This is a genomic window from Gordonia sp. 'Campus', from assembly GCF_022206305.1.
Taxonomy (GTDB): Bacteria; Actinomycetota; Actinomycetes; order Mycobacteriales; family Mycobacteriaceae; genus Gordonia.
In genome coordinates, this window is the sequence record NZ_JAKOIW010000017.1 from 1 (window position 1) to 57,671 (window position 57,671).

A 57,671-nucleotide genomic window follows, 5' to 3' on the forward strand; every position below is an offset into this window, starting at 1 on the left:
TGTCTGATGTTTCACCCTCGAACACACACACGCCGCAGAACAGACGCCCACGAAACATGTGTCGTTGTGTGCTCCTTAGAAAGGAGGTGATCCAGCCGCACCTTCCGGTACGGCTACCTTGTTACGACTTCGTCCCAATCGCCGATCCCACCTTCGACAGCTCCCTCCCACAAGGGGTTAGGCCACCGGCTTCGGGTGTTACCGACTTTCATGACGTGACGGGCGGTGTGTACAAGGCCCGGGAACGTATTCACCGCAGCGTTGCTGATCTGCGATTACTAGCGACTCCGACTTCATGGGGTCGAGTTGCAGACCCCAATCCGAACTGAGACTGGCTTTAAGGGATTCGCTCCACCTCACGGTATCGCAGCCCTCTGTACCAGCCATTGTAGCATGTGTGAAGCCCTGGACATAAGGGGCATGATGACTTGACGTCATCCCCACCTTCCTCCGAGTTGACCCCGGCAGTCTCCTGCAAGTCCCCGGCATAACCCGCTGGCAATACAGGACAAGGGTTGCGCTCGTTGCGGGACTTAACCCAACATCTCACGACACGAGCTGACGACAGCCATGCACCACCTGTACACCAACCACAAGGGAACGACTATCTCTAGCCGCGTCTGGTGTATGTCAAACCCAGGTAAGGTTCTTCGCGTTGCATCGAATTAATCCACATGCTCCGCCGCTTGTGCGGGCCCCCGTCAATTCCTTTGAGTTTTAGCCTTGCGGCCGTACTCCCCAGGCGGGGTACTTAATGCGTTAGCTACGGCACGGATCCCGTGAAAAGGAACCCACACCTAGTACCCACCGTTTACGGCGTGGACTACCAGGGTATCTAATCCTGTTCGCTACCCACGCTTTCGCTCCTCAGCGTCAGTTACTACCCAGAGACCCGCCTTCGCCACCGGTGTTCCTCCTGATATCTGCGCATTTCACCGCTACACCAGGAATTCCAGTCTCCCCTGTAGTACTCAAGTCTGCCCGTATCGCCTGCACGCCTACAATTGAGTTGCAGAATTTCACAGACGACGCGACAAACCGCCTACGAGCTCTTTACGCCCAGTAATTCCGGACAACGCTCGCACCCTACGTATTACCGCGGCTGCTGGCACGTAGTTGGCCGGTGCTTCTTCTCCAGGTACCGTCACTTGCGCTTCGTCCCTGGTGAAAGAGGTTTACAACCCGAAGGCCGTCATCCCTCACGCGGCGTCGCTGCATCAGGCTTGCGCCCATTGTGCAATATTCCCCACTGCTGCCTCCCGTAGGAGTCTGGGCCGTGTCTCAGTCCCAGTGTGGCCGATCACCCTCTCAGGTCGGCTACCCGTCGTCGCCTTGGTAGGCCATTACCCCACCAACAAGCTGATAGGCCGCGGGCCCATCCCACACCGCAAAAGCTTTCCACCACAGAACATGCATCCCATGGTCATATCCGGTATTAGACCCAGTTTCCCAGGCTTATCCCAGAGTGCAGGGCAGATCACCCACGTGTTACTCACCCGTTCGCCACTCGAGTACCCAGCAAGCTGGGCCTTTCCGTTCGACTTGCATGTGTTAAGCACGCCGCCAGCGTTCGTCCTGAGCCAGGATCAAACTCTCCATGAAAAAATAGCGAAACAAAACCAGCCCCCGAAAGAGCCAGNCATTACCCCACCAACAAGCTGATAGGCCGCGGGCCCATCCCACACCGCAAAAGCTTTCCACCACAGAACATGCATCCCATGGTCATATCCGGTATTAGACCCAGTTTCCCAGGCTTATCCCAGAGTGCAGGGCAGATCACCCACGTGTTACTCACCCGTTCGCCACTCGAGTACCCAGCAAGCTGGGCCTTTCCGTTCGACTTGCATGTGTTAAGCACGCCGCCAGCGTTCGTCCTGAGCCAGGATCAAACTCTCCATGAAAAAATAGCGAAACAAAACCAGCCCCCGAAAGAGCCAGTGTTTCAACACAATCAGGAAAGCAAACCTGACCAAAATAAACCTAGCAAAATGTGACACCCAGACGGGGCCGAGCGCCACACAAAACAAACATCAACATCCACAAAATAGATGCTCGATGCCATCAATTGGCATCAGACAATTCATCATCACACTATCGAGTTCTCAAAGAACACACACCCACCAGCTACCCACCCCTTACAGGGCTCTCACCAGCAGGCTTGCATGTCAACCTTCCGCGCCACCCCGTCTCCGGGGCAACTCTTCCAGCCTACCAGACCCCATCCGCAGTCCGCAACTCCGAAAAGTTCCGAACTCAAAGGACCTGGCAACCCCAACCACCCAGCCAAGACATCAACATGTCCCAACCGAAACAATCAGGGGCGGCCAACGACAAACCCGGTCTCCAACTCCCCGCCATCAGACCCTCTCAGGCCCTCCGGGGCGGCGCCGTGGCTCGCTGACTCGACATAAGTTACGCACCGCGCCCCCCCGGCGTCAAATCGCCTGGTCAGCGGCTGTCGTAAGCGTTCCGAGGTGGTACGCCCGTGCAGACTTGGTGTGTTTTCGCCGGCGGTCGGGCCCGGGTCGACTCCCAGGATGCCGGTCGGGCCAACCGCACCTCGGGAATCTCCGACATCCCCGCGCCCGCACACCTGGATCGAGCGCCGTCAGAGACTGCCGGTCAGAGATTGCGCGCATCGGGGCCGGCGGCGCGGAGATCTTCCGAGATCGAGAACCCACATCACGCCGACCCCGGCCGCGTCGTCGTCGCGCTCCCCCGCCGGCCGCGTTTCGCCGGGACACACCCCCGTGCACCGGCCCCGGCTCATAGCAAGAACCCCCGCCCGGGAGTCCCGGGCGGGGGTTCTTGGTGTTGGTAGCGGGGACAGGATTTGAACCTGCGACCTCTGGGTTATGAGCCCAGCGAGCTACCGAGCTGCTCCACCCCGCGTTGGTGAACACAACGTTACACACCCGTTTGTCAGCGATGCAAATCGATATCCCTACCGCGCCCCACCTGGGGAAATGCCGGTGATGCCGGTCACACGACGGCCGAAACCACAGGTGGCGACAGACCAGTCGGCGGCAGCCGGCGAACTCCATCGCCTGTGAGGTGGGTCACATTCGGCGTACACTCGGCACACGCGATCTCCCACCGTCGAGGAGCAGACATGTCCACCCATCGCTTCCATCACGAGAGTCATGGCAACCACCCGATGAGCTTCCTCGGATTCGTCCTGGCGCTCGGCGGATTTGCCATGGCCGCACTCTGGCTGGTCCACATGGCGGCCGGCCACGTCGGAACCGCGATCCTGTGCGGGCTGCTGATGGTGACCGCATTCGCCGCCGCGGTCTCGATCTTCTTCTCGCTGAGTCACCGTCATCATCACAGTCCGGTGCTGCCCGACAACACCCCCAACGAGACCGAGCGCTACATGCGCAAGTACCGCGGCTAGCGGTACCTCACGCACATAGCGCTCGGTGGGTGGGCCAGGCGTCAGTTCGCCGGCAGCGACTCGTATCTCTCCACGGCCTTGCTCAGCTCGTCGAGGGCCGCTCCGTAAGCGGCGAAGTCGCCACCCTGCTGCGCGTTGCGCAGCGCCGTGATCGCGTTGCCGATAGCTTGCGCGGCGGCGTCACGTTCGGGCGAATCCCCCTGCTGCGGAGGCTGATTCGGCGTCGGGGGCGTGCTCTCGGAACCCGCCGACGGTTCGGGATCGGTCGGCGTCTGCTCACCGGGCACCACCCCTGCGGCAGGAGTGATCCCGACCTGACGCAGCGCTTCGGCGGTGGTCGGCGCATAGCCGATGCGTGCTTCGCGTTCGGCCGGCTCATACCGGGTGATCACCCGGAACAGACGCGGGAACGCTTCCTCCCCCTGTGCCTGTGCGTACATGGGCACGACGTAGAGGATTCCGTTGTCGCCGACCGGCAGCGTCAGCAGGTTGCCGAACGTCACCTTCGCGGTGTTCTCGAGCGACTTCAGTGAATCGGCGACACGCCCGTCGGTACGCATCGGGTTGAACGCCTGTTTGGGGCCCGACCGCTGTGCGTTGCCCGGCAACTGCTTGACGGTCATCTGCCCGTAGTTCTCCGGGTTCGACGACACCGTCACGTACGCCCCGAGGATCGGCCGGTTGAGTCGGGTCAACACCGAGGTCAACTGGAACGTCGGCTGACCGCTCTCGGGGTCCGATGCGACGAAGTAGTACGGCGGCTGATCGAGTCCTCGCTGGTCGGCGTCGGGATCTGTCGGGTCCGAGGGAACCGACCAGAAATCGCTGGCCTGGAAGAACGTCTGCGGGGAATCGACGTGGTAGCGCGTGAGCAGCGAGCGCTGGATCTTGAAGATGTCCTCCGGGTAGCGAATGTGCTCCCGCAGCGACGTCTGCGCGTCGAAGTCGGCCCGCGACTTCACGGTCCCCGGGAACACCTGCATCCAGGTCTTCAGGACCGGGTCGTCGGCGTCGAACTGGTAGAGCTCGACCTCACCGGTGTAGGCGTCGACCGTCGCCTTCACCGAGTTGCGGACGTACGACACCGTCTTGTTGATCTGGGTGCGGCCCGTCTGCCCGGGATTGAGGTCCTGTGCATCGGCGGTCGCACTCTGCAACGACGTCGGCTGCGAGTACGGGTAGTTGTCGAGCGTCGTGTAACCGTCGACGATCCACTTGATCGACCCGTCCTCCATGACGGCCGGGTAGGTCTTGGAGTCGACCGTCAGCCACGGGGCGACCTTCTTGACACGGTCTCGCGGGTCGCGGTTGTAGATGATCTTCGACGCCGAGTTGATCTCACCCGACAGCAGGAAGTTGCGTTCGGCGTACTTGCCTGCATAGAGCACGCGGTTGAACCAGTTGCCGAGGGACACACCGGCGGGACCCTGGTAGGTGTACTTGTCGTCGCCGATGTCGTGCTCGCGGGCCTGTCCGTCGTCGGAACCGACGATCGCGTAGTCCGGATCGATCTTCGCCAGCAGCTCGCCGAAGTAGATGCGGGGCTGATTGACCTTGATCGGGGCGTCGCGCTTGTACTCCTCGGTCTGGTAGTTCGAGGTGTCGCTCACGTAGTAGAAGGGGTCGCCGCCGCCGTCGACGTCGTTGACGTCCCTGGATTCGTTGACCCGGTTGGCCGGAGCGGCGACGAACCCGTCACCGTGGGTGTAGACGAGGTGCTTGTTCAGCCAGTTCTGCTGGTTCTCCAGGTAGCGGCTCGGGTCGAGCTCGCGAACCGCCACGACGAAGTCGCGGAGCTCCCCGTCGATCCGGTACCGGTCGACCGCGAGCTGGGTCGGGAAACCGTAGAAGTTCTGACGCTGCTGCTGCTGGATGAACGTCGGCGACACCACGTTGGGGTCCAGGATGCGGACGTTCGACAGGGTCGGCACGTCGCTGTTGACGACCGCCGGGGTGGCGGGACGCGCGGTCCAGTCCGTCTGCGTGATGACCTTGTCCGGGCCGATGCCATAGGCCTCACGCGTCGACGTGATCGCGCGTTCGATGTACTCGGCTTCTTTCTGGGCCGCGTTCGGCTTGACCGAGAACTGTTCCATGGTGAGGGGCCAGCCGACCCCGATCAGCAACGCCGAGAACAACATCAGGACGGTGGCCAGTGCCGGGACGCGGAGGTCGCGCAGCACGATGCCGGCGAAGAAGGCCACGGCGCAGATGACAGCGATGGCGAGCAGGATCAGTTTCGACGGCAACACCGCGTTGATGTCGGTGTAGCTCGCACCGGGGAAGATCTCGGCCTTCCGCTGGCTCGACAGCAGGGTGTACCGGTCGAGCCAGTACGCCGCCGCCTTCAGCAGCAGGAAGGTCCCGGCGAGAACCGCCAACTGGATGCGCGCAGCCGTGGTCACGGTGCCGCCGCCCTGGCCCAGACGGATGCCGCCGAACAGGTAGTGGGTCACCAGGTTGGCGAGGAACGCCACGACCACAACGACGAAGAGAAGATTCAGCACGAATCGGTAGAACGGCAGGTCGAAGGCGAAGAACCCGATGTCGAGGTTGAACTGCGGATCGGTCTTACCGAAGGACTGACCGTGCAGGAACATCTGGACCGTGGCCCAGGACCCCTGCGCCACCAGACCGGCGAGAGCGCCGATGATCAGCGCCGGTACCACCGCGAACCACCGGACCTTGCCCATGATCGCCGTGCGGTACCGGGCCAGCGGATCGTTGGGCCCGGCTGTCGGGACGAACACGGGACGTGACCGGTAGGCCAGCGCCACCGCCCCGAAGATCATCAGCCCCACGACGACGGTCGTGATGAGGAACAGGATCACCCGAGTCCAGATCACCTTGCTGAAGACGCCGAAATATCCGACGTCGGAGAACCAGAGCCAGTCGGTCGCCAGACCGATCAGACGTGGTCCGACGAGCAACAGCACCAACACGGCAACGCCGAGTCCGATGATGATCTTGCTCCTGCGTGACAGTGTCGGCATTCCCGCCGGCCCTCGGACGCCCACCAGACCCACTCTCCAAAGCTCTCAATCCGGACAACACCCGCGCACGACGACCCGCTGGGCGTGGTGCCCACTGTACTGGCACCCACCGGGTGACCAACTCACTCGGCGCCCCCTCAACGATCGCGAACCCGTGCCGGTTCCCCGTCGACCGGCCGTGCCGCCGTCGGAACGGACGCGTCCGGTGCAAGATGGGCGGGTGTCCGACAACCCGAACCCGCCACGCGGTTTCTCCACCGACGACCTCGGCAGCGCTCTGTCCGAGATCATGGAGCACGTCGACACCCGCGGCTGGGGACAGCCGCCCGTGGTGTTCGCGCTCGTACCGACAGTCCTGATCGCCGAGCGCGCACCCGGGGTGGTCGCCGAGGACGGCTCGGTGTTCACGCCCATCGAGGAGGAGTGCGCTGATCTCGACGCGTTCCTGTCGACAGCGTGGTGGCCGGATATGGTCGCCGGCGCTGCGGTGTCCATGGAGATCGTCACCGCCGCACCGGAATCCGACGAGGACACCGTCCCCCGCTACACCGTGTCGGCCGACAGCTCCGGGCCGGGCGGCGACACCGCCCGCCTGGTCGTCGGGGTCCTGCGCGACGGACCCGATCTGGCGCTCCTACGATTGCGCCCGCAGTCCGAGGAGGTGCCCGAGCTCCTGACCCACCCGCAGCTGGCGACCGAGCTGCGCGCCGCACTGCGCGGCACCTTTGTCCCGGACGTGCCCGACAACTGAGGTCTACGACGCCCCGGCGACCCGGTCAGCAGGTCGGTGCGGGCCGCCCCTCGCCGATCGCACCGAGTGCGTCGACCGCGCCACCGAGGGTCTCGACCTTCACCAGCTGCAGTCCCTCGGGACTGTCGGAGACCGCTTCGGCGCAGTTGCGAGCCGGCACCAGGAAGACCGTGGCTCCGGCATCCCGCGCGGCACGCGTCTTGTGGGTGATCCCGCCGATGGGGCCGACCTCGCCGTCCACCGAGATCGTCCCGGTTCCGGCGATGAACTTCCCGTGGGTGAGCTCGCCCGGACTCAGCTGGTCGATCACCGCCAGCGACAACATCAACCCGGCCGACGGCCCGCCGATGTCGCCGACGGTGTAGGTGACGTCCAGATCGGGATCGGCGTTGACGTCTTCGGGAACCACCCCCAGGTAGCCCGACTTCTGATTGCCGGGGCGAGCGCCGACCGTGACCGTCACCGTCTGCGGTGTCCCCTGCCGGACGATCTCCACCGGCAACTCGGTGCCCGGGGACTTCTCGGCCACGACCTTGCGCAGCTGTGCACTCGTCTCGACCGCGACGCCGCCGATCTTCACCACCTCGTCACCGGCCCGCAGGACGTCGACCGCCGGGCCGTCGGGGCCGACGCTCGCGATGCGCAGCGCCGTCGGACGGTCGAGGTAGCGCAGCGCGGCCACCGTGGCGTTCTCCTCTGATCCCGTCATCTGATCGGCGTTCTCCTGCTGCACCTGCTCGGTGGTCCGGTCGGGCGGATACACCTGATCCCGGGGAGTCAGGGCGTAGGTCCCGGACAGCCACATGCCGAGGGCCCGGAACAGCGAGATCCCGTCACTCACCGACACCGTGGTGAGGTTCAGGTTGCCCGTCGTCGGATCGGTGGGTTCGCCGTCGATCTGCACGACCTTGCGTTCGACGATCTTGCCGTCGTCGTCGACCTTCGCGGTGCCGAGTGTGTTCAGCGTGGGCCCTGGTCCGAGCGCGGCGTAGGGCACCTGCACCTGCGTGCCGAGCACCAGCAACGCCAGCAGGATCACGGTCGTGACCGCGGCCGTGGCGATCCTTCGGAAGCGAGGGCTCGAACTCATTCCGCACACGATAGTGCCCCGACGGGAGGGCCCGACGGGACCCGGCGAGCGCTCCCGTCGACTACGCGCAGGGCGAACAGTCAGCACCGGTCCGGCCCCTGTACGGGCGGTACGGTGGAACCATGAGTGATCTGCCCTTCGGCTTCTCGGCGTCCGGTGACGGCGACGACGACCGCGACAAGAACAGCGGTGACAAGAACAAGCCGGGCGGCAACCCCGGCGGCAACCCCTTCGGCGGGTCCAACCCGTTCGGATTCGGTGCCGGCCAGGGCTTCGGGGGCCAGGGCGCGGACTTCGATCCGTCCGCATTCGACCCGAACATGATCGGTCAGATGTTCGCCCAACTCGGCAGCATGTTCAGCGGGATGGGCGCGGGCATGGCCGGCGGTGGTGACGGACCGGTGAACTATCAGGTGGCCACCAACCTGGCCCGGCAGCAGATCGGCTCGTTCACACCCATCCTCGACAAGGAGATCTCGGCATCGGTCGATGCCGTCCGACTCGCCGACGTCTGGCTCGACGACGCGACCACCCTGCCCAGCGGGGTGACGCAGACCCTGGCGTGGACACCGGTGCAGTGGCTCGAGGAATCGATGGACACGTGGAAGGGGCTGTGCAACCCGGTCGCCGAGCAGCTCGCCCGCACCTGGCAGGACAACCTCCCCGCCGAGGCCGCCCAGTTCGCCGGCCCGATGGTCGGGATGCTGACCCAGATGAGCGGGATGGCCTTCGGCACCCAGCTCGGCCAGGGTCTCGGGCAGCTCGCGAAGGAAGTCCTGTCGTCGACCGACATCGGTCTCCCGATCGCACCGGAGGGCATCGCCGTCCTGCTCCCCGAGGCGATCGCGAAGTTCGCCGAGGGACTCGAACAGCCCGGTCAGGAGATCATCGTCTTCCTGGCCGCTCGTGAGGCCGCACACGTCCGCCTGTTCAGCCATGTGGGTTGGTTGCGCCAGCGACTGCTGACCACTGTCGAGGAATACGCCCGCGGGATCAGCATCGACTTCAGCGGGATCACCGACGCCACCTCCGGCATCGACCCGGCCCAATTGCTCTCCGACCCTTCGAAACTCGAGGAGCTCATCAGCTCGTCGACCTCATTCGAACCGACCACGACGCCCGAGCAGAAGGCGGCCCTCGGCCGTCTCGAGACGCTGTTGGCCCTCATCGAGGGCTGGGTCGAGCAGGTCGTGACCCACGCTCTCGGAGACCGCATCCCGAGTACCGGGGCACTCACCGAGACGATGCGTCGTCGACGGGCGTCCGGTGGCCCCGCCGAACAGACCTTCGCGACTCTGGTGGGCCTGGAACTGCGTCCCCGGAAGGTCCGCGAGGCCTCGGAACTGTGGCGCCGGACGCTCGAGGCGACCGACCTCGCGACCCGCGACGGGGTCTGGGCCCACCCCGACCTCTTGCCCGACTCGGACGATCTCGACAACCCGGCGGGCTTCATCGACCGGCTGCTCAGCGGTGACGAACTCGACGATCCCATCGCACAGCTCGAGAAGACGATCGCCGACGAACGGGCGCGCGGCGCCGCCGACGATCAGGACGGACGGAAGGCCGATGGTGGCGACGGTTCGGAGCCCAGCGGGTCATAGACCCCGACGCCGCGGTGGTGGATCTGCACAACCTCGGATGGTTCAGCCCATGCTGTGGATAACCCGCTTCGACGACGCCGAGACGGCCTCGTCGCTGGCAGAGTTGCCGCATGTCGCTCGCTCACACCGAGACCGCCACGGCTCCGGTCCGCGCCACCACCACGCCCGCGGTGTCCACGGACGTCCCCAGGCTCCTGCCGGGGACGCCGATCCTCGTGCAGCGTGGCAACATCGTGAGGGTCGGACTCGACCCGGCCGGCAGTCTGCTTCTCGAGCTGGATCCGAGCATCTCGGCGCACTCCGTGGCGGAGCTGCTCCGATCACTGGCGGACCCGTGCGACCACGACGCTCTGCTCCGTCGAGCACGCCGGATCGGAGTGGAGGCCGACGACCTCGACACCGTCTTGCGCGGTCTCGTCGCGGCGGGTCGGACCGTTCTCGACCACGAGTTGCAGCACAGCAGTTTTCGCGTGCTGATCCACGGCCAGGGCCCGATCGGCGATCAGCTCATCGCGTCACTCGGACGGGCCGGGATCCCCGCACGGCGGACCATGCGCCGACGGACGGACGGCACGCTCGATGTGATGGACACCGATCTGGTGGTGCTCACCGACTTCGTGATCCACGACCCCCAGGTCGTGTTCGCCCTGACACGTGCCCGCATACCGCATCTGCTCGTCCGGACGCGGGACGGCGTGGGCATCGTCGGGCCCCTGGTGTTGCCCGGCCTGTCGAGCTGTCTGATGTGCGCCGACCGACACCGGTCCGACGCGGACCCGGACTGGCCCGCCCTGGCGGTCCAGCTCATTCGTGTCGCCGGACATGCAGCGCCTACAGTCGTGACCACCACCGCTACGATCGCGCACGGACAGATCGAGCGGCTGCTGACCGCCGTGGGCGGGCAGGCGTCGGGTCGAGGTGCGCGACCCGAGCCGCAGCTGTTGAACCGGGTATTGGAGTTTCGCGATGATCCGGCTCGGCTCGACATCACGCGGTGGTCACCGCACCCGGACTGCGATTGTCGTCCCGCGGGGGATCCACGGGTCAGGTCGTCTATTGTGTGACGCGGAAAGGAAGCTATGACCGACATCACTCGGGGGCAGGGTCGTCGCAACGCGAAACTGGCGTCGCTCCCCATCGGTATGGCCGGGCGCGCAGCGGCGGGTTTCGGCAAGCGCATGGTCGGCAGAGACAAGGACGAGGTCAACCAGGAGCTTCTGGAGAAGTCCGCCGAGCAGCTCTTCGCGGTGCTGGGCGAGCTCAAGGGCGGCGCGATGAAGGTCGGGCAGGCCCTCTCGATCATGGAAGCCGCCATCCCGGACGAGTTCGGCGAACCCTTCCGCGAAGCCCTCACCAAGCTCCAGGCCGACGCGCCCCCGATGCCGGCCGCCAAGGTCCACAAGGTTCTCGACCAGCAACTCGGCACGCGGTGGCGTGAACGGTTCCAGGAGTTCTCCGACGAGCCCGCCGCATCGGCGTCGATCGGACAGGTCCACAAGGGCGTGTGGTCGGACGGCCGCGAGGTCGCCGTCAAGGTGCAATACCCCGGCGCCGACCACGCACTCAAGGCCGACCTGAAGACCCTCTCGCGGATGTCCGGTCTGCTACAACGGCTTTCGCCGGGCACCGATGTCAAGGCGATGATGGACGAGCTCATCGACCGGACCGAGGCCGAACTCGACTACCTCGGTGAGGCCGACAATCAGCGCGCCTTCGCCAAGGTCTACGACGGTCATCCTGACTTCTTGATCCCGAAGGTGGTCGCGAGCGCGCCGAAGGTCGTGGTGTCGGAGTGGGTGGACGGCGTCCCGCTGTCGAAGATCATCACCACCGGCGATCAACCGACCCGGGACGACGCCGCGGCGAAGATGGCCGAGTTCGAGGTCAGTTCCCCGTATCGGGTGGGTCTGCTCCACGGTGACCCGCACCCGGGCAATTTCTTCATCGCCGACGACGGCCGATTCGGGGTCCTCGACTTCGGCGCGGTGGGCCATTACCCCGACGGGCTCCCGCCCGAGACCGGGCCGATCCTGCGCCTGGCCCGGGACAAGAAGTACGACGAGCTCAAAGAGTTGATGGTCGCGGCCGAGTTCATCCGCCCCTCGCACGCGTCGAAGGTGACCAGCGAAGACCTCGAGGCCTACCTTCGGCCCTACGTCGATCCGCTGTACTCCGAGTCCTTCCACTTCACCCGCAAATGGATGCAGCGCGCGGCGGGCAAGGCCACCGATGTCCGCGGTGAGGTGTACAAGACCTCGCGAAATCTCAACGTGCCCAAGCGGTTCGTGATGGTGTTCCGCGTGCTCGGCGGGTGCGTGGGCATCGCGTCGCAGCTCGAGGCACACGCGCCGTATCGGGCGATCATGGAGGAGTGGGTGCCCGGCCTGGGCGACTGACAGCCCACGGAACAATGCCCGACGCCGGCGCCGCGAGCATCTGCTCGCGGCGCCGGCGTTGTCGTCACGCGACGTTCTTCCGCGGCCGGCCGCGAGGACGCTTACGCGCGATCACGGTTCCGCGCTCGAAGATCTCGCCGCCCCACACGCCCCAGGGCTCGGCTCGATCGAGTGCCGCCTGCAGGCACTGGGTCCGCAGCGGGCACTCGGCACACATCGCCTTGGCGCGCTCCAGGTCACGGGGATCCTCGGCGAACCACAGATCTGCGTCGGTCACCTGGCAGGGCAGGTCGAGCCGGGCGGTCGCTGCGCGGTCCGCCGACATACAGGACTCGAGGACGCATTCGACAGTCATTGGATTCTCCACATCTGCTCGTTTGGGGTGTTGGACCCGAGTCCTCGATGTGGTTCTGTGCCGACACCCCGGGATCGGGGTGTGAACGGAAGACAGAAAGAGGGCCACGGGTTTCGCCTGCGCGATTCGCCCGTGGCCCGAATTTGTCTCGGAGGTCTAGCTCCGAGAACTTCGGAACAGAACGGGGAATCGCTGCGGCGCTGGTGCTACTGCTGCTTTCGGCGGTGCGATGCGCGCTGCGCTCGTCGCTGCCGCCAGAGGCAGAACCTCCGCATGGAAGGCGACCGGGTGTTCGACGGTCGCGCATGCGCGGCCTGCCGACATCCAGGAGCGATTGCGACGGGCATACGCGACGGCTGCCTGATCAGGCTTGGCCGCAGGCAGGCAGATGCCGGCCTGGCGCACGATGATTCCGTTCACTGATTCGCTCCCTTCTGGTCTCGGTGGCTTCCGTTCGAGCTGTGGACGAGCGGCGTGACGGACGCACACCACCCATTCCCCGTACTGACGGGAATCAGAGTAAACGGTGGGCCGGAAACCGCACAACCTATTTTTGACCTGCGGTTTTGACGAGTTCGATGATGTCTTCCCCGTACTCGTCGACCTTCTTCGCGCCGATCCCCGAGATCGACACCAGCGCAGCGGTATCGGTGGGACGCTGCTCGGCGATGGCGATCAGCGTCTTGTCCGAGAAGACGACGAACGCGGGCACCTTCTTGTCGGCGGCGCGACCGCGTCGCCACTCCTTGAGTGCCACGAGCAGGCCCTCGTCGAGATCGGACGGGCATCCCGCACACCGACCGAGCAGCGTCGCCGTCGAGTCCATCAGCCGTGAGCCGCACACCCGGCATGTCGGACCGCGGCGCGGCGTGCGCTCCTTCGCGATCGGTGAGGCCGGGGAGTCGTCGGGGACGAGCTCGGACAGAAAGCGTGACCGCCGACGCGCCCGCCCGCCCTCGTTGCGTGCGAGGGCCCACGACAGGTGGAGGTGGACGCGGGCTCGCGTCACACCCACGTAGAACAGTCGGCGTTCTTCCTCGACGTCCTCCCAGGACCCCTTGATGGCCTGGCTGATCGGCAGCGAACCGTCCGTCAGACCCACCAGGAACACCGCATCCCACTCCAGACCCTTGGCCGCGTGCAGCGACGACAGGGTCACGCCCTGCACGGTCGGTGGGTGACGGGCCTCCGCGCGCGACGCCAGCTCGGCGGACAGCTCCGGCAGCGTCAACTCGGCGTTCTCGGCGATCATGTCCTCGGTCAACTGCACCAGCGCCTTCAGCGACTCCCAACGGCTGCGTGCCTGGGCACCCGAGGGCTCCTCCTCGGTGAGTCCGAGTTCGCCGAGCACGGCGCGGACCACATCGAGGGTCTCGACGTCGGGCTTGACCTCACGGCCGGCCACCGCGGCGAGCTGCCGCATGGCCTGGCGCACCTCGGTCCGCGCGAAGAACGCCTCACCACCGCGCACCTGATACGGGATGCCCGCCTGCGTCAGAGCCTGCTCGTAGTTCTCCGACTGGGCGTTCACGCGGTACAGGATCGCGATCTCCGACGGTGCGACACCCGACCTGATCAGATGCTTGATCTCGATGGCGATCGACGTCGCGGCGGCCGGCTCGTCGTCGTACTCGGCGAACTGCGGTGCCGGACCGGGTGGGCGCTGGCCGACGAGACGGAGGCGGGTGCCCGCGATCCGGCCGCGCGCGGCGCCGATCACCCGGTTGGCGAGGTCGACGACCTCCGGGGTCGAGCGGTAGTCGCGTTCGAGCCGGACGACCGTGGCCTCCGGGAACCGGCGACTGAAGTCGAGCAGATAGTTCGGTGAGGCACCGGTGAAGGTGTAGATCGTCTGGTTGGCGTCGCCCACGACGGTGAGGTCGTCTCGCTCGCCGAGCCACGCGTCGAGCAGACCCTGCTGCACCGGCGTCACGTCCTGGTATTCGTCGACGACGAAACAGCGGTAGCGCGAACGGAATTCGTCGGCGGCGCCCGGTTCGATGGTGAGGATCTGGGTCATGTAGATCAGCATGTCGTCGAAGTCGAGGAGACGATCACCGTCGGGCGAGACCTTCGAATCCTCGTAGTGGCCGTACGCGGCCGCCACCTTCGACGGTGGCGCCGGCGATTCGCGACCGAGGCGTCCGACGGCCTCGACGTAGTTCTCCGGCGAGATCAGCGACGCCTTTGCCCATTCGATCTCCGATGACAGGTCCCGCAGGGTGTCCGTCGCGGTGTCGAGACCGGAACGCCGTGCAGCGCGCGAGATCAGCGGGAACTTGTTGTCGAGCAGCTCCCACCGCGCGTCGCCGAACGCCCGCGGCCAGAAGTAACGGAGCTGCCGCATCGCGGCCGCGTGGAAGGTCTGGGCGACGACATTTCCGCCGGCCCCGGCACCGCCTGCGCCCAGACTCCGCAGCCGGGTGCGCATCTCCCCCGCGGCACGAGCGGTGAACGTGACCGCGAGGACCTGCCCCGGGTTGACCTGTCCGGTGTCGATGAGGTGCGCGATGCGCCTCGTGATGGTGCGGGTCTTACCCGTCCCCGCGCCCGCCAGCACACAGACCGGACCGCGCGGTGCGAGCACCGCCGCGCTCTGCTCGGGATCGAGGCCCGCCACCGTTGCCGCACGCTCGAGGGACTCGGGTCTCGTGGCAGAAGTCGGGTGGGGCACGGCGTCCACTATGTCACCAACCACCGACGCCGCCCGACGGGCGATCCCGAGGTGCCGGCCACACGCTGCACTCCCGGCGACGGCCCCGTCGACGGGAACACGGACTCGGGCCGTGGTGTTATGGGAGCCATGAGCAACGTGATCGACGACGACGCAGGCGCCCGCACCTCCGACTCCGGCGAGCTGACGATGTACACGACGTCGTGGTGCGGTTTCTGCGCCCGCCTGAAGCGCGGACTGAAGAGCAGCGGGATCAGTTGGCAGGAGATCGACATCGAACTCAACCCCGACGCCGCGGAGTTCGTGGGCAGCGTCAACGGCGGCAATCACGTGGTGCCGACCGTCCTCTACGCCGACGGGACCACCGCCACCAATCCCTCGGTGACCGACGTGAAGGCGAAGCTGGGCGTCTGACCCCGGCGCTGCTACCCCGCGATCTCGTGCGAGGCCCACGCCTCGATCATCGACCGGGCGATGGAGATCGATCCGGGCAGCCGTAGTCGCGGTGCATCTGACTCGGTGGGTGCGTCGACGCGAGACCAGCCGTCGCCCCGGGACAGCGCGTCACGCACCTCGTCGCGGTGAAACCACTGGGCATCGCCGATCTCGCCGTCGAGGAACGCGAGTTCGTCGGCAGGGTCGCCGAGCGCCGCGAAGCCCAGCATCAGCGACCGTGGGAACGGCCACGGCTGACTGCCCAGATACCTCGGCTCGCGCACGACGATGCCGACCTCTTCGTGCACCTCACGGAGCACGCACTGCTCCAGGGACTCCCCCGGTTCGACGAAACCGGCCAGCGTCGAGTACCAGCCGTCCGGCCACACCGCCTGACGGCCCAGGAGAATCCGGTCGGCGCCGTCGTGGACGACGGTGATGATCGCCGGATCCGTCCGCGGGAACTCGTCGCGTCCGGAGTCGACGCTGCGCCGCACCCATCCGCCGCGCGCAGGCTGGGTCGGCGACCCGTCGACCGGTGAATGTCGGGCCGTCTCATGCCAGTTGAGGATGCCGAGGGCGGTGGCGAGCAGGCCGGCCTCGTCGGCGGACAGCCGGGTGGCACCGCGGCGGGCATCGTCGGTGGGGCCGTCGATGTGGTCCACCCGGCGCGTCCACAGGTGGGCGCCCGCGGGGTCGAAGCCGAGGATGACGGCATCCGACGGAGGCGCGTCGGCGACCGTCGTGGCCGCGACCCAGTGCAGCGCACCGGAGTCGGTGACCGGATATCGGCCCGCCGCATCGATCAGCAACACCTTCGCCGTCGGCCAACCGGCGGCCATCCGCGGGGCATCGTCGCGTATCGCGTCGGCGCGGTCGAACACTGCGCGCGACAGCAGGGGCGGTTCGGGAAGGTCGAAATGCACTGTGGCGAGGGCCTTTCGGGCTGGGTGTCGCGTGCGGTCAGTCGTCGTTCGGACTCTTGCGGACGTAGAGCAGTCGGTCGCCCACCTCAATCTGTTCCACCTTGCTGTCGTCCACCCGATGCAGCACCCCGTTGCGCACGACACCGAGCACGATGTCGCGCGTGTGGGACGGCGATCCCCCGGTCTCGGTGGGATCGACCTCGCGTTCGGCGATGGCGTAGCCGGCGTCCGGGGTGAGCAGGTCCTCGATGACCTCGACCACCGACGGGGTCATCGTCGCGATGCCGAGCAGACGGCCCGCCGTCTCCGAGGACACGACCACCGAGTTGGCGCCCGACTGGCGCATCAGATGCGTGTTCTCCGACTCACGGATGGACGCGACGATCTTGGCCCGCGGGTTGAGTTCGCGAGCCGTGAGCGTCGCGAGGACCGCCGTGTCGTCACGGCTGGTGGCCACCACGATGCTCGAGGCGTGGGCCACGCCGGCCAGACGCAGGACGTCGGACTTCGTCGCGTCGCCGCGCACCGTGACCAGTCCGTCGGACGCGGCCGCCTCGAGCACCGTGGCGTCGGCGTCGACGACGACGATGTCGGCGGGCTTGATGCCGTCGCCGCGCATCGCGTCGACCGCGGTGCGGCCCTTGGTGCCGTAGCCGATGACCACGGTGTGATTGCGCACGGTATTCCTCCAACGCTGGATCTTGAGCGCCTGCCGGGACCGTTCGGTGAGCACCTCGAGAGTGGTACCGATCAGCACGATCAGGAACAGCACACGCAGCGGCGTGATGATGACGAGGTTGATGAATCGGGCGAACGGGGTGATCGGCGTGATGTCGCCGTATCCGGTGGTGGACAGGGTCACCGCCGAGTAGTACAGCGCGTCGAGGTACGACAACTCGTTGTTCTGCGCGTCGCGATACCCCGCGCGGTCCAGCCAGACGACGACCGAGGTGAACAGCAGCGCCAGCGTCGCCCAGAAGACTCGCCTGCCGATCGCCCGGCTCGGACTCTGTTGGAGTTCGGGGATGCGGACGACCCCGACCAACGCGTGGTCGGGTCGGTTGGCCAGCTCGGTTCCGCCGAAACGTCGGCGCAGACGGTTAGCCACCGGCGCGCTCGCGCTCGTCGAGTTCGCTCACACGCTGAAATGTAACCCACCGCGCCGGGATGTCGTCTACTTGGCCAGTTTCGCCGCCAGCGTGGCCTCGTCGGGCAGCTCGTCGGCCGCAAGCGTGTGACCGTCGCGCACGTAGTGGAAGGCTGCGCGGACCTTCTCCACATCGACCCCGGCGAGTTGTGCCCACGCGATCCGATACGCGGCCAGCTGGATGAACAACGACTCGCGCCGGGCGGGTTCGGGGACGACACCGGTCTTCCAGTCCACGACCGTCCATCCCCCGTCCTTCTCGGCGAAGACCGCGTCGATGCGCCCACGCACCACGATGCCCCCGATGACCGTCTCGAACGGCACCTCCACCTCGGTGGGGCTGCGGTTGGCCCACGGCGAGTCCAGGAAGGCCTGGCGTAACGCATCGAGGTCGGCGTCCGGGCTCGCGGTGGCGTCCGCCGCGCCGGGCAGTTCGTCGATGTCGAGCAGTCGCGTCGCGCCGAACCAACGCTCGACCCAGGCGTGGAAGGCGGTGCCCCGCCTGGCCATCGGGTTGGGCCGGAACGGCGTCGGGCGGCGCAGCCGCCGGGCGAACTCCGCCTCGTCGGCGTCGAGTTCCACGAGCTGACTGACCGACAGGTGGGTCGGCAGGGTGACCTCCACGAGCGCCTGGTTCGCCTGATGGTGTTCGGCGAGCAACGCCGAGACCTCGGCCTCCCACATCCCGATCTCGTCGGCCGGGTCCGGCGGCGGCGCGACCGGCTCCCCGGGCTCGGCGGCGGGGGTGTCGAACAGTGCCGGCGCATCCCGGGTCGCGATGGCGGCCAGGACGACGTCGGCCGCCTGCTGCACGGAGTCTCGCCGGCCGGCGAGTGGGTCTCGCGGCCACGGAGCCGCGATCGCGCGTTCCGCCAGGGGGTTCGGCGTGTCGGGGTCCGGTGGCGGACAACGGACCGCGACCGACATGCCGGTGGAGTCGGCACTCGGATCGGCGACCGCCTCGTCGATCCCCACCACCAGTTCGTCGAAGAAATCCGAACCGCCGCGGGGTTTGTCGCCGGTCTCCGACCAGTGATGGGCGGAGATCAGCAAGTCGTGGCGGGCGCGGGTGAGCGCCACGTAGAGGAGCCGGCGGTCTTCTTCCAGGCGTCGCTCGCCGATCGCCGCCTTGTGGTCTGCGAGGGCCTCCTCGAGCTGCTTGCGGTCGGCGACCGTGTCGATCTTCAGCACCGGGAAACCCTCGGGCGCGCCGTCGGCCGCTTCGGCGGGGATGGCCAGATCGCCACGCAGATCGGCAGGTAGTTCGCGGGCACTGCCGAGCCACGTCGTGTCGGCCTTGGCGCTCGGGAAGATCCCCTTCGCCAGATGCGGGATCGCGACCACATCCCATTCGAGCCCCTTGGCGGCGTGCACGGTGAGGATCTGCACACGTTGTTCGGCCACCTCGATGCGTCCCGGCTCGAGCCCTTTCTCGATGCTCTCGGCGGCATCCAGGAAGGCCAGCAGGCCGGGCAGATTGGCACCCGGCCGGTCCGCGTAGTGGCTCACATAGTCCGCGAAGGCGTCGAGGTGTTCGCGTCCGGTGATGGCGCCGCGCATCCTGCGGGCCCGGATCTGCGCCTCCACGCCGACCCCGATCGTGTTCTCGACGTCGGCGACGAGTTCGGGCAGGGGCTGACCGATGCGCCGCCGGAGCGATTCCAGCTGGGCACCGAAGGCTCGGATACGCGCATACCCCTCCGGGCTGTACGCCGACGGCTCGCCGGGATCGACCACGGCGTCGGCGATTCCGGCCCGATCGACGATCTCGGTGGGGAGCACGGCGTCGAGCGCCGCATCGAGTTCCTCGCGGCTGGTGACGACCCCGCCGGCCTCGGCGAAGCTCTCCGCGGCCAGGGTGGTGGCCCGACGCCACAGCGCGGCAAGATCTTTCGCGCCGAGACGCCAGCGCGCACCGGTGAGCAGGCGCATCACCGCGGTTCCGGCCATGGGGTCGGCCATCACGCGCAGCGTCGCGACGATGTCCTCGATCTCGGGTACGTGCAGCAGACCGCCGATGCCGACGACCTCTGTCGGGACGCCCCGGCTCTCCAGCTCGGCCGCCAGCGGCGCCGAATCCTCGTTGCGGCGCACCAGGATCGCAGTGGTCGGCGGCGCCTCATCGGCCGCTTCGGCCGCGCGGTAGCGGCCTTCGATGACGTCGGCGATCCAGTTGCGTTCGTCGACCACGGTCTCGGTCAGCGCGATCGTCGCGGTCCCGTGCGGCGCATCTGGCCGGGGCCGCAGCACACTGACCGGGATTCCGCGACGGCGCAGATCTTCCGAGACCTGGTTGGCGAGTCGGAGGCCCTGTGCCGCGTTACGCCAACTGGTCAGCAGTTCCAGGCGTCGGGCGGGCGTGCCGTCGGGTCGCGGGAAGTCGCGGGCGAAACGGGGCAGATTGGCGGCCGACGCGCCCCGCCACCCGTAGATGGACTGGATCGGATCGCCGACGGCGGTGACCGCGACCGCGGCGCGCCCGGCGTCGTGACCGCCGAAGAGTGTCGAGAGCAGCACTCGCTGGGAATGGCCCGTGTCCTGGTACTCGTCGAGCAGGACGGCACGGAACGCCGACCGCTCGGCGGTCACCACCTCCGGGTTGGCGACGACCAGCCGTGCGGCGAGGGACATCTGGCTGCCGAAGTCGAGCGCGGATTGCGCGCGCATCGTCTCGCCGAGCGCGATGACCATCGGGATGAGCTCTCGCCGTTCGTCGATCACCTCTTTGACCTTCAGCAGCGCCTGGGTGGGTTTGTCACGTTGTTTGGGGCCCTTGGGCAGGGTGTCGACGAGGTCGTAGAGTTCGGAACCCGCGCGGGCGAGGTCGGCGATGTCGACGAGATGCTCGGACATCTCGCCGTAGAGCTTGAGCACGGACTCGGTGACGCTGGCGGGCACCTTCTTGGTGTTCAGCTCGCCCGGCCACGCCGACACGAGCGAGAACGCCAACTGCCACAGTTCGGTCTCGGTGAGCAGCGTCGACGACGGCTCGACAGGCAGGAGCAGACCATAGTCGGCGATGAGGCGGCCTGCATAGGCGTGGTACGTGCTGACCTCGGGGTCGGCGCCGCGCAGGCGTGCCGCGAGTGTCCCGTCGGGGTCCCACGTCCGCAGGGCGGGGGCGCCGGACAGCATCGACAGCCGGCGCCGAATACGGGCGCCGAGTTCACTGGCCGCCTTGCGGGTGAAGGTGAGACCGAGGATCTCGTCGGGCGCGACGAGCTGATTGGCGACCAGCCACACGACCCGGGAGGCCATCGTCTCGGTCTTGCCCGCCCCGGCGCCGGCGACCACCAGCATCGGTTCGAGGGGCGCTTCGATCACCGCGATCTGCTCCGGCGTCGGGTCGGGCAACCCCAGTGCGGCGGCCAGGGATTTCGCCCCGATCATCGCCCTGCCGGTCGTCGACCCCACCTCGCGCCCGTGGTCGACGTCAGTCATCGGTCACCGCCTTCCCGGGGATCTTCGCGGGACAGCTCGAGGTGAGGTTGCAGTGGACGCATCCCGGGTTCGGTGTCGCTTCGTACACCGGACCGACGCTCGCCCGCGCGGCCTGGCGGACCACGCCGATCCACTGGTCGAGCAACTCGGGGGTCAGCGGCGGCTGGACACGTTCGGCCGCACCGGAATTGCGGTTCGCACTGGAGACGTACACGAGGCGGGCACCGCCCGGTGCCGCGTCGCCGAATTGCGGCACACCACCATGGGCGAGCGCGACCTGGTAGGCCGCCATCTGCGCGTGCTCGTCGGCGTCGGCTTTGGTGATGGGGTTCTTCGAGGTCTTGACGTCGACGACCACCGGCCGACCCGCGGAGTCGGCCTCCAGCCGGTCCATCCGGCCGCGGAGACGGACCGGCGGTTCGTCCGCCTCGCCAGTCGGTCCCGCGGGAATGGTTGCGTCGACCGGTATCTCGACGCCGACCTCCTCGAGGTCGGCACGGGAGATCCGCAACCACTCGCGGAAGTGGCCGAGCATGCCCTCGGCGCGCTCGAGCTCACGAGCGGAGTACCAGCCCGCGCCCGTGTCGACCCGCTCCCAGATGCCGCGCAGCGCAGCAGTCACCTCCGCCGGATCCAGCCGGCCTGCGACGGCTTGCACGAGCGTGTGCACGAGGCTACCGGTCAGTGCCGGGGTGCCGTCGCCGTCACGGCCACCGTTGCGCTCGAGCACCCAGCGCAACGAACATCGGGTCAGCGCCTCGACATTCGACGGCGAGAGCACCACCGCCCCCTGCTCCGGTGTCCACAACGGCTCCTCGGTGCTCGGCGCGGCGAGCCCGAACCAGTCACGCGGGTGTGCACCGGGGATGTCGGAGTCGGCGAGCTCGGCCAGAAGCCGCGCCGCTGCGCGGGTTCGCGGGGCATCGGGTTCGGCGGCACCTGCGATCACCGCCGACCGCAGGGTCGCCACGAGCGACGGCAGCGAGAGCACCCGGTCCACACCCGGATTGAGGCGGACTTCCGCGCGGGCCTGCTCCTCCGGGTCGTCGGAGGGCCCGACCAGATCGGCGAGCTCGGTGATGAACCGCGACGGCGACGCATCGCCGCTGCCGTCCTCGACCGCGGTCACGAGCAACCGGCTGCGCGCTCTCGTGCAGGCGACCAGGAAGAGCCGGCGCTCGTCGGCGAGTGCGGTCGCGCCACGGGCGACGGTGTCGACGGCGTCGGCATCCATGCCGTCGAGGATGTCGACGAGTTGTCCGGTGGCGAGGACACCGCCGCGGCTGCGCAGCGACGGCCAGAGGCCGTCCTGGACGCCGGCGACGGCGACGACCTCCCACTCCCGGCCGACCGCGGCGTGGGCCGACAGCACCGTGACCGCATCCGTTGCGGCGGTGCGGGTCCGGCTGTCCCGGGGGATCTGCAACTGGGAGAGGTAGTGCACGAATCCTGCGGGTCCGGCGGCGGGCAGCGTGTCGGCGAAGTCCGCAGCCGACTCGAACATCGCCATGACCGCGTCGAGATCGCGGTCGGCCTGTTCTCCGCCGGGCCCGCCGCGAACGGCCGACGCTGCCCATCTCCGCTCGAGTCCGGTGGCCTGCCATGCCGCCCACAGCGTCTCTTCGATCCCGCGGCGGGCGTCGTGTGCGCGCTGCGCGGCGCCGAGGACGTCGAGGACACGGCCCAGGGGTGCCGCCTCGGTCTCGGTGAGGGTCCGCCGGTAGCGGGCCCCGAGCTCCGGATCGAGGATCGCGCGGGTGAGGGAGGTCAGCGAATCCGGTTGTCCTGCCGGATCGGTCGCATCGTCGAGCCTGCGGACCCCGCGCCGGAGCCGCCGCATCGAACCCGGGTCGGCCCCCCCGACGGGGCCCGACAGCAGCGTGAGCGTGTCCTCCGGGGTGAACAGATCGGTGTCCGGCCCGGTTGACGACTCGGAGTCCGCACGTGCGGCCACCGCGCGCAGCACCAGCATCAGCGCGATGACGGCCCGCTGCCGATGCAGCGGCAGGTCGCTGGCGGGTGTCGTCACCGGCACCCCGGCGGACCGGAACGCGCGACGCAGGGGCGGCAACGCCAGGGACACCGACCGCACGATCACGGCCATCTCCGACCACGGCACGGCGTCGAAGAGGTGGGCCCGGCGCAGCATGTCGGCGATCGCGGTGGCCTCCTTGGCCGCCGAACCGTAGACACGGACCGACGCAGCGTCCCCCGAGGGGGCGTCGTCCGCCATGTCCGCGAGGGACTGCGGATCCGCCGGCTCGGGATAGGAGTGCGGGCGTGCGCCCGGGAGGCGGGCCGCGATGGCCCGGCCGAGCCGGGACAGCTCTGGCCGGGATCGGAAGTCGTTCTCGAGGACGACGTCTCGCGGCGATCCCGACTCGGCCAGGCCATCGGCGAAACGCGGGTTCGCACCCCGGAAGCCGAAGACGGACTGATCGGTGTCGGCGGCGATGATCGTCGACAGCGTTCCGGTGCCCACCAGGGTGATGAGTTGGGCGGCCTGCGGATCGAGATGTTGGGCGTCGTCGACGAGGAGGTGCCGGATTCGGCGCCGCTCACCGCTCAGCAGCTCCGGATCGGTGGCGAAGGCCGACAGAGCCGACCCGATGAGTTCGGCCGCGTCGACCGCGGGCGCCGACGCCCCGGGGGTCTCCAGGCCCACCGCGCCGCGGAGCAGCATGTTCTGCTCGTACTGGGCGTATGCCCGTGCGGCCGCCGTCCATTCCGGGCGCTTGTGCGTGCGCCCCAGTGCAGCGAGTTCTTCGGGGCCGACGCCGCGTTCGGCCGCACGCATCATGAGGTCGCGGAGTGCCTGCGCGAAGCCGTCGGTACCCAGGGCGGGTCGGAGGTGTGCGGGCCAGTACGCAGCGCCGTCCTCGATGTCACCGGCGAGCAGTTCACGCAGGACCACGTCCTGCTCCGACCCGGTGATGAGCCGCGGCGGCGGGTTGCCGTGTGCCTGCGCCTGCAACCGCAGGATCGCGAAGGCGTAGGAGTGGATCGTGCGGACGAGGGGTTCGCGGAGGGCACCGCCGAGCACGCGTCGGCCTCCTGAGCCCGCCGACAGCACACGACGGGTGATCTCTTCCCGGAGCGCGACGGCCGCGCGCCGGCTCGACGCCAGGACGAGCACCGACTCGGGATCGGTCGACGGGTCGACGAGTCGCGCGACCGCCGAGTCGACGATGAGGGCGGTCTTGCCGCTCCCCGGCCCGCCGTGGACACGGATCGGCTGCCACGCCTGCTCCTCACCCGCGGGTCGGCTGGTCGGCGGGTCGATGACGGCCGCGAGCTCCGGCGGCCAGCGGCGGGGGCGATCCGCGGCGGCGGGTGCCGAGACGAGCCGAGCACGCAACGCGGTGCGCGACGCCTGCGCGCCCGTGATGCGACTCATCGTCCCATCGAATCACGGGACACCGACAGCGCCTGTCCGGGTCACCGACTGGGTCACACGGGTCACCGACAGGTCGCCCGTCCGGTGCGGCAACCTCGCACCGCACGCCCGCGCAACCTGACTCGGCCACGTCTACTGGACTGCGGCAAACTGGTCGGGTGTCAGCTCTCAACACGCATGTCTTCGGTAGTGGTCCCACGGTTCTCGCCATTCACGGCCTCACCGGTCACGGCCGCCGCTGGGCGGCATTGGCCGCGGAGCTCGGGGACGTTCGTGTCGTCGCGCCCGACCTGATCGGCCACGGACGATCGCCGTGGCGGCCGCCCTGGAGCATCGAACATCACGTCCGCGCGCTCTCCGCCGTCATCGACGAGCACATCCCCGCCGATGCCCGGCCGGTGGTCGTGGTCGGTCACTCCTTCGGCGGCGCCCTCGCGCTGCACCTCGCCACCCACCGTCCGGACGCCGTGCGGGGATTGCTGCTGCTGGACCCGGCGCAGGGCCTCGACCCCGAGTTCGCCCTCGAGGTCGCCACCGACAGTCTCGATCACTGGGATTACGCCGACGCCGACGCCGCTCGTTCGGCCAAGCGCGCGGAGGGATGGGCGGCGGTGCCGGACGATCTGATGGAGGCCGAACTCACCGAACACCTGATCCCGCGAGCGAACGGCCGGGTCGGATGGCGGGTCAGCGCACCCGCGGCCGCGGCGACGTGGAGTGAGATGGTCCGGCCGGCGGTGCTGCCGCCTCCCGGCACGCCGACCCACATCGTCGTCGCAGACCAGGTGCAGCCGCCGTTCGTGCGACCGGCGTTCCTCGATGCGTGTGCGAGCGAGCGAGGTGCCGACGTCACGGTCCACCATGCCGACTGCGGGCACATGGTGCCCTTCCTCGAACCGGCGCTCACCGCCTCGCTGATCCGATCGTTGCTCTGAGACAGCGGTTTTCGAGAGGGGGGCTTTCCCGCGATGGCGGCCATCACCGAGGAGCAGGTCGAGCGGGTCCGCGCGCTGGTCGCGTCGATCCCGGTCGGGATGGTGAGCACGTACGGCGATCTCGCGGCAGCGGCGGGCCTGTCGAGCCCCCGGATCGTGGGCTGGATCATGCGGACCGACACCGCCGACCTCCCCTGGCACCGCGTGGTGCCCGCGAGCGGTAGGCCCGCACCCCATCTGGCCAGGCGTCAGCTGTCCCGTCTCCGGGCCGAGGGTGTTCCGATCGCCGACGAACGCGTTCGGCTCCGCGAATGCCGTTGGGACGCGCCCGCCATCTGACGGGCGTCAGGCCCGGCGTGCGACCGGGACACGACGGTACGGACTGATCGCGGCACGCATCCGGGTGACGATCAGGTCGACGATCCGTGGGTCCGGGCCCAGCGGTTCCGCCACCGCGTCAGCACCGTAGGTCGTCAGACGCTGGTGGAAGAGACCGGGCGCCAGAAGATGGCTGGCGATCACGACGCGGCGCCCGGTGCGGTGGGCCCGTTCGACGGCTTCGGGCACCGTCGGCGAGGCGGTGGTGATGAAACCGACCTCCACCCGCCCCCCGATCAGCGACTCCAGCTGTCGTGCGGCCAGATGGACCTGTCCACAGGCACTCTCGTCCGACGAGCCGGCCGCCGCCAGCACGACCGCGTCGCCGGGTGTCCACCCGGCCTGGGCCAACCGGAGTCGCGCGACGGCCGCGATGGCGGGATCGGGTCCGAGTGCGCGCGTCACCACGGTGTCGGCCCGGCCGGCCAGCGCGACATGCTCCGGGATGTCCTTGCGCACGTGATAGCCCGAGGCGAGGAAGGCCGGCACCAGGACCGCGGGCCGGTCGAGGTCGGCGATGACCTCGCTCGGCGTGGGTCCCAGGACGTCGACGAATGCTGTGCGGGTGACACCGATCCGCTCACTGACCGCCTCCGCGATCTGGGCGATCACGTTGACACCGTGCGGGTTCCGGGTGCCGTGGGCGACGATGACCGGGCTGACATCGCGCAGGCGGTCACCATGTGGAAGTCGTACATGGTCGTGGTGCATGTGTTCTCGCCTTCCTCACTCGTCTTCGGCGTCGTACTCGAGGTCGACGGCCAGCCGATAGCCACGCTTGACGACCGTCTGCACCATCTTCGAATCGCCGAGGGCCGCACGCAGACGCGCGACGGCGACCTCGACGGCATGGGTGTCGGAGCTGTCGCCGGGGAGCCCGGTCAGCAGTTCCTGCCGCGACACCACCCGACCGGGGTTGCGCGCCAACATCTTCAGCATCAGCAGGCTCGTCGCCGACATCTCGCGCAGCTCGCCGTCGACCACGACCGCCTGACCGCGGATGGCCGTGTCGTGCCCGGCGACGCGGAGCATGTGGGTGCGTCGCGGCAGTTCGTCGGTGATCAGACGTGCCAGCGCCCCGAGGCGGAACCGCCGCGGATAGATCGTCGGGATCTGCAGGGCCTCCAGCGGACTGGCGGTCACCGAGCCGACGCACATCACCGGCACCGCGGTACGCATTGCGTGGATGAACTGCTGGAGTTTGCCCAGTTCTTTCGCGCGCGTCAGGATCGATGCCGCGGCCGGCGCGCTCGTGAACGTGATGGCATCGAGGTCGCCCCGCGTGACCGCGGCGATCATCTTGTCGATCCGCGCCACGTCGGGGTGCATGTTCCAGCGGTACACCGGTATCGGGACCACCTCGGCGCCCGCCGCGCGCAGCACGGTGCAGAAGTCCGGCAACGGCTCCCACTCGCTCGTGGCACCGTGTAGCTGGACCGCGATCCGCACCCCCTCGACACCTTGCTCGAGCAACCGGTCGAGGACCTCCGACGACGACTCGCTCTCGGGTGACCACTCCTCACGCAGACCGGCGGCGCGGATGGCACCTTTCGCCTTGGGCCCGCGCGCGATCAGGCGGCTCTTCGACAACGCCTGGATGACATCTTCGGCGTGACCCCACCCGTCGGCCGCCTCGACCCACCCGCGGAAACCGATCCCGGTGGTGGCGACCATGATCTCCGGAGGCGAGGCGATGAGTTCTTCGGTGACCCGCTCGAGCTCGGTGTCGTCGACCAGCGGCAGGATGCGGATCGTCGGCGCCTGCATGACCTGGGCGCCGCGTCGTTCGAGAAGTGCGGCGAACTCCTCGGCACGACGTGCCGCGGTGATCCCGATCGTGAAGCCGGCGAGCGGCAGGGCGTCCGGGTCTGCGGGTGATGCACCGGCTGGTTCTGCACCGGTGGGAGTTGAGGTGTTCACGCGGGGAAGTACACCTCGACCATCCGGTTCACGACGCGCACCCCGAAGCTGGGCACCGACACCGACTCGTCGTCGAGGCACACACCGGTGCGCAACGCGAAGACCTGTTTGCCGAGGGGCGACGCCACGGTGGGCTCCCCACCGCGATCACCGGTGAGTCCGCGAGACATCACCGCCGCCCGCCCGAAGGGGTCGACGTTGCCGATGGCGTACAGACGCGACCGCCCGGGGGCCGCCTCGCGATCGGTCTCGGCCGCGGGCAACCGGAACAACGCAGCCTGCACCCCGCCGGGGCCGAGCACGGCGACGCCGCGACCGATGATGAGGTCGTCGAGGGGGCACGCGGCGACCCAGGAACCCTCCCTGGCCTCGGCCACGACACCGGCCTCGTCAGATGCGACGGTCATGTCGGCACTCCTTCCTTCACCGGTTCGGAGATCGGGTCGTCCTGGCCGGTACGCACCTTGGGCAGATCGAGCAACACGGGGGCCTTCCGTTCGTACTCGGCGAAGCGGATGGTCGGGTCGACGACATCGGGCGCATTCACGAACGACACGAACCGCTTCAGTTTGTCCTCATCCGCGAGCACTGCCGCCCACTCGTCCTGGTAGCCCTCCACATGTGCGGCCATCGCGGCTTCGAGTTCGGCGGCGAGGCCGAGGCTGTCCTCGCAGACGACGTCCTTCAGATGGTCGAGACCACCCTCCAGGGACTCCAGCCACGGCGCTGTGCGCTGCAATCGGTCGGCGGTACGGATGTAGAACATCAGGTACCGATCAATGTAGGCGACGAGGGTCTCGTCATCCACTCCGCTCGCGAGCAGCACCGCGTGCTTCGGGCTCTGGCCGCCGTTGCCGCCGACGTAGAGGTTCCAGCCGTGTTCGGTGGCGATGACGCCGACATCCTTGCCCCTGGCCTCGGCACATTCTCGGGCACATCCCGACACCCCGAACTTGATCTTGTGGGGCGAGCGCAGCCCTCGGTACCGCTTCTCGAGCAGCACCGCCATGCCCACCGAGTCCTGCACGCCGTAGCGGCACCAGGTGGACCCGACGCAACTCTTCACCGTGCGCAGGCTCTTGCCGTACGCCTGCCCGGACTCCATGCCGGCGTCGACGAGGCGACGCCAGATCTCGGGCAACTGGTCGACGCGCGCGCCGAACAGGTCGATGCGCTGGCCGCCGGTGACCTTGGTGTAGAGCCCGAAGTCGCGGGCGATCTCGCCGATGACGATCAACTGCTCGGGCGTCACCTCACCACCGGGCATACGGGGCACCACCGAGTACGAGCCGTTCTTCTGCATGTTCGCGAGGAAATGGTCGTTGGTGTCCTGCAACGCGGCCTGCTCGCCGTCGAGGATGTGCTCGCTCGAGGTCGACGCCAGGATGGAGGCGACCGTGGGCTTGCAGATCTCACAGCCCAGTCCGGTGCCGTGACGTTCGATGAGCTCGGAGAAGGTCCGGATACCGGTGACGGCGACGATCTCGAACAGTTCGGCCCGCGACTGGGTGAAGTGGTCGCACAGCGACTTGCTGAGCTCGACCCCGGACGCCGCCAGCAACTGTTTGATGCTCGGCAGGCAGCCGCCGCAGGTGGTGCCGGCCGAGGTGCAGCCCTTGACCGCGGCGATGTCGCAGGCCCCGTCGGCGATGGCCGAACAGATCGTGCCCTTCGAAACGCCGTTGCACGAGCAGATCTCGGCGTCGTCGGGCAATGCGTCCATACCCACCCCGGCACCGCCCTCGGGCGCGATGAGAGCAGCCGGGTCACCGGGGATCTCCCGGCCGACCATCGGTTTGAGCATCGCGTAGGCCGAGGCGTCGCCGACCAGGATCCCCCCGAGAAGGGTCTTGGCGTCGTCGCTGACGACAACCTTGGCGTACTTGCCCGCCACCGCGTCGTGATAGGTGATCTCGAGCGCGTTCTCGGTCGCGGCGAATGCGTCGCCGAAGCTCGCGACGTCCACGCCGAGCAGTTTGAGCTTGGTCGACATGTCCGCACCGGGGAACGCCGATGCCCCGCCGAGCAGCCGGTCGGCGACCACCTCGGCCGTCGAATACCCCGGGGCGACAAGCCCGTAGCACCGCCCGTCCACCGCGGCGACCTCGCCGATGGCATAGATGTTCTCGTCGTCGGTCACGCAGCCGGCGTCGACGAGCACTCCCCCGCGCTCGCCGACGGCCAGTCCCGCCTCGCGGGCCAGTTGATCCCGGGGCCGCACACCGGCGGAGAAGACGACGAGGGAGGCATCGATCGACGACTCGTCCGACAAGGTCACCCGGAGCGCACCGTTCTCGGCGTCGGCGATCTCCGAGGTCCCCACTCCGGTGTGGACCGTCAGGCCGAGTTCGGTGACGAGGTTCTTCAGCACCGCCCCGCCGCCCTCGTCGACCTGCATCGGCATCAGACGCGGCGCGAACTCCACCACATGCGGAGTCATGCCCAGCAACTTCAGCGCGTTGGCGGCCTCGAGGCCGAGCAGACCACCGCCGACCACGACGCCCGTCGCACCCGGCCCGGCCGCCTCCGCGGCCGAGCGGATCTCGTCGAGGTCGTCGAGGGTGCGGTACACGAAACATCTGTCGTTGTCGTGACCGGGCACCGGTGGCACGAAGGCGTAGGAACCGGTCGCGAGAACCAATGCGTCGTAGTCGATCTCGCGTCCACTCGAGGTGACGACCCGCCGTCCCGCGCGGTCGATGTCGGTCACCGTCTCACCCAGATGGGTGACGACCCGGCCGTCGCCGGCGTACGTGTTGCCGTCGAGCGCCAGCGAATTCCGCTGCCACGCTCCGACATAGGAGGACAGGCCGACGCGGTCGTAGGCCGGGTCCGCCTCCTCGGAGACGATCACGATCCGCCACCGGTCCGTGGCATCACGTTCCCGGAGTGTCTGGACGAAGCGGTGGCCGACCATGCCGTGACCCACCACCACGACCGTCTTGGTGGTACTCGTAACGGTTTCGCTGTTCACTGCTCTTGACTCCCTTGCCTCGCCTGGACCCTGTCGGGTCAGGCCAGTGCTTCCTTCGTTGCCTTGTCGTCGATGCTCTTGTCGTCGATGCCCCCGGCCGCCGGGCCGGTGCCGGGTGCGATGTCGCGCTGCGGTGTCCCACTCGTCCCGGCGGCGCTCGCCACCGCGAGATCGGTCGTCTCGCCGACGACGATCGGCCGACGCGCGTAGAACCACCAGGTCACCACGGCGGCCAACACATAGAAGCTGAGGAACACCCAGAAAGCCTGTGTCGCAGACTGATTTGACTTGTAGCTGGCACGCAGCACCAGGTTGATCCCGACCCCGCCGAGACCGCCGGCCGCTCCCGCGATCCCGATCAGGGCGCCGGACATGCTGCGCGACCAGGTGGTCTTGCCGTGCGAGTTCAGTCCGCTGCGGAACTGGGCCTTGTGTTCCCAGATCGTCGGAATGATCTTGTACACCGACCCGTTGGCGATTCCGGAGATCAGGAACAGCAGGATGAACCCGACGATGAAGGCCGCCAGGACACCGCCGCTGATGACCTTGCCGTTGGCGTCGGCCGACATACCGGCCACCACGAGGATGGAGGCCGACGCCGCCATCGCGATGAAGCAGTACAGCGTGACCTTGCCGCCGCCGACACGGTCGGCCAGCTTGCCGCCGTAGGGCCGTGCCACCGAGCCGAGAAGTGGTCCGATCCAGGCGATCTGCGCCGCGGCAAGCGCAGGCTTGGACGCCCCGGCCGAGGTGAAGCTGATGTTGAGGACCTGACTGAACGCGAACCCGAAACCGATGAACGAGCCGAACGTGCCGATGTAGAGCAGGCAGATCAGCCAGGTGTCGCGATACTTGAGGCAGTCGATCATCGCCTTGCCGCTGGCCGTCTGATGGTCGAGGTTGTCCATGTAGATAGCGGCACCGACACCTGCGACCGCGAGCGCCACCAGGTAGATGGAGCAGACGATCTCGGGCTGATCGGCGAAGAGCCAGATGACCAGCAGGCCGATGACCTGCACGACCGGGACGCCGATGTTGCCTCCGCCGGCGTTGAGTCCCAGTGCCCAGCCCTTGAGGCGCTGCGGGTAGAAGGCGTTGATGTTGGTCATCGACGACGCGAAGTTGCCGCCACCGAAACCGGTGATGGCCGCCACGGCGAGGAACCAGCCGAACCCGAACTCCCCCGGGTTCATCATCAGCATCATCGTCAGCGCCGTCGGGATGAGCAGGACGATGGCGGAGAAGATGGCCCAGTTGCGACCGCCGAACCGCGCGGTGGCCTGGGTGTAGGGGATGCGAAGGCATGACCCGACGAGGGTGGCCGTCGCGGCGATGACGAACTTCTGATCCATGCTGATCCCGTACTCCGGGCCCATGAACAGGGCCATCACGGAGAACAGGGACCAGATCGAGAATCCGACGTGCTCGCAGATGACCGACCAGATCAGATTGCGCTTGGCGATCGCGGCATTGCCGTTGTCCCAGGCGACGCGGTCTTCCGGGTCCCAGTCGGTGATGGTGTGGTCACGTTTCAGATGTGCGGTGAGGTCTGCGAATGCCAAGGCTCCGCCTCCGATACTTGGTGGTCTGCTGTGGTCACTGCGCGAGCAGTGTGGCTGTCGTGTGCGGAACGCCGACGCCGGTGTCGAGCGACTCGAGACCAAGTGTGGAGGGGACGTGTTGCGCGTATTTGCCGCGAGGTGACCTGATGGTCACGTTGTCCTCACTTCGTGACAACGACGCTGTGAGAACTCCGACAAGTGCGCAATAGCGCTGTGAGCTGCAGTTATACGAGCAGACGCACCAGTTCGACGACCCGCTGCAGTCCGGGCAGTGCGCCCGAGGTCGACCGTGGGTGCAGGGCGTGGACGGCGAGCCGGAACATCGTCGCCCGGAGCATCATCTGTGGCCACTCGGGCTGATCGGACCAGCGCTGGACCAGCTCGGTGTCGGCGCCGCCCCACGCGAGCGCGTCGACGACGGCCACCGCGGCCGCCCAGGGAGCCGGGCGCCAGTACGGAACGATGTCGGTGATGCCGGGCGCGGCGGCACCGGCGAAGAGAACGGTGCCGAAGAGGTCTCCGTGGACCACCTGAGACGGCAGGTCGACCGGCTTGCGCAGCTTCGCAAGGGTTTTCAGCATGTCGACGCTCTGCACACCGTCGGGTGAGGTCGGCTCGGCCATGCCCGCCGCCCGAGCAGACCGCAACGGCACCTCTTCCCAGGCCGCGCGGTCGGCCGCGGTGAAGACATCGACGTCGGTGTGCGGCGGCGCAGGTGGCTGCAACAGGAACCGGGGGCGTTCGAGGGCGGCCGTCGCCTCGTGGAGACGGTCGGCGACGAGGACGACCTCGTCGTGCCGGGGTTCGGGAGTGCCCGCGATGTACGTATCAGCGCGCCAGCCCGAGATCACGTAGCGACCGTCGGTCGCCCGGAAGGGCCGGGCGATACGCATGCCCTCGACGAACAACGACTCGCGTACCGACGCCGACCACGCGGCACGGGCGTGGTCGGGCACCAGCGAGAGCACGACCTCACCGACCCGCCATCCGCCCACCCACGTGTCTCCCATGGCGATGGGCGGGTGGGCGGTGAGCCCGAATGTGTTCAACACATGTTCGGGCGGCTGGGCGGTGTTCACGATGCAAGATTACCGAGCGTCACTGTCCGTATCCGGAAGGCACGCGGCGTCCCGGGGAGAAGGTCAGTAGACCGGCAGCGACTTGTCCACCTGGTTGGCCCAGGCCGTGACGCCGCCCTGCAGGTGGGTCGCATCGGCAAAGCCCGCCCGCTTGAGCGCCGCGAGCGCCTCGGCCGACCGGATGCCGGTCTTGCAGTAGAGGACCGTCGGACGGTCATGCGGGACCTGCGCGAGCCCCTCGCCGGAGAGGATGTCGCCCTTGGGGATGAGCGTCGCGCCGTCGATGCGGACGATGTCCCACTCGACCGGCTCACGGACGTCGATGATCGCGAGCTTCTCGCCGGCGTCGATCTTCTGCTTCAACTCCACCGCCGTGAGGGTCGACCCGGCCGCAGCGTCGGATGCCTCGGTGGACACCACACCGCAGAAATCGTCGTAGTCGATGAGCCCGGCGATGCGCTCACCTTCGGGGTCCTTGCGGATCTTGATCGTGCGGTAACTCATGTCGAGCGCGTCGTAGACCATCAGCCGGCCGAGCAGCGGCTCCCCGATCCCGCAGATCAGCTTGATCGCCTCGGTACCCATGATCGAACCGATCGACGCGCACAGGATGCCCAGCACACCGCCTTCGGCGCACGACGGCACCATTCCGGGGGGCGGGGCCTGCGGGTACAGGTCGCGGTAGTTGAGTCCGCGACCGTCGGGGGCGTCCTCCCAGAACACCGACGCCTGACCTTCGAACCGGTAGATCGAACCCCATACGTAGGGCTTGTGGGCCAGGACCGCGGCGTCGTTGACCAGGTAGCGGGTCGCGAAGTTGTCGGTGCCGTCGAGGATGAGGTCGTACTGCGAGAACAGTTCGATCGCGCCCTCGGGCTCGAGCCGCTGGTCGTGCAGGTTGACGGTGACGAACGGGTTGATCTCGAGGATCGAGTCGCGCGCGCTCTCGGCCTTGGGCCGCCCGATGTCGGACTGGCCGTGGATGACCTGGCGCTGCAGGTTCGACTCGTCGACGATGTCGAATTCGACGATCCCGATGGTGCCGACACCCGCCGCGGCGAGGTAGAGCAGCGTCGGCGATCCCAGACCGCCTGCGCCGATCACCAGCACCTTGGCGGTCTTGAGACGTTTCTGACCGTCCATCCCCACGTCGGGGATGATCAGGTGACGGCTGTACCGGGCCACCTCTTCATTGCTCAGTTCTGCCGCCGGTTCCACCAGCGGTGGCAACGACCCAGTGAGCGACCCTTGCGACGACACGAACGCCTCCATTGTTCGGGCTGACTGCGGACTCCTCGCACAACGGATGAGCTCGCAGCGACATTCCCGTCAGCGTGTGGGGAACGGCCAGGGGTTGGGCCGGCACACGAAGGTGCGGTTGGCCTTCATCTGCGGATCGAGCGCCATGATCTCCGAATTGGCCACGCCGAACGACTGCTGCATCATGATCGGCGCCAGCGCGCCGTTCTCGCGGCAGGGTTCGTGCGCCTCGTAACCGATTCCGTGTCCGACCTCGTGATTGATCAGGTACTGGCGGTAGGCGACGTCGTCACCCTGATAGGAGAGGGCACCTCGCACCCACCGCGCCTCGTTGAGCGTGACCCGTTCCTGCGGCGGGTAGTAGCACGAAGTCTCGAGCTTGATCTGGTACCCGCACAACTCCCGCGTGGTGCCGGTGGAGGTGAGGGTGACCCGTAGATCCGGTTCGCCGCGATCGATGCGCCGGAAGGAGACGCGTCCGTCGCCGATCCAGCTGCGCGGGTTCGCCAGCGTGGTGTCGACCATCTTCGCGAAGGTCGGATCCCCGCCGTAGTCCTGCGGGTTCAGGCCGTTCTCGACCTCGACCGTGTAGGTGTAGACCTGCCCCCCGGTCCCCACCGCCGGGCCACCTCCGCGGAGAACCCGGAAAGTCTTGCGCGCGCGATCGGTGAACGGCCCGCCCTGAGGCAGGGTGCCCGCGGGGAGCGCCGCCGCCTGGATGTCGCCTGTCGGAGCGCCGATCGGCCGGGTCTCTTTGCTGATGTCGGTGTTGCGTGCTGCCGAGTCCGGATTCGCCGCATCGGCGGGAGCGAGGGCCTGGTTGCGGCCGTCCTGCACGGTGACGACGATCAGCGCTATCGTCAGGATCGTGAGCACCGGGATGGCGTAGGCCCGCCAGCCGTAGGTCGACACGAACCTGCCGAGAGCGGACTGCTTCTTGTACTCCGGCTGGGCGTCCCGGTCGACGCGCGGACGTCCGCTGTCGTCGGTCGGATCCCAGCGCGCTCGTAACGGCTGGTCCGGTCTGGGGCGTCCCGACGATCTCGGGCCGACATCCTTGGCACGCACCCGGCCACGTTCAGGACCGGGGCCACCATCCTCTGTGCGGCTCACCGGACAACTTTCTCACAGCGGACCGCCGATACTGCGCAAGAAGCTCTCCCGAGTACTCTCTTGGGCATGTCGACCGCAACCAACGCGTCCGCAGTGCCCGGGCGCAGTACGCGTCTGCCGCGCAGCGCACGACGTATGCAGTTGCTCGACGCGGCCAGTGAGATCTTCGTCGAACGCGGCTATCACGCCGCCGGCATGGATGAGATCGCCGTGCACGCGGGAGTGAGCAAACCCGTTCTGTACCAACACTTCCCGTCCAAGCTCGACCTGTACATCGCGGTCGTGGACTCACACGCCGAGAAGCTGGTGAGCGATGTCAACACCGCACTGCGGACCACCACCGACAACCGTCGCCGCGTGCGTGCGGCAGTGCAGGCGTTCTTCGACTTCATCGACCAGGACAACTCCGGGTATCGACTGATCTTCTCCTCGGACGCGTCCGATCCGGCCGTCATCAGACGGGTGGAGGGCGCGACCGAGGCCTGCGTCGACGCCGTCTACGGCCTGGTCATGCACGACTCGGGACTCGACCCGTACCGGTCGCGGATGCTCGCGTCCGGTCTGGTCGGCGCGAGCCAGGTCAATGCCCGGTACTGGCTCGAGGCCAAGCGTCCGGTCGACAAGCAGAGCGCCGTCGACACCACGGTCGCACTGCTGTGGGGCGGACTGTCACACTTCCCGCGCCAGAACCCGTCGACCGAACCGCAGCAGCCCCCCGCGCCCGATCCCGGCCCGGCCGGATCCGCCTGATCCACATCGCACCTACGACGAGGGTCCTGCCCGCCTGATGGCGCGCAGGACCCTCGTCGTCTCGGTCCCGGTCGTGTGGGTGTCGGATACCGCCGGTCAGGAACCGAATCCGACGCGACGGTTCTCCGACGCACCCACCTCGACGTAGGCGATCTTGGTGACGGGGATGAGGTAGCGGGCACCCTTGTCGTCCACCAGCGACAGCAGCTGCTGCTTGCCACCCAATGCCGCCTCGACCTCTGCGAAGGCCTTGTCGCTGGTCAGGGTCGACGCGATGGTCAGCTCCCGCGGGCTGTCGGTGATGCCGATCTTCACTTCCACGGCCATGTGCCGCCCTCCTCAGGTGTGTCCTCAACGCTGCGTTTCGTCAACGCCGGATCTAACAACGCTTGCCGCACAAGGCTAGTGCAGCCGGATGCCCACGGGACAGCCACTCCGCTCAGAGCGAAACCCTCCCCGCTCGGAACCGTCTGGTCAGGGAGCCTCAGGAGAGACCGAGGTCGGTCATGCGCTCGGCGTGTTTGTCGGCGACGACATCGAAGAAGCGCGCCACCCCGGTGAGGGACGTCGCTCCGGCGAAGAGCAGATCGGTCACCTCTTCCTCCGCGGCCAGTACCCACTGCGCGTGGGTGATCGCCTCCCCCAGCAGACGACGACCCCACAGGACGAGCGCCGACTTGATCGACGGATCGGCCTCGACGGCCGCGCGTACCTGATCACGGGCGAAGACCGAGTTCGCGGTCTCCGACATCACCTCGGCCATCAGGGTGCGGGAGTCCGACGGCAGCATGTCGGCGAGCTCGGTGTAGAAGTCGGCGGCCAGCCCGTCGCCCACATAGGCCTTGACGAGGGCCTCGTACCAGGTCTTGGGGGTGGTGGCCCGGTGGTACTGGTCGAACACCGAGCGGTAGCGCTCGACGGCCTGGTCGGGCTCGAGGCCCGTCATCGCCTCGACCTTCTCGGCCAGCCGGTCGAAGTGCCCCACCTCCGACGCCGCCATCCGTGCGATCGCGATCCGGCTGCGCACGTCGGGCGCCATCGCCGATTCCTCGATCAGTCGGTGGAAGGCGGCGAACTCGCCGGCGAGCAGTACCGCGAACAGCTTGCCGATCGCGGAATCCCGCGCCTCGATCGAGGCCACCGGGGTGGACGTCGCAGCTACCGGGGTCGAACCCGGGTGGTCGGATGCAGGCGCCATGAGGTGATGGTAGCGGGCCGCCCGAGAGCACCAAGTACAGTAGACACCGGTGCACTCCGACGGGACCCCCCGTCGCTTGCCCGCCGAGCTGCGCGACGTTCGCGGTTCACCGGTGCGAGCGTGTGGATGTGACGACGGCGTTGCTCGCGAGATCTTCGCGGGACCTGCGACTTTGTCGCGATACCCGGTCACATCCCCGGTGCCACTACGACATTTGCGCGTGCACTTTCGAGCCTTCTCCGTGCGCGCACCGAAACACACCGCGCGCATATCGGCCCAGAAAGGCAAACAACCGCACATGAGCGACTCCGCCGTGCAGACGACCATCGTCGACGACACCCACACCGCGCCCACCTTCGCCGAACTCGGCGTCGACGAGCGTATCGTCTCCGCCCTCGCCGAGGACGGCAAGACCCACACCTTCGCGATCCAGGAACTCACGCTCCCGCTCGCGCTCGACGGACACGACCTCATCGGCCAGGCCCGTACGGGCATGGGCAAGACCTTCGGTTTCGGCATCCCGCTGCTGCACCGGCTCGTCCACGCCGAGGAATCCGGGGTGCGTCCGCTGGACAACACCCCCCGCGCGTTGATCATCGTGCCGACCCGCGAGCTGTGCGTGCAGGTGACCGGCGATCTGCAGGTGGTCGCCCCGGCGCTTCAGGTCACGCTGGCCGATGGCACCGAGCGCCCCCTCAAGATCACCTCGATCTACGGCGGTCGTCCCTACGAGGCGCAGATCGCCGAGCTGCAGTCCGGGGTCGACGTCGTCGTCGGCACCCCGGGCCGCCTGCTCGACCTGGCCAAGCAGGGCCATCTGGTCCTCGGCAAGGTGTCGATCCTCGTCCTCGACGAGGCCGACGAGATGCTCGACCTCGGCTTCCTGCCCGACATCGAGCGCATCATGTCGGCGCTGCCCACGCCTCGTCAGACCATGTTGTTCTCGGCGACGATGCCCGGGCCGATCGTGACCCTGGCACGGACCTTCCTCAATCGCCCGACCCACATCCGCGCGGAGAACGCCAACGACTCGGCGGTGCACGACCGGACCACGCAGTACGTCTACCGTGCACATGCCCTCGACAAAGCCGAACTGGTGGCACGCATCCTGCAGGCCGACGGTCGCGGGGCCACGATGATCTTCACCCGCACCAAGCGGACGGCGCAGAAAGTCGCCGACGACCTCGCCGAACGCGGTTTCAAGGTCGGCGCCGTCCACGGCGACCTCGGCCAGATCGCCCGGGAGAAGGCCCTCAAGCGGTTCCGCGAGGGCACCGTCGACGTCCTGGTCGCAACCGACGTCGCCGCCCGCGGCATCGACATCGACGACGTCACCCATGTCATCAACTACCAGTGCCCCGACGACGAGAAGACCTATGTCCACCGCATCGGCCGCACCGGGCGTGCCGGGCGCACCGGTATCGCCGTGACCCTCGTCGACTGGGACGAGCTGCATCGCTGGGAACTCATCAACAACGCCCTCGGCCTCGGCATCCCCGACCCGCCCGAGACCTACTCGACCTCCGAGCACCTGCGTGAGGAGTTGTCGATCCCCGAGTCGAAGACCGGCCGCATCGCGGCGCCCAAGCCCGAGCGCGATCCCGACGAAACCCGGGAGACGCGCGAGGACCGTGCGCCTCGCAAGCGATCCACCCGGACGCGCCGCCGCACGCGCGGCGGCCAGGCCGACGCCGCCGGCTCGTCGTCGGCTCCGGCCGGGGATGGCGCGCCCGCCACAGAATCCGGTTCCGCGGCCGCAGGCGATGAGTCGACCGGCCGTGGGGGCGAGAACGCCGCGACCGACGACGGCGAGGGCACCAAGCCGCGTCGTCGCCGTCGCCGCCGCGGGGGCGCAGGCCGCAAGTCCGCGGGCGATGGGTCCGACACCGCCGGGTCGGGCGAGTCCGCCGCGTCGGCAACGGCCGTCGCCGACTGACGACCGACGGCCCCCCGCGTGGCACGAGTCAGACCCGAGCGTCGTACGCCGCTCGACCTCGCGATCACCGCGGTTGTCATCGTGGTCCTGGTGACCGCATGTGCGATCGCGTGGGCCGTCAGCCCGGTGCGTCACACCGACAGCGCGCAGGCCGGTTCCGCGCCGGCCGCCGTCCAGCCGGCGCAGACGGTGCCCGCCACCTTCGTACCCCGGTGGCAGGCCACCTCCGACGCCACGACCGTGCCCGCCATCGGTGAGTCCGTTGTCGTGACCGGCGACGGCGGCGCGGTGGTGGGTCACGACCCCGCCACCGGCCGTGCGCTGTGGTCGTATCGACGCGACCTCGACCTCTGCACCGTCGGCACCGCCTGGACGGCGAGTTCCGATGTGGCACTTGCGGTCTACCGCAACAGCAGGGGTTGCTCGGAGGTCACCGCCCTCGACGCCGCGACCGGTGCCCGCACCGGCGCCCGCACGAGTGACGCCGACCCCGAACTGACACTGGGCACCGACTCCGGATACGTCGTCGCGCAGGGTCCGCGACGTCTCGAGACCTGGGGCTCCAATCTCGTCCGCGGAATCGAGTACGGCCGCGTCGAGGCGCCCGTACGCCCGGAGGACGCGCCGGACCGCAACGACTGTGCATTGTTCTCGTCGGCCGTCTCCGGTGACCGCCTGGCCGTCGTCGAACGGTGCGCCGACGACCCCGGATATCGCCTGACGGTCATGGGCTCGGTGCTCGACAAGGACGACGAGGTCGAGAAGTACGGTTCCAGCCTGATCACCGGGGACGTGAGTGGTCCCCCGCCGGTGGTGATCGCGATGTCGTCGTCCGGGATCGCCGTGTACGACGGCGGCGCGAGTCCTGCCGAACCCCCGACGCTCGGCGCAGAGAGCGGACCGGCCATCCGCCGTTTCGACACCGACGGCGTCGCCGCGGGGACCAACACCGTCGCGGGGAACGCGACGCCACCGCCGGGCAGCGTCCCGATAGCCGCCGACGGGATCGTGACCTACTGGACGGGCCGAGCCACGGTCGTCCTCAACGGTCAGACCCTCAACCCGATCTACCAGGTTCCGGGGACCCTCGGTCCCGGGCAGGTGATGGCCGGGCAGCTGTTGTTGCCGAGCGCATCGGGCATCAGTGTGCGCGATGTCGCGACCGGGCGCGAGGTGCGGTCGATCCCACTGGCTCGCAGCGCCGAGCCGGACGAGGGGGGAACGGCCGCCCCCGTCGTGAGCCTCCGGGTCATCGGCGACATCGTCGTCGAACAGCGCGGCAATCGGATCGAGGCCTTCGGGCCGGGCTGACCCGCCCGGTCAGGCGTCGAAGGTACCGACCTTCTCGCCGGCCTCCCAGTGCTTCCACAGGTTCTCGGCGAGCGCCCGATACGCCATGGCGCCCTTGTTCTTTCGTCCACGCATGACCGATGTGCCGGACGCCGACGCCTCGGCGAAGCGGACGGTGCGTGGGATGGGCGGGTCGAGGACCGGGAGGTCGTACCGGTCGGACACATCTGCGAGCACGTCGCGGCTGTGGGTGGTCCGAGCGTCGAACAGCGTGGCGACGGTGCCCAGCATCGTGAGGTTCGGGTTGGTGATCTGCTGGACCTCTCGAACCGTGCGCAGCAGCTGTCCGACCCCTCGATGAGCCAGGGTCTCGCACTGCAGCGGCACGATGACCTCATCGGCTGCGGTCAGACCGTTGAGGGTCAGCACTCCCAGCGACGGAGGGCAGTCCACGATGATGACGTCGTAGTCCTCGCTCACCTCCGCGAGCGCACGCTTGAGCGCGTACTCGCGTCCCGGGCGCATCAGCAACAACGCCTCGGCGCCGGCGAGGTCGATGGTCGCGGGCAGGAGCGTGACGTTGTCCTCCGTGTCGAGGAGCACGTCGGCGATCTCCTCGTCACCGAGCAGCACGTCGTGGACCGACGACTCCAGTTGGTCGGGGTCGTGTCCCAACGAGAACGTAAGGCACCCTTGAGGATCGAGGTCGACGACGAGCACCGAGACGTCGAGGTCGGCGAGCGCCGCACCGAGGGACTCCACGGTGGTGGTCTTGGCGACCCCACCCTTCTGATTGGCAATCGCGAGGATGCGCGTCATGCGCCCTACTGTACGGCCGGTCGGTCCACGACCGTCGGATAAGACTCCCCCACGCCGGGAATGCCGGATCGAACATCGCTGATCGCACTCACCCGGGGGTCGAGCGGGTGCCGACCTCAGCGCTCGGGTTCGAGTTCCCCGGCGAGCCAGCGAATGGAAGCCGGGCTGAACAGCATCACCAGAACCGCCAGCGCGGCCAGCCCCAGCGGTACACCGAAGACGGGCCAACCACTGGTGAAGAGGTAGTAGGCGACCGGCAGCAACAGGATCTGGGCCACCATGGCGATCGAGCGTCCCCAGCGGCGACCGATCAGCAGTGCCACACCACCGACGAGAACGCCGCCGCCGATGATGCCGAACCAGGCCGCGGTGCCGTACCCGCTGATCGTGGTCTCCTCGTGGCCGGCCAGGCCCCGCACCACGAGAGTGACCGCGACCACCACGCCGATCAGCCCCTGAACGGTCGTCACCGCGCCGGCGAACTTGATCTGGCGCGGGGTCACCGATGGATCGATGGCGTCGTCCGGGCGGTCCTTCTCGGTGCTCACCGTCCCAGGATATTTGGTGCCGGTCTCGCCGACCCGGCGGGTGCGGTACCGGCACGATTGCGCGCGGACGCGTCCGACCCCATATCCTCGGGTGTCGTGCGCGTCATGCTCATCGTCAACCCCTTCGCCACCGCGACCAGCCCGGCCGGTCGCGATGCGCTGGCGCACACCCTCAGCGCGCATTTCGACCTGGATGTCGAACTCACCACCCACCGGGGGCACGCCTTCGAACTCGCGGCACGTGCGGCGGCCGAGAACTTCGACGCCGTCGTCGTGCACGGCGGCGACGGGTCGGTCAACGAGGCGGCCAACGGTCTCCTGGATCCGCCGTCGAGCAGCGACCCGGCCCGGAACCGTCCCGCGCTCGCGGTCATCCCCGGCGGCAGTGCCAACGTCTTCGCCCGCACGCTGGGCATCGACCCCGATCCACTGCTGGCGACCCAGCAGATCATTGCCCTCCTCGACGCGGGCGAACGCCGCCGCATCGGGCTCGGCCACACCGACGACCGGTGGTTCCTGTTCAACACCGGCATGGGGATGGACGCGGTGGTCGTGCACGCCATGGAGGACAAGCGCCACGCGGGCAAGACCGCGACGCCGGCGCGTTACCTGTGGACGACCATCACCAGCTTTCTCAAGCAGTCCGGCACATCGGCGACCTTCGACGTCGAGATCCCCGGTCGCGAGCCGATCACCGGCGCCCGGTTCGGTTTCGTGTCGAACACGAGCCCCTGGACCTACCTCGGCCCCCGCGAGATCCGTACCAACCCGGACACCGGATTCCACACCGGACTCGGAGTCTTCGTGGCCACCTCGACCGGCGTGCTACGCAACCTCCCGCTCGCCACCCGCCTGCTCACTCAGGCGAATCCCAAGGCGCGGCACCTGTTTCGGGACGACGACGTCGACGAGGTGCGATTTCGGGCGGACACCCCGATCGACGTGCAGATGGACGGGGACTACATCGGCGCCTTCCGCGACATCCGCTTTCGTCATCGCCGCGACGCCCTCGCCGTCATCGCACCCCCCGTCAGTACCGCGGACAGCACGACGTAGGGCAACGCCGCGAGGGCGAAGAGCCCCGCTGGTCCCGACCATCCCGATCCGATCGCCCACCCCGCGAAGGCCGCGATGGCGACGAGTTCCTCACCCACCCCCGCCAGCGAGGTGACCGTCGCGCGCGAGGCCGACTCCAACCGGTCTTGAAGCGCCGCGTCGACGACCACCCGTGCCCACCCCAGTAGGCCGAAGGCGGCGGCGACCCCGACCGCACCCACCGGGTGCCCCCAGAGTGCGGCCGCGACCAGCACCGTCGCGCCCACCCCGACGGCGGGTCCGACGGCGGCCACCGACCGGAAGCGACCGGCCGCCAGTGCACCGGCGATGTCACCGACCGAGACCACGACCATGAGGAGCGCGACCGCGCGCGGGTCGGGCCCCACGTCTGGCGCGTGCGACACGAACGTCCCGACGAGAACCGGGAGGTACTCGTCGAGGGCGGCGATCCACGTCAGGCCCACCCCGAGAAGCAATAGCCTCCTCGCGGCGGGTTGTGTTCGCAGGGAGTTCCGCGCGCTGCGGATGACCTGCAACCACCCGACGGAACCGTCATCCGAACCCTCGGCGGGTCCATCGGTCTCCGCGGGGACGACGGATGCCGCCCGGCGGGTCTCCGGGAGCGCTGCCGACACGAGGGAACACAGAATGCAGGCGATGACGCTGCCGAGGCCCACCGCGACGTACCCGCCCGAGGCGAACAGCGGTGCGGCCGACGCGGTACCGGCGATGACCCCGATCGCACCCGCTGCCCGCATCGCACCCGACAGACGCGCGTAGCCATGGGCACGGCCGAGGTGGACGAGTTCGTCGTAGACCAAGGCCTGGGTGGTGCCCGACCGCATGGCGCCGCCGATGGCCCACAACACGAAGCCGAGCGCGAACGTGGCGAACGAGGGCACGAAAGTCCAGAGCGCGAATCCGGACGCGGTCACCCACGGTCCGGCGACGAGCAACGCGCGCCGTGACACGCGATCCGCGAGGACCCCGGTGGGGACTTCGACGATCACCGATGCCACGGACCAGATCACGAACAACGTCGAGATCTCGGCAGCGCCGAGTCCGGCGCCCGGTATCGAGGGGTCGGCGAACAGAACCGCGTACAACGGGTACAGCGGGATGAGGTCCTCGAGGGTCGCCGCACACACGGCGGCTGCGGTCAACCGGCGATGGGTGGCCTCAGGTGGTGTGGATCAACATCGTCGACGCATGTGTCCGACGATACTCGCGTCATCGCTCCACGTCACAGGGTTTTCCTGCGTCGACGACGGCTCGACCTGCGGGAATTCGTCGACACGGTGCCCAGAGAGCGAGTAGGCTACTACACGGGCTCCGAGCAGGCGCCCGCACCCCCTGGTGGGAGAGCGAACACGAGGTGCTAGGCGTCCGACGTGATGTTGCACACGTGTCAAAGCAAACCCATTGACTTCGGCTGGATTCGTGAAAGTATTCACAAGCAACAGCGCGGAAACATTTGGTGCGCCGCGTGAACTGAGAGTTACAGCCAACAATCATCAGCAGCTAGTTATCGAGTGGTGCGCGTCAGCGCGCCCGAAGGAGTAGAGGAATGGACTGGCGTCACAAGGCCATCTGTCGCGACGAAGACCCGGAGCTGTTCTTCCCCGTGGGAACCAGCGGCCCGGCCATCGCGCAGGTCGCCGATGCGAAGCTCGTCTGTGCGCGGTGCCCCGTCACCGCCGACTGCCTGTCGTGGGCACTCGAGTCCGGCCAGGACGCGGGCGTCTGGGGCGGGATGAGCGAGGACGAGCGACGCGCACTCAAGCGCCGTACCGCACGTACGCGTACCCGGAGCAGCGTCTAGGCCTTTCCCGGCCGGCGACATTCACCGGATTCGAAGAAACCCGGCCGCGGCCGGGTTTTTTCGTGCCCACAACGTGTTGCCGCACAACGGGTTGCGTCGCAGGGAATCAGACGCGCAGGGGAATGTACACTCCCACTTCGGTTCCCGACCCTGCGGGATTGGCGCGGACGTCGAGTTCGCCGCCGAGTTCGATCGACACCAAGGTCTTGACGATCTGCAGGCCCAGATGATCCGAGGTCGCCAGATCGAAATGCGCAGGTAGACCGGAGCCGTTGTCGCGCACAGCGATACGCAATCCTCGAACGTCCCGTTCCGCGATGACGGCGATCTCCGCGTCATCGGGCGGGGCGCCGTCGAATCCATGCTCGATGGCATTCTGGATGAGTTCGGTGAGCACCATCACGAGCGGCATCGCCAGTTCGGCACTGAGCACGCCGAGGCGGTCCCGGTGGCGCACCGCCACCCGCGCCTCCCCCGAGGCGACGTCGACGAGAATCGGGACGAGTCGGTCGACGACCTCGTCGAGATCGACCTCTTCATCGACGCTCCCCGAGAGCAATTCGTGGACGAGAGCGATCGAGGCGACGCGTCGGACAGCCTCGTTGAGGGCTTCGCGGGCGTCGGAATTCGAGGTACGCCGAGCCTGTAGGCGCAGCAGCGCCGACACGGACTGCAGATTGTTCTTGACCCGGTGGTGGATCTCGCGGATGGTGGCGTCTTTGCTGATCAGTGCGCGATCGCGGCGTTTGACCTCGGTGACGTCGCGAATGAGCACCACTGAGCCGGTGACCTCCCCGCGGGGACGGAGCGGGACCGCCCGGATCAGCGCCGTCGCGCGGCGGGCATCGGCCTCGACGCGCATTCCGATGTCCCGGTACGGCCCGGTCGGTACCTCGGTCACGCCGGCGGCGATGTCGAGCATCAGGGCGACGTCGTCGGCCTCGAAGGGTTCGGTGATGAGCTGCTTGACCACTTCGGAGAGCCGCGTGTGGTTGAGTTCGGCGGTCCATCCCATCCGGTGGAACGCCGACAACGCGTTCGGGCTCGTGTAGGTGACCATGCCGTGGCCGTCGAGCCGGATGAAACCGTCACCGGCGCGCGGCGTCGACAGGCCCCTCGGATTTCCCTCCTCGTGCGGGAACGTTCCGTCGGCGACCATCTGGCACAGATCGTCCGCCGAGTCCTGGTATGCGAGCTCGAGCGGCGAGGGCAGTCGTGGATGGGTGAGATCCACGGCCCGGGTGAGCACCGCGATCACCGACCCGTCGAAGCCGACCGGCACGGCCTCCTGGCGCATGGCCGTCGCGCCGAACCAGGTCGGGTCCTCGTCGCGGAGAATCCGTTCGGACGTGAACGCGCGAACCACCTGGGCGTGGGCCTCGGTGTCGACGACACGGCCGACCTCGTCGGTCGGCAGGACCGTCGATGCGGTGTTCGGACGGCACTGCGCGACCGTGACCACAGCTCCCTCGTCGGTCCGGACCGACAGCAGGAAGTCGGCGAAGGACAGGTCGGCGAGCAACTGCCACTCGGCGACGAGCCGCTGCAGGTGCGCGGCGGCCGCATCGGAGAGAGTGGTGTGCTCGGCGAGCAGATCGGAGAGGGTCGACATCTGACGCGGGTGGCGAAGGTTTCGCGCGAACGCTACCGGAAGGTGGCGATGACGTCGCCGGCCTGGATGACGTCCCCGACGCTGACCTTGATCGTGTCGATGGTGCCCGGCTCCTCGGCGAGGACGGGAATCTCCATCTTCATCGACTCCAGGAGCACCAGGGTGTCCCCGACCTCGATGTCCTGACCCTCGGCGACGCGTACTTCGAGGACACTCGCGACGATCTCTGCGACCACGTCTTCAGCCATGCACCTAAGTTAGCCCACGTCGCCGTACCCGATGAGCGGGCACGGCGCCGGGTGGTGAGCGGCCGTTTTTTGGACCGTGGCAGAATGCCTGAGACACTGTGATGTCCCGATCCCGCGGGATGACCAGTACACGACGGGCCTGTCACCGACGATGCCCGCCCCGCAATGAAGGAGATGCGTCATGGGAAAGCGCGGACGCAAGAAGCGTGCTCGTAAGAAGAACGCTGCCAACCACGGCAAGCGCCCCAACGCCTGATCCTCGCCTCACGGCGGATCGGGCGAGCGAGACAAGAAAAACGCCCGGGTACGGCCATCTGGCCGCCCGGGCTTTTTCGTGTCTCGACCCCGCTCCCCGCGGGGCATCTCAGCGTTCGGTCTCGGAGATCTCGTGCACGATGACGGTCTTACGGATCTCGATCCGCAACCGGTCGCGGAGACCCTGCGGGGCCTGATCGCCACCGCATTTCCGGTTCACGAGCGCCTTGAGCTGTTGTTCGATGCCGTAGTGCGCCAGGCAGGACGGGCAGGTGTCGAGGTGGCCCTGCAGACGCGCACGCGCGTTCTGGTCGCACTCGTTGTCCAGCAACAGCCACACGTCGGCGATGACCGCGGAGCAATCGAGTTGTGTCACTTCGGGATCGAGGTCGCTCATCGCGCCACCTCCGCATCCGAGACGCGGGCGGAACGGTTGAAGCCACGTTCGCGGGCCACGTCGGCCAGCAGTTCACGCAACTGTCGACGACCACGGTGCAGACGCGACATGACGGTACCGATGGGTGTGTCCATGATCTCGGCGATCTCCTTGTACGGCAGGCCTTCGACATCCGCGTAGTACACGGCCATCCGGAAATCCTCGGGCAGCGCCTGGAGTGCGGCCTTGATCTCGTCGTCGGGGAGGGCGTCGAGGGCCTCGATCTCGGCCGAGCGCAACCCCTGGGAGGTGTGTTCGGCAGTCGCCGCGATCTGCCAGTCGGTGATCTCGTCGGTCGGGTACTGCGCGGGCTGACGCTGCTTCTTGCGGTAGCCGTTGATGTAGGTGTTGGTGAGGATCCGGTAGAGCCACGCCTTGAGGTTGGTGCCCTCGCGGAAGGACGCGAACGCGGTGAAGGCCTTGATGTAGGTCTCCTGCACGAGGTCCTCGGCATCGGCCGGATTGCGTGTCATCCGCAGGGCGGCGCCGTACATCTGATCGAGCAGCGGCAGCGCGTCGCGCTCGAACCGTTCGGTCAGCTGCTCCGGGGTCTCGCTCGGATCGGCACGCCGCGGTGCCCGGTTCTCGCTCGAGGCGGCGTCGGCCGGCCCGGCGTCGGATGAACCGGTGCCGGATGAACCACCGCCGGCCGGCTCTGTCCCGGCTGTCTTGGCTTCGGACACTACGATCCCTTCGATGAGAGGCAGCACGGAGAGGCTGTCGATCAAGCTTACCGATCCCGTCCCCACCGAGAGAGGTCCCGGTTCGATGCGCTGCGGTGACTCCATCACGGCAGATGCGCTCATATGCCTCTCGACCTCCTGCTTTCCGGTCCTGCTCATCTCGTTGCAACCAGTCACAACAGAGCCTCACGGGCGGTTTGTTCCCGCACCACGGTTGCGATCGCGGTGGGCCGATCCATGTCACAGTTCCTCATCGGCGCCCACTCCCCCGTTGGACCCGCCGCCTGCTCGACCGACCCAAGACCGATCCACTGTTCAGGAGGTACCGAGTTCCATGGCTGCCACTCCGGCGATCGCCGCACTCGAACGCGCGAAGATCGCCCACACCGTGCACCGGTATGCGCACGACCCGCGTTCCGAGGCCTACGGCGCCGAAGCCGTCGCGGCGCTCGCCGAGGAACTCGGGGTGCTCGACGCCCAGATCTTCAAGACCCTCGTCATCGAGCTGTCCGGCGGAAAACGGCCGGGGCTGGCGGTCGCCGTCGTCCCGGTACCGCGGAAACTCTCACTCAAGGCGGCCGCGGCGGCTCTGGGTGCGTCCAAGGCGGCGATGGCCGAGGCGAAGGCGGTCACCAGGACAACCGGGTACGTCCTCGGCGGCGTCTCACCCGTCGGTCAGCGCACCGTGCTGCCCACCGTCGTCGACGCCTCGGCGATGGAGTTCGAGCGGGTCCTGTGCAGCGCAGGCAAGCGCGGTCTCGAGATCGCGCTCGCACCTGCCGATCTCGTCTCGGTGACCCGGGCCGTGGTCGCCCCGATCGCCCTCTGAGCACGTCGCACTCTGACCGCGTCGTGGCAGGACGGTCGCGTCGGCCGACACCGTGGGGCAGCATGGTCACCATGTGCGGACGCTATGCGGTGACCACCGACCCGGCGAAGCTCGCGGCGGAGATCGACGCGGTCAACGAGGTACCGGAGCCGGCGGCAGACGACGCCACCGATCTCGACACGGCGCCTCGGACCCCGGGGGTCAACTACAACGTCGCGCCGACGACGACGGTGATGACCGTCGTCAAGCGGCACGCACCGGACACACCCGACGACGACGCGATCCTGCGCGTCCGGGCGATGCGGTGGGGGCTGGTTCCGCCCTGGGCCAAGGAGGTGGGCAAGGGCCCGCTGCTGTTCAACGCACGCGCGGAGAGCGCGGCGGAGAAGAGTTCGTTCCGTTCGTCGGTGAAGTCACGTCGATGCCTGGTACCGATGGACGGCTGGTACGAGTGGAAGAAGGGGCCCCCGGACAGCAAGGGCAAGCCCACGAAGATCCCGTTCTTCATGTCCCCGCAGGACGGGACCCGGTTGTTCATGGCGGGTCTCTGGTCGGTCTGGCACGACAGGACGGGCGGTGCCACTTCAGATGGGGACGGTTCCGATCGGGACACGTCGACTCAGGCGCCGCCGCTGCTCAGTTGCTCGATCCTCACCACCGACGCGGTCGGCGAACTGCGGGATGTCCACGACCGTATGCCGTTGATCATGCCGTACGACAACTGGGATGCATGGCTGGATCCCGACCACCGGGCGCCCGACGACCTGTTCGCGCCACCCGCCCCGGCCATCGTCGATGCCATCGCGATCCGCGAGGTCGCTCCCCTGGTGAACCGCGTCGCCAACAACGGGCCGGAACTGCTCAACCCGTTGTGACGAAGGCCGACTCTCCTAGCTGAATGCGTAGTCCTGCAGTGGGAACGAGTCCATCTCCCGTAGGGTCCGCAGCGTCGATGCCGGGCGCAGCAGGGTCGCCTCGCCGTGCTGGTTGAAGTAGTAGCTACGCGACCCGGCGCAGTTCCCGTTGTAGAACACCGACGACTGGAGGCGGTCGGTGACCTCGTCGAGGAACGCGTCGTTGGCCGACTCGGTGACCTCGAAGGTGTCCTGCCCGCGTCGTCGGAGCTCGGCGAAGAGACGCGCGATGTGCTTCATCTGCCCCTCGATGGTCGTGAAGTACGACAACCCGCTGTAGGAGTAGGGACTGTTGAGCGACAAGAAGTTCGGGAACTTGGGGACCGTGACACCCTCGTAGGCCTGGAAGCGCCCCTCGCGCCAGAACTTTCCGAGGTCGCGACCCTCGCGGCCCACGACCTGGAAGGCCGGGAAGTTGACGTCCCACAGATTGAACCCGGTGGCGAGGACGAGGGTGTCGATCTCGGTCCGGGTGCCGTCGGCGGCGAGGATCGTATCGGCCTCGAGCCGGGCGATGCCGCTCGTCTCGAGAGTCACGTGGGGTCGCGCGAAGCTGGCGAAGTAGGTGTTGGAGAACGTCGGCCGCTTGCACCCGAAGTCGTAGTCGGGGGTCAGCTTCCGACGCAGTTCGGGATCGGCGATCTGCGACCGCAGATGCGCTTTCGCGAGTCCGGCGGCCACCTTGTTGCCCGGTTTGACCTGCTTGTAGTGCAGCACACCGAACACCATCAGGAGTTCGAGCAGCGACGAATTGACCACGCGGGCAATCCGTTGCGTGAGCGGGATGCGACGGAACAACTGCCGGACCGCGGGCGGGATCGCGAAGTCGACTTTCGGCACCACCCAGATCGGCGTCCGCTGGAACACCGTCAGGGCGTCGGCGCGTTCGGCGATCTCCGGGATCAGCTGGACCGCGGTCGCACCCGTCCCTATCACGGCGACCTTCTTGCCGGTGAAGTCGAACCCGTCCTGCCAGTCGGCGGTGTGCAGAATCGTGCCCGCGAAGTCCTTGATCCCCGGGAAGTCCGGGATGTGCGGTTGCGACAGGAAGCCCGTCGCGGTCACGAGGTAGCGCGCCGTGCGCTCGGCTCCGTCAGCGGTCCGCACACGCCACAACCGGTCCTGGTCGTCCCAGACCGCCGATTCGACGAGCGTCCCGAACTCCATGTGTCGCCTGAGGTCGTACTTGGCGGCAACGTGTTCGGCGTAACGCTTCAGCTCGCTGCCCGGCGCGAACAACCGTGACCAGTCCGGGTTGGGCTCGAACGAGTAGGAGTAGGTGACCGAGGCGATGTCCACGGCGAGACCCGGGTAATGGTTGACGTGCCACGTCCCACCCAGATCGTTCTCGCGTTCGAGGATCGCGATGCTGTCGATCCCCTGCCGCCTGAACTCGATGGCCGCACCCATCCCGCCGAAACCGGCACCCACGATCACCACGTCGACGTCAGGTCGCATACCAACACCCCGAATTCCCGGTTCGATAACTGTTACGGAGAGTTACTGTAACTCAGCACACAGGGATGGGCCAGAGGCTCGTCGCACCTCGGCGGTAGCGTGACATCTGCCATGCCAGACAGTACGAATTCCCCCGCCGCACGAGCCGGCACCGGCGCGTCCTTCGCGGCCGCGGTCTATGCCTTCACCGTCATCATGCTCGGCACGACGCTGCCGACGCCGCTCTATTCGATCTATGCCGAGGAACTCGGGTTCGGCGTCACCACGACAACGGTGATCTTCGCCGTCTACGCCGCCGGCGTCATCGCCGCCCTCATCGGCTTCGGCCGCTGGTCCGATGTGGTCGGCCGACGCAAACTGCTCATCGCCGGGGCCGTGCTGTCCGTGGTCAGCGCGGTGGTGTTCCTGACCGCGGGGCCGGTGTGGCAGCTGCTCGTCGGACGTGTCCTCTCGGGCCTGTCGGCGGGCATCTACGCCGGCGCGGCGACCACCGCGGTCATCGAGCTGGCCCCCGCATCGTGGCGCGGACGTGCCCCCGCCGTCGCCACCGCCGCCAACATCGGTGGCCTCGGACTCGGACCGCTGATCGCCGGCGTCCTCGCGGAGTATGCCCCCGCTCCGCTGCGCACACCGTTCGTCGTCGACCTCGCGCTCCTGGCACTCGTGTTCGTGGGCATCTGGCGGCTACAGGAGACGGTCGACATCCGACCCGGCGCCCGGCTCGGCGTCCAGCGACTGTCGGTCCCCGCCGACATCCGGGGCGTCTTCCTGCGTGCGGCGATCGCCGCCTTCGCGGGATTCGCGGTGATGGGCACGTTCACCGGCGTCATGCCGTCGTTCGTGACGAACATCCTCGGGATCGACAACCACGCCTTCACCGGGTTCCTGGTGTTCGTGCTGTTCGCGTCCTCGGCGCTGACCCAGATCGTGGTCCGCCGGATGCCCACCGAGCCCGCACTGATCGCCGGGTGCGCCATCCTGATCGCGGGGACGGGCGTGTCCATTCTCGGGCTCGTCGCCGCATCGACGGCGGCATTGCTCGTCGGCGCGGTCATCTGCGGTGTGGGTCAGGGCATGTCGTTCAGCAAGGGACTGGCGTCGGTGGTCGCGGCGAGCCCGGCCGGTCGCAAGGCCGAGGTCACCTCGACCTACTTCGTCGTCGCCTACGTCGCCATCTCGATCCCCATCGTCGGACAGGGCGTGACCGCCCAGTCCTGGGGGCTTCGACCGGCGGGCATCGCCTTCAACATCGGGGTGGCGGTGCTCGCCCTGCTCGCCCTCGTCCTGACGATCGTGGCGGTCAGGAACCTGGAACGCCCGACTCGTTGAGCACCGACACCAGCCGGCGGAATCGCTCGCTGCTGACCAGATCTTCGACGAGCACGACGTCGCCGTCGGCATTGGCCAGGGGGATGCACCAGTTCGGGTACTGCGAGCTGTCGGTCCCCGGCTGGTTCTGAATCCTTCTCTCCCCCACCGCATCGACCAGCGCGACGCTCAGCAGCACCGACGGGCTGCGCGCGATGAGCGCGTACAGGGCATTGACAACCTTCGGATCGGTGAGCGGGGTGTCCCGCGCCAGCAGCCCTCGCTCGTAGGCGAGTTCCAGGACGGCGTCGCGCTCACGGGCGTCACGGGCCCGCTCGGCGTCCTCACCCGAGGCCAACAGGCCCAGGCGCGAGCGCAGCGCGATGTGGTCGCCGGCGAGATAGCCGACCGTCGGGGGCAGGTCGTGGGTGGTCACCGAGGTCAGACACAACTCCCGGTACTCCTCGGGTGGGACGGCGGCGTCGGGCCCCTGTTCGAACCAGAGGATCGACGTCCCGAGAATGCCGCGCTCACGCAGCGTGTCCTGGACCGAGGGTTCGAACACCCCGAGATCCTCGCCGACGACCACGGCGTCGGCACGCTGCGCCTCCAGCGCGAGGATGCCGATCATGGCCTCGCTGTCGTAACGGACGTACGTCCCGCCCGCCGGGCCGACCCCGTCGGGAATCCACCACAGTCGGAAGAGTCCGAGGATGTGGTCGACCCGCACTCCGCCCGCGTGCCGCAAGACGGTGCGGATCATGTCCCGGTAGGGCTCGTATCCCGCCTCGGCGAGACGGCGCGGATGCCACGGTGGCTGATCCCAGTCCTGCCCCTGCTGATTGAATCCGTCCGGCGGCGCCCCGACGGTGGCGCCGGTGGCCAGGACATCGCCGAGCGCCCACGCATCGGCGCTGTGACGGGCGACGCCGACCGCGAGGTCGGCCATCACCCCGATCGCCATCCCGGAGGACGTCGCCGCATGTGCCGCGGTCTCGAGTTGTTCGTCACAGATCCACTGCAACCACATGTGGAAGTCGATGCGCCGCGCAAGTTTTGCGCGCTTCTTCTTCATGTACGCGGGGTCGGCGAACTTGGTGTGCCACCGCGGATCGTCGGCGTCGTAGCGTTCGGCGAGCGCACACCACGTCGCGAATCGCTTCAGTCCCTTGCCCTCTCGACGCCGGAATGCGCGATATGCAGACTTACGCGACGGATCGAGCGGGACATCGTAGATCAGCTCGAGTGCGTCCATCTTCGCGCGGAAGGACTTGTTGCGCTTGATCTTGTCGGTCGCGGTGTTCTCCGCCAGGAAGCCGCGGCCGAGTTTGCGTACCCATTTGCGCTGCGACTTGGACAGCCCGTCCAGTTCGGGGATGTCGGTGATCCGGATGTAGAGGGGGTTGACGAAGCGACGCGTCACCGGCAGGTAGGGGGACGCCTCGATGGGCGCCTGCGGCTGTGCAGCGTGGAGTGGATTGACCTGGACGAAGTCCGCACCGTACGCACTTCCGGCGACCTCGCAGATACCGGTCAGGTCCGCGAAATCGCCGACACCCCAGGAATCCGCCGAGCGGATGGAGTACAGCTGCGCCGCGAGGCCCCAGCGCTTGCGGCCGGTCAACCGGTCGGCGGTGTGCAGGCGTCGGGGGGTCACGATCAGCGGTGCGCTCGACGCTGTCGAGTCGTCGAGGTCGAGAGCCTTGATCTGGTGGTAGCCGGGCGCCAGGTCGTCGGGCACGGCGAACGTCGCCCGACCGACCAGGACTCCGTCGACCTCTCGCGGGTCGACCCAGGCATCGAGTTGCCGCGCGGGCACGTCGTCGCCGTCCTCGGTGACGATCCAGACCTTGACCAGGTGACCATGCGGCACATGCACGACGAAGGTGTTGCCGCCCCCTTCGGTCACGACGGTGACGGCGGGAGTGAACTCGCGCCAGGGCTGCTCGTCGATCTCGCGGATCGAGTCCTCGATCTCGGCCGCGGACCCGGCGGGGACGTCGAGTGCGCCGAGGACCGCGATCAGCGTCTGGGGTTCGACCTCGTGTGTCTGCTCACCCCATCCGACGTAGCTGGTGGCGACGCCGTAACGCTGTGCCAGTTCGGTCAACCGATCGGGGTTCACATCAGCCACTCGTGCATGGTCTCAGGATTTCGGTCCGCGCGCCGTGTTCGCCACACCGGCCGCTCAGGCGAACAGCACGCCGGGGTTGAGTACGCCCCTCGGGTCGAGCGCGCCCTTGATGGCACGCATCGTGGCGAGGTCCGCGGCCTCGCGACCAAGATGCGTCCAGGCGACCTTGGCGCGGCCGATGCCGTGTTCGGCGGAGATGCTGCCTCCGTGGGCGGTGACGATCCCGAAGACCCGATCGGTGAGGTCGTCGACACGGTCGGGCGGGACATCGAGCAGGTTGACGTGGATGTTGCCATCGCCCACATGTCCGAAAAGCACAGGCCGGCATGGCGAATCGTTCCTGTCGCCCACAGCGCCCAACTCGTCGAACACCTCTGCCAGGGCACGGATGGGCACGGAGATGTCGAGTTTCACCACCGGCGTCACACTGGATCTGGCGATCGTCTCGGTGTGCGCCTCGCGCGCACCCCACAAAGCACGGGCGGGGCCCGGCTCGAGCACCGCATCGATCAGGCCCCCGGCGCCCTGCAGCAGCTCGACGGCCGCCGACTCGACGTCGCCGGGACCGGACACCTCGAGCAGGACGTAGAAGGGACCGGATGCCGCCGTGGGACGACGGTGACCGTGTGCGGCCACGAGCGCGATGCCCGCCTCGGTCATCAGCTCCGCGGCCTCGACGGTGAGGCCTCTCGACGCCGCCGTACCGATGAGCTCGACCGCGTCGGCGACACGGTCGATCGCCGCGACCGCCACGATCGACGCCCGAGGTGGCACGACGAGCCGGAACAGAACGCGGGTGATCACCGCGAGTGTTCCCTCGCTGCCGGTCAGCAACCCGGGAAGGTCATATCCCACATTGTCTTTGACGAGCGACGTCCAGCGCCGCAGAATGCGGCCGTCGGCCAGCACCGCCTCGATGCCGAGTACCTGGGCCCGGGTGTTGCCACGCCGGATCATGCGGATGCCGCCGGCGTTCGTCGCGACCACACCACCCGCGGTGGCACTGTGCCGGGACGCGAGGTCGACGCCGAACGCCAGCCCGACCGCGCCGGCCCGGGCATCGATCGCCTCGACGGTCGCGCCGGCCTGGACGCCAACACATCGGCCGATGACGTCCACGTCGTCGATGTCGGTCATCCGCGCGGTCGAGATGACGATCCGCGGACGAGATCCCGCGCGGTCCGACGGCGGTACGGAGCCGCCCACCAGACCCGTGTTGCCGCCCTGGGCGCAGATCTCCGCGTCGACCTCGGCGCATTCGACGACGGCCCGGGACACCTCGTCGGTTGTGCGCGGCCGGAGGACGGCGTCGGCCTGACCCCGATGACGGCCGGTCCAGTCGATCAGGAATCCCGCCATGGCATCGGGGTCGGTGACGACGTGTGCGTCACCGACGATGTGCCGCAGCCGGGACAGGAGTCGGTCGAGCCCGGGCCGCCGGCCCGCGTCCGCCGCGGGTCCGAGTCCGGGTCCGATGTCGATTCCGTCAGGCCCGGGCGACGGCATCGGGGATCGGGGTGTCACCGTCGTTGAACTCGATGACCTTGTGCGCGGTCTCCGGACGCGCGAGTACCTCCGCCGCCACCTGGGCCACGTTGTCACGACTCACCTCGTCGCCCTCGGTGCGGTCGCCCCCGAGCGAGACCTTGCCGCTGCCCTCGTCGTCGGTGAGACGGCTCGGCCCGAGGATCGTCCACTGCAGGTCCGTGGATCTGAGATAGGTGTCTGCGGCCGCCTTGGCCTCCGCGTACGCGTGGAACGAGTTGTCTTCGGGGACCCCGTGATCCGGCCCCGCACCGAAGTAGGACACCATCACGTACCGGTGCACACCGGCCCGGACCGCGGCGTCCATCGAACGGATGGCCGCGTCCCGGTCGACGCTGTAGGTCCGCGCCTGGTCACCGCCACCCGCGCCGGCCGACCACACGACGGCGTCGTGTTCGGAGATCGCGGTCGCGATCCCGGTGGTGTCGAGCGTCTCGATGTCGGCGACCACGGGCACCGCACCGGTCGCGGCGACGTCGGCCGCGTGTTCAGGGTTTCGGATGATCGAGGTCACCTGGTCGCCGCGGGCGGCCAGGATCGTCGCCAACCGCAACGCGATCTTGCCGTGTCCGCCGATGATCGCCACTCGAGTCACTGGATGCTCACTTTCGTCTGGTCACTTGGGGGTCGCTCGGTCTCCACCCAACGTACGCACACGTCAGGGGACCCAGCTCGGACACGACTCCGCCCCGGTCCGACACACTCGTGCGAGTGTGCCGGACCGGGGCGGAGAGAACGAGCTGTCAGACGCGGGTTCGACGACCGCGACCGGTCACCAATCCGACGAGGAACAGCAAGATGCATGCACCGGCGAGACAGGTGATGAAGCTGAAGATCCAGCCGGCACCCTCCACGTCGACGCCGAACAGTTTCAGCAGCCAGCCTCCGAGCAGACCGCCGATGACCCCGACCACGATGTTGAGGATGATCCCCTGCTGCGCATCGGTCTTCATGATCTTGCTGGCGATCCAGCCGGCCAGTCCACCGATGATGATCCACGCGATGA

General features: G+C 68.0%; 47 protein-coding genes, 1 tRNA gene and 1 rRNA gene (1 of these 49 running past the window's edge). 17 read left to right on the forward strand and 32 right to left on the reverse strand.

Features of this window, described 5'->3' with window-relative positions; all coding sequences use genetic code 11:
- Window positions 1–79: 79 nt before the first annotated feature.
- Window positions 80–1,602, reverse strand: a 16S ribosomal RNA gene (locus MAY35_RS17150).
- A 1,213-nt stretch (window positions 1,603–2,815) separates the two neighbouring features.
- Window positions 2,816–2,892: transfer RNA gene (locus MAY35_RS17155), tRNA-Met, on the reverse strand.
- Between the two features lie 220 nt (window positions 2,893–3,112).
- Between MAY35_RS17155 and MAY35_RS17160 the strand changes: the two genes are divergently transcribed.
- Window positions 3,113–3,397 carry a hypothetical protein gene (locus MAY35_RS17160; protein ID WP_238422511.1) on the forward strand — a complete coding sequence of 95 codons (285 nt, stop codon included), beginning with the start codon at window positions 3,113–3,115 and terminating at the stop codon, window positions 3,395–3,397.
- A gap of 41 nt (window positions 3,398–3,438) precedes the next feature.
- On the opposite strand, the gene MAY35_RS17165 is transcribed toward MAY35_RS17160, so the two are convergent.
- Window positions 3,439–6,390, reverse strand: a complete 2,952-nt coding sequence (locus tag MAY35_RS17165) for a UPF0182 family protein (RefSeq protein WP_238422512.1) — start codon at window positions 6,388–6,390, stop codon at window positions 3,439–3,441.
- 220 nt (window positions 6,391–6,610) lie between these two features.
- Between MAY35_RS17165 and MAY35_RS17170 the strand changes: the two genes are divergently transcribed.
- Window positions 6,611–7,141 (forward strand): PPA1309 family protein, encoded by a 531-nt coding sequence (locus tag MAY35_RS17170; RefSeq protein ID WP_238422513.1) that lies wholly within the window; start codon window positions 6,611–6,613, stop codon window positions 7,139–7,141.
- A gap of 25 nt (window positions 7,142–7,166) precedes the next feature.
- On the opposite strand, the gene MAY35_RS17175 is transcribed toward MAY35_RS17170, so the two are convergent.
- The gene (locus MAY35_RS17175; protein WP_238422514.1) at window positions 7,167–8,231 is read right to left on the reverse strand and encodes a PDZ domain-containing protein; all 1,065 of its coding nucleotides are present in this window, start codon (window positions 8,229–8,231) and stop codon (window positions 7,167–7,169) included.
- 122 nt (window positions 8,232–8,353) lie between these two features.
- Between MAY35_RS17175 and MAY35_RS17180 the strand changes: the two genes are divergently transcribed.
- The 3 genes from MAY35_RS17180 (at window position 8,354) to MAY35_RS17190 (ending at window position 12,228) form a co-directional block, all read left to right on the forward strand.
- A complete protein-coding gene (locus tag MAY35_RS17180) occupies window positions 8,354–9,832 on the forward strand; it encodes a zinc-dependent metalloprotease (RefSeq protein WP_238422515.1) in 1,479 nt (492 codons plus the stop codon).
- Between the two features lie 110 nt (window positions 9,833–9,942).
- Window positions 9,943–10,896 (forward strand): hypothetical protein, encoded by a 954-nt coding sequence (locus tag MAY35_RS17185; RefSeq protein ID WP_245404218.1) that lies wholly within the window; start codon window positions 9,943–9,945, stop codon window positions 10,894–10,896.
- 15 nt (window positions 10,897–10,911) lie between these two features.
- Window positions 10,912–12,228, forward strand: a complete 1,317-nt coding sequence (locus tag MAY35_RS17190; protein WP_238422516.1) for an AarF/ABC1/UbiB kinase family protein — start codon at window positions 10,912–10,914, stop codon at window positions 12,226–12,228.
- A 64-nt stretch (window positions 12,229–12,292) separates the two neighbouring features.
- On the opposite strand, the gene MAY35_RS17195 is transcribed toward MAY35_RS17190, so the two are convergent.
- Both MAY35_RS17195 and MAY35_RS17200 read right to left on the reverse strand, forming a co-directional pair.
- Window positions 12,293–12,583, reverse strand: a complete 291-nt coding sequence (locus tag MAY35_RS17195; RefSeq protein WP_281063144.1) for a WhiB family transcriptional regulator — start codon at window positions 12,581–12,583, stop codon at window positions 12,293–12,295.
- Between the two features lie 547 nt (window positions 12,584–13,130).
- Complete coding sequence (locus MAY35_RS17200; RefSeq protein ID WP_238422517.1) at window positions 13,131–15,257, reverse strand: ATP-dependent DNA helicase UvrD2; 2,127 nt, start codon at window positions 15,255–15,257, stop codon at window positions 13,131–13,133.
- 129 nt (window positions 15,258–15,386) lie between these two features.
- Between MAY35_RS17200 and MAY35_RS17205 the strand changes: the two genes are divergently transcribed.
- Window positions 15,387–15,671: a mycoredoxin gene (locus tag MAY35_RS17205; protein ID WP_238422518.1), complete on the forward strand. Its 285-nt coding sequence runs from the start codon at window positions 15,387–15,389 to the stop codon at window positions 15,669–15,671.
- 11 nt (window positions 15,672–15,682) lie between these two features.
- Here the strand turns inward: MAY35_RS17205 and nudC are convergent, their stop codons facing one another.
- From nudC to MAY35_RS17225, 4 genes are all read right to left on the reverse strand, one after another.
- The gene (gene nudC, locus MAY35_RS17210) at window positions 15,683–16,618 is read right to left on the reverse strand and encodes an NAD(+) diphosphatase (protein ID WP_238422519.1); all 936 of its coding nucleotides are present in this window, start codon (window positions 16,616–16,618) and stop codon (window positions 15,683–15,685) included.
- Between the two features lie 37 nt (window positions 16,619–16,655).
- Window positions 16,656–17,726 carry a TrkA family potassium uptake protein gene (locus MAY35_RS17215; protein ID WP_238422520.1) on the reverse strand — a complete coding sequence of 357 codons (1,071 nt, stop codon included), beginning with the start codon at window positions 17,724–17,726 and terminating at the stop codon, window positions 16,656–16,658.
- Between the two features lie 66 nt (window positions 17,727–17,792).
- A complete protein-coding gene (locus MAY35_RS17220; RefSeq protein ID WP_374237974.1) occupies window positions 17,793–21,206 on the reverse strand; it encodes an ATP-dependent helicase in 3,414 nt (1,137 codons plus the stop codon).
- Window positions 21,199–24,603, reverse strand: coding sequence for an ATP-dependent DNA helicase (locus tag MAY35_RS17225; protein WP_238422521.1), 3,405 nt, complete (start codon window positions 24,601–24,603; stop codon window positions 21,199–21,201). Before MAY35_RS17225 ends, MAY35_RS17220 begins: the two co-directional genes overlap by 8 nt.
- 158 nt (window positions 24,604–24,761) lie before the next feature.
- Here MAY35_RS17225 and MAY35_RS17230 point away from each other — a divergent pair, with 158 nt between their 5' ends.
- Both MAY35_RS17230 and MAY35_RS17235 read left to right on the forward strand, forming a co-directional pair.
- Window positions 24,762–25,538, forward strand: a complete 777-nt coding sequence (locus tag MAY35_RS17230) for an alpha/beta fold hydrolase (RefSeq protein ID WP_238422522.1) — start codon at window positions 24,762–24,764, stop codon at window positions 25,536–25,538.
- Window positions 25,539–25,571: 33 nt separating this feature from the next.
- Complete coding sequence (locus MAY35_RS17235) at window positions 25,572–25,877, forward strand: MGMT family protein (RefSeq protein WP_238422523.1); 306 nt, start codon at window positions 25,572–25,574, stop codon at window positions 25,875–25,877.
- A gap of 6 nt (window positions 25,878–25,883) precedes the next feature.
- Here MAY35_RS17235 and MAY35_RS17240 read toward each other — a convergent pair whose 3' ends face one another.
- From MAY35_RS17240 to MAY35_RS17275, 8 genes are all read right to left on the reverse strand, one after another.
- On the reverse strand, window positions 25,884–26,627 hold the full coding sequence (locus tag MAY35_RS17240) for a sirohydrochlorin chelatase (RefSeq protein WP_238422524.1): 744 nt from the start codon (window positions 26,625–26,627) through the stop codon (window positions 25,884–25,886).
- 15 nt (window positions 26,628–26,642) lie between these two features.
- The gene (locus MAY35_RS17245) at window positions 26,643–27,836 is read right to left on the reverse strand and encodes a uroporphyrinogen-III synthase (protein WP_238422525.1); all 1,194 of its coding nucleotides are present in this window, start codon (window positions 27,834–27,836) and stop codon (window positions 26,643–26,645) included.
- The gene (locus MAY35_RS17250) at window positions 27,833–28,243 is read right to left on the reverse strand and encodes a nitrite reductase (NAD(P)H) small subunit family protein (protein ID WP_238422526.1); all 411 of its coding nucleotides are present in this window, start codon (window positions 28,241–28,243) and stop codon (window positions 27,833–27,835) included. The genes MAY35_RS17245 and MAY35_RS17250 overlap by 4 nt, the downstream gene beginning before the upstream one ends.
- Window positions 28,240–30,810, reverse strand: a complete 2,571-nt coding sequence (nirB, locus tag MAY35_RS17255) for a nitrite reductase large subunit NirB (protein ID WP_238422527.1) — start codon at window positions 30,808–30,810, stop codon at window positions 28,240–28,242. The genes MAY35_RS17250 and nirB overlap by 4 nt, the downstream gene beginning before the upstream one ends.
- Before the next feature lie 38 nt (window positions 30,811–30,848).
- Window positions 30,849–32,372 (reverse strand): MFS transporter, encoded by a 1,524-nt coding sequence (locus MAY35_RS17260; protein ID WP_238422528.1) that lies wholly within the window; start codon window positions 32,370–32,372, stop codon window positions 30,849–30,851.
- A 224-nt stretch (window positions 32,373–32,596) separates the two neighbouring features.
- Complete coding sequence (locus MAY35_RS17265) at window positions 32,597–33,451, reverse strand: TIGR02569 family protein (RefSeq protein WP_238422529.1); 855 nt, start codon at window positions 33,449–33,451, stop codon at window positions 32,597–32,599.
- 63 nt (window positions 33,452–33,514) lie between these two features.
- Window positions 33,515–34,723 carry an adenylyltransferase/sulfurtransferase MoeZ gene (moeZ, locus tag MAY35_RS17270; RefSeq protein WP_238422530.1) on the reverse strand — a complete coding sequence of 403 codons (1,209 nt, stop codon included), beginning with the start codon at window positions 34,721–34,723 and terminating at the stop codon, window positions 33,515–33,517.
- A 57-nt stretch (window positions 34,724–34,780) separates the two neighbouring features.
- A complete protein-coding gene (locus MAY35_RS17275; protein ID WP_238422531.1) occupies window positions 34,781–35,824 on the reverse strand; it encodes a DUF3152 domain-containing protein in 1,044 nt (347 codons plus the stop codon).
- Window positions 35,825–35,890: 66 nt separating this feature from the next.
- Here MAY35_RS17275 and MAY35_RS17280 point away from each other — a divergent pair, with 66 nt between their 5' ends.
- Complete coding sequence (locus MAY35_RS17280) at window positions 35,891–36,574, forward strand: TetR/AcrR family transcriptional regulator (protein ID WP_238422532.1); 684 nt, start codon at window positions 35,891–35,893, stop codon at window positions 36,572–36,574.
- A gap of 96 nt (window positions 36,575–36,670) precedes the next feature.
- Here the strand turns inward: MAY35_RS17280 and MAY35_RS17285 are convergent, their stop codons facing one another.
- Together MAY35_RS17285 and MAY35_RS17290 are read right to left on the reverse strand one after the other, a co-directional pair.
- A complete protein-coding gene (locus tag MAY35_RS17285) occupies window positions 36,671–36,901 on the reverse strand; it encodes a DUF3107 domain-containing protein (RefSeq protein WP_004023442.1) in 231 nt (76 codons plus the stop codon).
- A 157-nt stretch (window positions 36,902–37,058) separates the two neighbouring features.
- Window positions 37,059–37,772 carry a ferritin-like fold-containing protein gene (locus MAY35_RS17290; protein ID WP_238422533.1) on the reverse strand — a complete coding sequence of 238 codons (714 nt, stop codon included), beginning with the start codon at window positions 37,770–37,772 and terminating at the stop codon, window positions 37,059–37,061.
- Between the two features lie 298 nt (window positions 37,773–38,070).
- Between MAY35_RS17290 and MAY35_RS17295 the strand changes: the two genes are divergently transcribed.
- Together MAY35_RS17295 and MAY35_RS17300 are read left to right on the forward strand one after the other, a co-directional pair.
- A complete protein-coding gene (locus tag MAY35_RS17295; RefSeq protein ID WP_238422534.1) occupies window positions 38,071–39,708 on the forward strand; it encodes a DEAD/DEAH box helicase in 1,638 nt (545 codons plus the stop codon).
- An 18-nt stretch (window positions 39,709–39,726) separates the two neighbouring features.
- Complete coding sequence (locus MAY35_RS17300) at window positions 39,727–41,019, forward strand: hypothetical protein (protein WP_238422535.1); 1,293 nt, start codon at window positions 39,727–39,729, stop codon at window positions 41,017–41,019.
- Window positions 41,020–41,028: 9 nt separating this feature from the next.
- Here the strand turns inward: MAY35_RS17300 and MAY35_RS17305 are convergent, their stop codons facing one another.
- A complete protein-coding gene (locus MAY35_RS17305) occupies window positions 41,029–41,817 on the reverse strand; it encodes a ParA family protein (protein WP_238422536.1) in 789 nt (262 codons plus the stop codon).
- 116 nt (window positions 41,818–41,933) lie between these two features.
- A complete protein-coding gene (locus tag MAY35_RS17310; protein WP_238422537.1) occupies window positions 41,934–42,365 on the reverse strand; it encodes a hypothetical protein in 432 nt (143 codons plus the stop codon).
- 105 nt (window positions 42,366–42,470) lie between these two features.
- Between MAY35_RS17310 and MAY35_RS17315 the strand changes: the two genes are divergently transcribed.
- Window positions 42,471–43,421, forward strand: a complete 951-nt coding sequence (locus tag MAY35_RS17315; RefSeq protein ID WP_238422609.1) for a diacylglycerol kinase family protein — start codon at window positions 42,471–42,473, stop codon at window positions 43,419–43,421.
- Here the strand turns inward: MAY35_RS17315 and MAY35_RS17320 are convergent.
- Entirely contained in the window at window positions 43,358–44,569 is a 1,212-nt protein-coding gene (locus tag MAY35_RS17320) for an MFS transporter (protein WP_238422610.1), read from the reverse strand. The two genes, MAY35_RS17315 and MAY35_RS17320, sit on opposite strands and share 64 nt — an antisense overlap.
- A gap of 419 nt (window positions 44,570–44,988) precedes the next feature.
- On the opposite strand from MAY35_RS17320, the gene MAY35_RS17325 reads away from it, so the two are divergent.
- On the forward strand, window positions 44,989–45,243 hold the full coding sequence (locus tag MAY35_RS17325; protein WP_004023450.1) for a WhiB family transcriptional regulator: 255 nt from the start codon (window positions 44,989–44,991) through the stop codon (window positions 45,241–45,243).
- Between the two features lie 106 nt (window positions 45,244–45,349).
- Here MAY35_RS17325 and MAY35_RS17330 read toward each other — a convergent pair whose 3' ends face one another.
- Together MAY35_RS17330 and MAY35_RS17335 are read right to left on the reverse strand one after the other, a co-directional pair.
- A complete protein-coding gene (locus MAY35_RS17330) occupies window positions 45,350–46,855 on the reverse strand; it encodes a sensor histidine kinase (RefSeq protein ID WP_238422538.1) in 1,506 nt (501 codons plus the stop codon).
- Window positions 46,856–46,887: 32 nt separating this feature from the next.
- Window positions 46,888–47,103, reverse strand: coding sequence for a biotin/lipoyl-binding carrier protein (locus tag MAY35_RS17335; protein ID WP_238422539.1), 216 nt, complete (start codon window positions 47,101–47,103; stop codon window positions 46,888–46,890).
- 181 nt (window positions 47,104–47,284) lie between these two features.
- Here MAY35_RS17335 and MAY35_RS23440 point away from each other — a divergent pair, with 181 nt between their 5' ends.
- The gene (locus tag MAY35_RS23440; protein ID WP_369758845.1) at window positions 47,285–47,359 is read left to right on the forward strand and encodes a 50S ribosomal protein bL37; all 75 of its coding nucleotides are present in this window, start codon (window positions 47,285–47,287) and stop codon (window positions 47,357–47,359) included.
- Between the two features lie 108 nt (window positions 47,360–47,467).
- On the opposite strand, the gene rsrA is transcribed toward MAY35_RS23440, so the two are convergent.
- A complete protein-coding gene (rsrA, locus tag MAY35_RS17340) occupies window positions 47,468–47,755 on the reverse strand; it encodes a mycothiol system anti-sigma-R factor (protein ID WP_238422540.1) in 288 nt (95 codons plus the stop codon).
- Entirely contained in the window at window positions 47,752–48,600 is an 849-nt protein-coding gene (locus MAY35_RS17345) for a sigma-70 family RNA polymerase sigma factor (RefSeq protein ID WP_281063145.1), read from the reverse strand. Before MAY35_RS17345 ends, rsrA begins: the two co-directional genes overlap by 4 nt.
- 211 nt (window positions 48,601–48,811) lie before the next feature.
- Between MAY35_RS17345 and ybaK the strand changes: the two genes are divergently transcribed.
- Window positions 48,812–49,306: a Cys-tRNA(Pro) deacylase gene (gene ybaK, locus MAY35_RS17350; RefSeq protein ID WP_238422542.1), complete on the forward strand. Its 495-nt coding sequence runs from the start codon at window positions 48,812–48,814 to the stop codon at window positions 49,304–49,306.
- 71 nt (window positions 49,307–49,377) lie between these two features.
- Window positions 49,378–50,181, forward strand: coding sequence for an SOS response-associated peptidase (locus tag MAY35_RS17355; RefSeq protein ID WP_238422543.1), 804 nt, complete (start codon window positions 49,378–49,380; stop codon window positions 50,179–50,181).
- A gap of 15 nt (window positions 50,182–50,196) precedes the next feature.
- Here MAY35_RS17355 and MAY35_RS17360 read toward each other — a convergent pair whose 3' ends face one another.
- Window positions 50,197–51,678 (reverse strand): NAD(P)/FAD-dependent oxidoreductase, encoded by a 1,482-nt coding sequence (locus MAY35_RS17360; protein WP_238422544.1) that lies wholly within the window; start codon window positions 51,676–51,678, stop codon window positions 50,197–50,199.
- A 111-nt stretch (window positions 51,679–51,789) separates the two neighbouring features.
- Here MAY35_RS17360 and MAY35_RS17365 point away from each other — a divergent pair, with 111 nt between their 5' ends.
- Window positions 51,790–53,007, forward strand: a complete 1,218-nt coding sequence (locus MAY35_RS17365; protein WP_238422545.1) for an MFS transporter — start codon at window positions 51,790–51,792, stop codon at window positions 53,005–53,007.
- On the opposite strand, the gene malQ is transcribed toward MAY35_RS17365, so the two are convergent.
- The 4 genes from malQ to MAY35_RS17385 form a co-directional block, all read right to left on the reverse strand.
- Window positions 52,979–55,111 carry a 4-alpha-glucanotransferase gene (gene malQ / locus MAY35_RS17370; protein WP_238422611.1) on the reverse strand — a complete coding sequence of 711 codons (2,133 nt, stop codon included), beginning with the start codon at window positions 55,109–55,111 and terminating at the stop codon, window positions 52,979–52,981. The two genes, MAY35_RS17365 and malQ, sit on opposite strands and share 29 nt — an antisense overlap.
- Before the next feature lie 63 nt (window positions 55,112–55,174).
- Complete coding sequence (locus MAY35_RS17375; RefSeq protein WP_238422546.1) at window positions 55,175–56,626, reverse strand: FAD-binding oxidoreductase; 1,452 nt, start codon at window positions 56,624–56,626, stop codon at window positions 55,175–55,177.
- Window positions 56,607–57,260, reverse strand: coding sequence for an SDR family oxidoreductase (locus tag MAY35_RS17380; RefSeq protein ID WP_238422547.1), 654 nt, complete (start codon window positions 57,258–57,260; stop codon window positions 56,607–56,609). The genes MAY35_RS17375 and MAY35_RS17380 overlap by 20 nt, the downstream gene beginning before the upstream one ends.
- Before the next feature lie 148 nt (window positions 57,261–57,408).
- Window positions 57,409–57,671 carry the 3' portion of a GlsB/YeaQ/YmgE family stress response membrane protein gene (locus tag MAY35_RS17385; protein WP_238422548.1) on the reverse strand. 16 nt of this gene lie beyond the right edge of the window, so only the last 263 of its 279 coding nucleotides appear in the window; the start codon falls outside the window, past its right edge — the gene reads right to left on this strand; its stop codon occupies window positions 57,409–57,411.

What these genes read in the sequence shown, in the direction of transcription:
- MAY35_RS17160 (WP_238422511.1), top strand. Translation starts at nt 3,113, where the DNA reads ATGTCCACCCATCGCTTCCATCACGAGAGTCATGGCAACCACCCGATG.
- MAY35_RS17165 (WP_238422512.1), bottom strand. Translation starts at nt 6,390, where the DNA reads ATGCCGACACTGTCACGCAGGAGCAAGATCATCATCGGACTCGGCGTT.
- MAY35_RS17175 (WP_238422514.1), bottom strand. Translation starts at nt 8,231, where the DNA reads ATGAGTTCGAGCCCTCGCTTCCGAAGGATCGCCACGGCCGCGGTCACG.
- MAY35_RS17180 (WP_238422515.1), top strand. Translation starts at nt 8,354, where the DNA reads ATGAGTGATCTGCCCTTCGGCTTCTCGGCGTCCGGTGACGGCGACGAC.
- MAY35_RS17185 (WP_245404218.1), top strand. Translation starts at nt 9,943, where the DNA reads ATGTCGCTCGCTCACACCGAGACCGCCACGGCTCCGGTCCGCGCCACC.
- MAY35_RS17190 (WP_238422516.1), top strand. Translation starts at nt 10,912, where the DNA reads ATGACCGACATCACTCGGGGGCAGGGTCGTCGCAACGCGAAACTGGCG.
- MAY35_RS17195 (WP_281063144.1), bottom strand. Translation starts at nt 12,583, where the DNA reads ATGACTGTCGAATGCGTCCTCGAGTCCTGTATGTCGGCGGACCGCGCA.
- MAY35_RS17205 (WP_238422518.1), top strand. Translation starts at nt 15,387, where the DNA reads ATGAGCAACGTGATCGACGACGACGCAGGCGCCCGCACCTCCGACTCC.
- MAY35_RS17220 (WP_374237974.1), bottom strand. Translation starts at nt 21,206, where the DNA reads ATGACTGACGTCGACCACGGGCGCGAGGTGGGGTCGACGACCGGCAGG.
- MAY35_RS17225 (WP_238422521.1), bottom strand. Translation starts at nt 24,603, where the DNA reads ATGAGTCGCATCACGGGCGCGCAGGCGTCGCGCACCGCGTTGCGTGCT.
- MAY35_RS17235 (WP_238422523.1), top strand. Translation starts at nt 25,572, where the DNA reads ATGGCGGCCATCACCGAGGAGCAGGTCGAGCGGGTCCGCGCGCTGGTC.
- MAY35_RS17240 (WP_238422524.1), bottom strand. Translation starts at nt 26,627, where the DNA reads ATGCACCACGACCATGTACGACTTCCACATGGTGACCGCCTGCGCGAT.
- MAY35_RS17250 (WP_238422526.1), bottom strand. Translation starts at nt 28,243, where the DNA reads ATGACCGTCGCATCTGACGAGGCCGGTGTCGTGGCCGAGGCCAGGGAG.
- moeZ (WP_238422530.1), bottom strand. Translation starts at nt 34,723, where the DNA reads ATGGAGGCGTTCGTGTCGTCGCAAGGGTCGCTCACTGGGTCGTTGCCA.
- MAY35_RS17280 (WP_238422532.1), top strand. Translation starts at nt 35,891, where the DNA reads ATGTCGACCGCAACCAACGCGTCCGCAGTGCCCGGGCGCAGTACGCGT.
- MAY35_RS17285 (WP_004023442.1), bottom strand. Translation starts at nt 36,901, where the DNA reads ATGGCCGTGGAAGTGAAGATCGGCATCACCGACAGCCCGCGGGAGCTG.
- MAY35_RS17290 (WP_238422533.1), bottom strand. Translation starts at nt 37,772, where the DNA reads ATGGCGCCTGCATCCGACCACCCGGGTTCGACCCCGGTAGCTGCGACG.
- MAY35_RS17295 (WP_238422534.1), top strand. Translation starts at nt 38,071, where the DNA reads ATGAGCGACTCCGCCGTGCAGACGACCATCGTCGACGACACCCACACC.
- MAY35_RS17305 (WP_238422536.1), bottom strand. Translation starts at nt 41,817, where the DNA reads ATGACGCGCATCCTCGCGATTGCCAATCAGAAGGGTGGGGTCGCCAAG.
- MAY35_RS17315 (WP_238422609.1), top strand. Translation starts at nt 42,471, where the DNA reads ATGCTCATCGTCAACCCCTTCGCCACCGCGACCAGCCCGGCCGGTCGC.
- MAY35_RS17325 (WP_004023450.1), top strand. Translation starts at nt 44,989, where the DNA reads ATGGACTGGCGTCACAAGGCCATCTGTCGCGACGAAGACCCGGAGCTG.
- MAY35_RS17330 (WP_238422538.1), bottom strand. Translation starts at nt 46,855, where the DNA reads ATGTCGACCCTCTCCGATCTGCTCGCCGAGCACACCACTCTCTCCGAT.
- MAY35_RS17335 (WP_238422539.1), bottom strand. Translation starts at nt 47,103, where the DNA reads ATGGCTGAAGACGTGGTCGCAGAGATCGTCGCGAGTGTCCTCGAAGTA.
- rsrA (WP_238422540.1), bottom strand. Translation starts at nt 47,755, where the DNA reads ATGAGCGACCTCGATCCCGAAGTGACACAACTCGATTGCTCCGCGGTC.
- MAY35_RS17345 (WP_281063145.1), bottom strand. Translation starts at nt 48,600, where the DNA reads ATGAGCGCATCTGCCGTGATGGAGTCACCGCAGCGCATCGAACCGGGA.
- ybaK (WP_238422542.1), top strand. Translation starts at nt 48,812, where the DNA reads ATGGCTGCCACTCCGGCGATCGCCGCACTCGAACGCGCGAAGATCGCC.
- MAY35_RS17355 (WP_238422543.1), top strand. Translation starts at nt 49,378, where the DNA reads ATGTGCGGACGCTATGCGGTGACCACCGACCCGGCGAAGCTCGCGGCG.
- MAY35_RS17360 (WP_238422544.1), bottom strand. Translation starts at nt 51,678, where the DNA reads ATGCGACCTGACGTCGACGTGGTGATCGTGGGTGCCGGTTTCGGCGGG.
- MAY35_RS17365 (WP_238422545.1), top strand. Translation starts at nt 51,790, where the DNA reads ATGCCAGACAGTACGAATTCCCCCGCCGCACGAGCCGGCACCGGCGCG.
- MAY35_RS17375 (WP_238422546.1), bottom strand. Translation starts at nt 56,626, where the DNA reads ATGCCGTCGCCCGGGCCTGACGGAATCGACATCGGACCCGGACTCGGA.